General features: G+C 70.3%; 51 protein-coding genes, 1 tRNA gene and 1 other RNA gene (2 of these 53 only partly in view). 25 read left to right on the forward strand and 28 right to left on the reverse strand.

All coding sequences use genetic code 11. The features are described from left to right. Positions 1–1789 carry the 3' portion of a DNA gyrase/topoisomerase IV subunit A gene (locus ABIC29_RS08830; protein ID WP_116081783.1) on the forward strand. Its footprint begins 686 nt before the window's first position, so only the last 1789 of its 2475 coding nucleotides appear in the window; the start codon falls outside the window, past its left edge; it ends in the stop codon at positions 1787–1789. Between the two features lie 90 nt (positions 1790–1879). Here the strand turns inward: ABIC29_RS08830 and ABIC29_RS08835 are convergent, their stop codons facing one another. Beyond that, positions 1880–3958 (reverse strand): DNA gyrase/topoisomerase IV subunit B, encoded by a 2079-nt coding sequence (locus ABIC29_RS08835; RefSeq protein ID WP_354244404.1) that lies wholly within the window; start codon positions 3956–3958, stop codon positions 1880–1882. A 145-nt stretch (positions 3959–4103) separates the two neighbouring features. Here ABIC29_RS08835 and ABIC29_RS08840 point away from each other — a divergent pair, with 145 nt between their 5' ends. Then, a complete protein-coding gene (locus tag ABIC29_RS08840; protein WP_116081787.1) occupies positions 4104–4334 on the forward strand; it encodes a DUF7455 domain-containing protein in 231 nt (76 codons plus the stop codon). A gap of 202 nt (positions 4335–4536) precedes the next feature. On the opposite strand, the gene ABIC29_RS08845 is transcribed toward ABIC29_RS08840, so the two are convergent. The 4 genes from ABIC29_RS08845 to ABIC29_RS08860 all read right to left on the reverse strand — a co-directional run bounded on the left by ABIC29_RS08845 (position 4537) and on the right by ABIC29_RS08860 (position 9157). After that, positions 4537–5304 carry a type 1 glutamine amidotransferase gene (locus tag ABIC29_RS08845; RefSeq protein WP_116081790.1) on the reverse strand — a complete coding sequence of 256 codons (768 nt, stop codon included), beginning with the start codon at positions 5302–5304 and terminating at the stop codon, positions 4537–4539. Continuing rightward, positions 5301–6572, reverse strand: a complete 1272-nt coding sequence (locus ABIC29_RS08850; protein ID WP_354244408.1) for a Mur ligase family protein — start codon at positions 6570–6572, stop codon at positions 5301–5303. The genes ABIC29_RS08845 and ABIC29_RS08850 overlap by 4 nt, the downstream gene beginning before the upstream one ends. A gap of 7 nt (positions 6573–6579) precedes the next feature. Continuing rightward, positions 6580–7878 carry an RNA polymerase sigma factor gene (locus ABIC29_RS08855; protein WP_116081795.1) on the reverse strand — a complete coding sequence of 433 codons (1299 nt, stop codon included), beginning with the start codon at positions 7876–7878 and terminating at the stop codon, positions 6580–6582. Between the two features lie 352 nt (positions 7879–8230). Further along, a complete protein-coding gene (locus ABIC29_RS08860; protein WP_116081797.1) occupies positions 8231–9157 on the reverse strand; it encodes a proteasome assembly chaperone family protein in 927 nt (308 codons plus the stop codon). 87 nt (positions 9158–9244) lie between these two features. Between ABIC29_RS08860 and ABIC29_RS08865 the strand changes: the two genes are divergently transcribed. The 3 genes from ABIC29_RS08865 (at position 9245) to sucB (ending at position 13735) form a co-directional block, all read left to right on the forward strand. Further along, positions 9245–10735, forward strand: coding sequence for a leucyl aminopeptidase (locus ABIC29_RS08865; RefSeq protein WP_354244412.1), 1491 nt, complete (start codon positions 9245–9247; stop codon positions 10733–10735). 98 nt (positions 10736–10833) lie between these two features. Then, a complete protein-coding gene (gene lpdA / locus ABIC29_RS08870; protein ID WP_116081802.1) occupies positions 10834–12207 on the forward strand; it encodes a dihydrolipoyl dehydrogenase in 1374 nt (457 codons plus the stop codon). A gap of 67 nt (positions 12208–12274) precedes the next feature. Continuing rightward, a complete protein-coding gene (gene sucB, locus ABIC29_RS08875; protein ID WP_116081804.1) occupies positions 12275–13735 on the forward strand; it encodes a 2-oxoglutarate dehydrogenase, E2 component, dihydrolipoamide succinyltransferase in 1461 nt (486 codons plus the stop codon). On the opposite strand, the gene ABIC29_RS08880 is transcribed toward sucB, so the two are convergent. Next, positions 13732–15375 carry a protein kinase family protein gene (locus ABIC29_RS08880; protein WP_147309164.1) on the reverse strand — a complete coding sequence of 548 codons (1644 nt, stop codon included), beginning with the start codon at positions 15373–15375 and terminating at the stop codon, positions 13732–13734. The genes sucB and ABIC29_RS08880 overlap by 4 nt on opposite strands. A gap of 121 nt (positions 15376–15496) precedes the next feature. Between ABIC29_RS08880 and lipB the strand changes: the two genes are divergently transcribed. The 3 genes from lipB to ABIC29_RS08895 all read left to right on the forward strand — a co-directional run bounded on the left by lipB (position 15497) and on the right by ABIC29_RS08895 (position 17908). After that, positions 15497–16138: a lipoyl(octanoyl) transferase LipB gene (gene lipB / locus ABIC29_RS08885; RefSeq protein ID WP_116081809.1), complete on the forward strand. Its 642-nt coding sequence runs from the start codon at positions 15497–15499 to the stop codon at positions 16136–16138. Then, positions 16135–17124 carry a lipoyl synthase gene (lipA, locus tag ABIC29_RS08890; protein ID WP_354244416.1) on the forward strand — a complete coding sequence of 330 codons (990 nt, stop codon included), beginning with the start codon at positions 16135–16137 and terminating at the stop codon, positions 17122–17124. The genes lipB and lipA overlap by 4 nt, the downstream gene beginning before the upstream one ends. A gap of 73 nt (positions 17125–17197) precedes the next feature. After that, positions 17198–17908 (forward strand): DUF4191 domain-containing protein, encoded by a 711-nt coding sequence (locus ABIC29_RS08895; protein ID WP_116081814.1) that lies wholly within the window; start codon positions 17198–17200, stop codon positions 17906–17908. Between the two features lie 122 nt (positions 17909–18030). On the opposite strand, the gene ABIC29_RS08900 is transcribed toward ABIC29_RS08895, so the two are convergent. Next, on the reverse strand, positions 18031–18465 hold the full coding sequence (locus ABIC29_RS08900) for an RDD family protein (protein ID WP_116081816.1): 435 nt from the start codon (positions 18463–18465) through the stop codon (positions 18031–18033). A 147-nt stretch (positions 18466–18612) separates the two neighbouring features. On the opposite strand from ABIC29_RS08900, the gene glnA reads away from it, so the two are divergent. Next, positions 18613–20037, forward strand: a complete 1425-nt coding sequence (gene glnA / locus ABIC29_RS08905; protein WP_116081818.1) for a type I glutamate--ammonia ligase — start codon at positions 18613–18615, stop codon at positions 20035–20037. Positions 20038–20215: 178 nt separating this feature from the next. On the opposite strand, the gene ABIC29_RS08910 is transcribed toward glnA, so the two are convergent. The 3 genes from ABIC29_RS08910 to ABIC29_RS08920 all read right to left on the reverse strand — a co-directional run bounded on the left by ABIC29_RS08910 (position 20216) and on the right by ABIC29_RS08920 (position 25085). Beyond that, on the reverse strand, positions 20216–20632 hold the full coding sequence (locus ABIC29_RS08910; protein WP_147309165.1) for a hypothetical protein: 417 nt from the start codon (positions 20630–20632) through the stop codon (positions 20216–20218). Positions 20633–20716: 84 nt separating this feature from the next. After that, complete coding sequence (locus tag ABIC29_RS08915) at positions 20717–23737, reverse strand: bifunctional [glutamine synthetase] adenylyltransferase/[glutamine synthetase]-adenylyl-L-tyrosine phosphorylase (protein WP_116081823.1); 3021 nt, start codon at positions 23735–23737, stop codon at positions 20717–20719. A gap of 10 nt (positions 23738–23747) precedes the next feature. Then, complete coding sequence (locus ABIC29_RS08920) at positions 23748–25085, reverse strand: glutamine synthetase family protein (RefSeq protein WP_116081825.1); 1338 nt, start codon at positions 25083–25085, stop codon at positions 23748–23750. Between the two features lie 99 nt (positions 25086–25184). On the opposite strand from ABIC29_RS08920, the gene panB reads away from it, so the two are divergent. Then, positions 25185–26108: a 3-methyl-2-oxobutanoate hydroxymethyltransferase gene (gene panB, locus ABIC29_RS08925; protein ID WP_354244422.1), complete on the forward strand. Its 924-nt coding sequence runs from the start codon at positions 25185–25187 to the stop codon at positions 26106–26108. Positions 26109–26156: 48 nt separating this feature from the next. On the opposite strand, the gene ABIC29_RS08930 is transcribed toward panB, so the two are convergent. Next, positions 26157–26342 carry an SPOR domain-containing protein gene (locus tag ABIC29_RS08930; protein ID WP_116081828.1) on the reverse strand — a complete coding sequence of 62 codons (186 nt, stop codon included), beginning with the start codon at positions 26340–26342 and terminating at the stop codon, positions 26157–26159. A gap of 11 nt (positions 26343–26353) precedes the next feature. Here ABIC29_RS08930 and map point away from each other — a divergent pair, with 11 nt between their 5' ends. Together map and ppgK are read left to right on the forward strand one after the other, a co-directional pair. Further along, positions 26354–27217 carry a type I methionyl aminopeptidase gene (map, locus tag ABIC29_RS08935; RefSeq protein WP_354244426.1) on the forward strand — a complete coding sequence of 288 codons (864 nt, stop codon included), beginning with the start codon at positions 26354–26356 and terminating at the stop codon, positions 27215–27217. Positions 27218–27252: 35 nt separating this feature from the next. Next, positions 27253–28008: a polyphosphate--glucose phosphotransferase gene (ppgK, locus tag ABIC29_RS08940; RefSeq protein WP_116081833.1), complete on the forward strand. Its 756-nt coding sequence runs from the start codon at positions 27253–27255 to the stop codon at positions 28006–28008. Between the two features lie 37 nt (positions 28009–28045). Here ppgK and rnpB read toward each other — a convergent pair. The 5 genes from rnpB to ABIC29_RS08965 form a co-directional block, all read right to left on the reverse strand. Beyond that, positions 28046–28421: RNase P RNA component class A (gene rnpB, locus ABIC29_RS08945), an RNA gene on the reverse strand. A gap of 99 nt (positions 28422–28520) precedes the next feature. After that, entirely contained in the window at positions 28521–29258 is a 738-nt protein-coding gene (locus ABIC29_RS08950; RefSeq protein ID WP_354244429.1) for a zinc ribbon domain-containing protein, read from the reverse strand. 37 nt (positions 29259–29295) lie between these two features. After that, positions 29296–30132 carry a Nif3-like dinuclear metal center hexameric protein gene (locus tag ABIC29_RS08955; RefSeq protein WP_354244432.1) on the reverse strand — a complete coding sequence of 279 codons (837 nt, stop codon included), beginning with the start codon at positions 30130–30132 and terminating at the stop codon, positions 29296–29298. 43 nt (positions 30133–30175) lie between these two features. Next, positions 30176–30248: transfer RNA gene (locus tag ABIC29_RS08960), tRNA-Val, on the reverse strand. Positions 30249–30323: 75 nt separating this feature from the next. Beyond that, complete coding sequence (locus tag ABIC29_RS08965) at positions 30324–30791, reverse strand: peroxiredoxin (protein ID WP_354244435.1); 468 nt, start codon at positions 30789–30791, stop codon at positions 30324–30326. A gap of 169 nt (positions 30792–30960) precedes the next feature. Here ABIC29_RS08965 and aceE point away from each other — a divergent pair, with 169 nt between their 5' ends. The 6 genes from aceE (at position 30961) to ABIC29_RS08995 (ending at position 38619) form a co-directional block, all read left to right on the forward strand. Further along, the gene (aceE, locus tag ABIC29_RS08970) at positions 30961–33687 is read left to right on the forward strand and encodes a pyruvate dehydrogenase (acetyl-transferring), homodimeric type (RefSeq protein ID WP_354244438.1); all 2727 of its coding nucleotides are present in this window, start codon (positions 30961–30963) and stop codon (positions 33685–33687) included. Positions 33688–33753: 66 nt separating this feature from the next. Beyond that, a complete protein-coding gene (locus tag ABIC29_RS08975) occupies positions 33754–34899 on the forward strand; it encodes a PucR family transcriptional regulator (protein ID WP_354244440.1) in 1146 nt (381 codons plus the stop codon). Between the two features lie 126 nt (positions 34900–35025). Further along, positions 35026–35946 (forward strand): ACP S-malonyltransferase, encoded by a 921-nt coding sequence (locus ABIC29_RS08980; RefSeq protein WP_354244443.1) that lies wholly within the window; start codon positions 35026–35028, stop codon positions 35944–35946. Between the two features lie 38 nt (positions 35947–35984). Beyond that, the gene (locus tag ABIC29_RS08985; RefSeq protein WP_354244446.1) at positions 35985–36989 is read left to right on the forward strand and encodes a beta-ketoacyl-ACP synthase III; all 1005 of its coding nucleotides are present in this window, start codon (positions 35985–35987) and stop codon (positions 36987–36989) included. Positions 36990–37054: 65 nt separating this feature from the next. Further along, the gene (locus ABIC29_RS08990; RefSeq protein ID WP_055857961.1) at positions 37055–37303 is read left to right on the forward strand and encodes an acyl carrier protein; all 249 of its coding nucleotides are present in this window, start codon (positions 37055–37057) and stop codon (positions 37301–37303) included. Positions 37304–37383: 80 nt separating this feature from the next. Then, on the forward strand, positions 37384–38619 hold the full coding sequence (locus ABIC29_RS08995; protein ID WP_354244449.1) for a beta-ketoacyl-[acyl-carrier-protein] synthase family protein: 1236 nt from the start codon (positions 37384–37386) through the stop codon (positions 38617–38619). 158 nt (positions 38620–38777) lie between these two features. Here ABIC29_RS08995 and ABIC29_RS09000 read toward each other — a convergent pair whose 3' ends face one another. Beyond that, on the reverse strand, positions 38778–39299 hold the full coding sequence (locus tag ABIC29_RS09000) for a DUF3145 domain-containing protein (RefSeq protein WP_116081852.1): 522 nt from the start codon (positions 39297–39299) through the stop codon (positions 38778–38780). A gap of 216 nt (positions 39300–39515) precedes the next feature. On the opposite strand from ABIC29_RS09000, the gene ABIC29_RS09005 reads away from it, so the two are divergent. Continuing rightward, a complete protein-coding gene (locus ABIC29_RS09005) occupies positions 39516–40238 on the forward strand; it encodes a PadR family transcriptional regulator (RefSeq protein WP_354244452.1) in 723 nt (240 codons plus the stop codon). Here ABIC29_RS09005 and ABIC29_RS09010 read toward each other — a convergent pair. Continuing rightward, a complete protein-coding gene (locus tag ABIC29_RS09010; protein WP_354244455.1) occupies positions 40217–42124 on the reverse strand; it encodes a bifunctional 3'-5' exonuclease/DNA polymerase in 1908 nt (635 codons plus the stop codon). The two genes, ABIC29_RS09005 and ABIC29_RS09010, sit on opposite strands and share 22 nt — an antisense overlap. 113 nt (positions 42125–42237) lie before the next feature. Here ABIC29_RS09010 and ABIC29_RS09015 point away from each other — a divergent pair, with 113 nt between their 5' ends. From ABIC29_RS09015 to ABIC29_RS09025, 3 genes are all read left to right on the forward strand, one after another. After that, positions 42238–42990: a putative endonuclease domain-containing protein gene (locus ABIC29_RS09015; protein ID WP_354244457.1), complete on the forward strand. Its 753-nt coding sequence runs from the start codon at positions 42238–42240 to the stop codon at positions 42988–42990. A 165-nt stretch (positions 42991–43155) separates the two neighbouring features. Beyond that, the gene (locus ABIC29_RS09020; RefSeq protein ID WP_116082598.1) at positions 43156–43626 is read left to right on the forward strand and encodes an NfeD family protein; all 471 of its coding nucleotides are present in this window, start codon (positions 43156–43158) and stop codon (positions 43624–43626) included. A gap of 104 nt (positions 43627–43730) precedes the next feature. Beyond that, positions 43731–45185, forward strand: a complete 1455-nt coding sequence (locus tag ABIC29_RS09025; RefSeq protein ID WP_354244638.1) for a flotillin family protein — start codon at positions 43731–43733, stop codon at positions 45183–45185. Between the two features lie 154 nt (positions 45186–45339). Here the strand turns inward: ABIC29_RS09025 and ABIC29_RS09030 are convergent, their stop codons facing one another. From ABIC29_RS09030 to ABIC29_RS09060, 7 genes are all read right to left on the reverse strand, one after another. Further along, positions 45340–45531 (reverse strand): hypothetical protein, encoded by a 192-nt coding sequence (locus tag ABIC29_RS09030; RefSeq protein WP_116081860.1) that lies wholly within the window; start codon positions 45529–45531, stop codon positions 45340–45342. Between the two features lie 339 nt (positions 45532–45870). Next, complete coding sequence (locus ABIC29_RS09035; protein ID WP_354244461.1) at positions 45871–47034, reverse strand: 3-hydroxyisobutyryl-CoA hydrolase; 1164 nt, start codon at positions 47032–47034, stop codon at positions 45871–45873. Positions 47035–47400: 366 nt separating this feature from the next. Continuing rightward, positions 47401–48258, reverse strand: a complete 858-nt coding sequence (locus ABIC29_RS09040; protein ID WP_354244463.1) for an SDR family oxidoreductase — start codon at positions 48256–48258, stop codon at positions 47401–47403. Between the two features lie 6 nt (positions 48259–48264). After that, a complete protein-coding gene (locus tag ABIC29_RS09045; RefSeq protein ID WP_354244466.1) occupies positions 48265–49053 on the reverse strand; it encodes an SDR family oxidoreductase in 789 nt (262 codons plus the stop codon). 99 nt (positions 49054–49152) lie between these two features. Next, entirely contained in the window at positions 49153–49518 is a 366-nt protein-coding gene (locus ABIC29_RS09050; RefSeq protein WP_116081870.1) for a sigma-70 family RNA polymerase sigma factor family protein, read from the reverse strand. Beyond that, complete coding sequence (locus ABIC29_RS09055; protein WP_116081873.1) at positions 49505–50386, reverse strand: RNA polymerase sigma-70 factor; 882 nt, start codon at positions 50384–50386, stop codon at positions 49505–49507. The genes ABIC29_RS09050 and ABIC29_RS09055 overlap by 14 nt, the downstream gene beginning before the upstream one ends. A gap of 186 nt (positions 50387–50572) precedes the next feature. Beyond that, positions 50573–51310 (reverse strand): alpha/beta fold hydrolase, encoded by a 738-nt coding sequence (locus ABIC29_RS09060; RefSeq protein ID WP_354244469.1) that lies wholly within the window; start codon positions 51308–51310, stop codon positions 50573–50575. A 75-nt stretch (positions 51311–51385) separates the two neighbouring features. Between ABIC29_RS09060 and ABIC29_RS09065 the strand changes: the two genes are divergently transcribed. Then, positions 51386–52078 (forward strand): GNAT family N-acetyltransferase, encoded by a 693-nt coding sequence (locus ABIC29_RS09065; RefSeq protein WP_354244472.1) that lies wholly within the window; start codon positions 51386–51388, stop codon positions 52076–52078. Positions 52079–52183: 105 nt separating this feature from the next. Here the strand turns inward: ABIC29_RS09065 and ABIC29_RS09070 are convergent, their stop codons facing one another. Beyond that, entirely contained in the window at positions 52184–53134 is a 951-nt protein-coding gene (locus ABIC29_RS09070; RefSeq protein WP_354244474.1) for an alpha/beta hydrolase, read from the reverse strand. 222 nt (positions 53135–53356) lie between these two features. Here ABIC29_RS09070 and ABIC29_RS09075 point away from each other — a divergent pair, with 222 nt between their 5' ends. Together ABIC29_RS09075 and ABIC29_RS09080 are read left to right on the forward strand one after the other, a co-directional pair. Beyond that, complete coding sequence (locus ABIC29_RS09075) at positions 53357–54289, forward strand: alpha/beta fold hydrolase (protein ID WP_354244476.1); 933 nt, start codon at positions 53357–53359, stop codon at positions 54287–54289. 111 nt (positions 54290–54400) lie between these two features. Then, a complete protein-coding gene (locus tag ABIC29_RS09080; protein WP_116081882.1) occupies positions 54401–54592 on the forward strand; it encodes a hypothetical protein in 192 nt (63 codons plus the stop codon). A 48-nt stretch (positions 54593–54640) separates the two neighbouring features. Here the strand turns inward: ABIC29_RS09080 and ABIC29_RS09085 are convergent, their stop codons facing one another. Beyond that, positions 54641–56212: a transporter gene (locus ABIC29_RS09085; protein WP_354244479.1), complete on the reverse strand. Its 1572-nt coding sequence runs from the start codon at positions 56210–56212 to the stop codon at positions 54641–54643. Then, positions 56194–56815: the 3' portion of an ABC transporter ATP-binding protein gene (locus ABIC29_RS09090; RefSeq protein ID WP_354244482.1), read on the reverse strand. Its footprint extends 167 nt past the window's final position; the window shows 622 of its 789 coding nt (coding positions 168–789); its start codon lies off the right edge, out of view; it ends in the stop codon at positions 56194–56196. The genes ABIC29_RS09085 and ABIC29_RS09090 overlap by 19 nt, the downstream gene beginning before the upstream one ends.

The following is a 56815-nucleotide window of genomic DNA, read 5'->3' on the forward strand; positions in this document are numbered from 1 at the left end:
CACGATCGTCGGCCTCGCCGGCATCCGCGACGCCTACGCGACCGGGCGCGGCAGCTTCAAGACCCGCGCGAAGGTGCGCATCGAGTCGATCACGGCCCGCAAGACCGGGCTCGTCGTCACCGAGCTCCCCTACCTCGTCGGCCCAGAGAAGGTCATCGAGAAGATCAAGGACGGCGTCAACGCCAAGAAGATCAGCGGCATCTCCGATGTCACCGACCTCACCGACCGCACGAACGGCCTGCGCCTCGTCATCGGCATCAAGACCGGGTTCAGCCCCGATGCGGTGCTCGAGCAGCTCTACCGGCTCACGCCCCTCGAAGACTCCTTCAACATCAACAACGTCGCGCTCGTGAACGGCGGGCCGCAGACGCTCGGCCTCCGCGAGCTGCTGCAGGTCTATGTCGACCACCGCATCTCGGTCGTCACGCGCCGATCGCAGTACCGTCTGGCGCGCCGGCAGGAGCGCCTGCACCTCGTCGACGGCCTGCTGATCGCGATCCTCGACATCGACGAGGTCATCCAGGTCATCCGCTCGAGCGACGACACGGCGGCCGCGCGCACCCGGCTCATGGAGGTCTTCGACCTCAGCCAGGTGCAGACCGACTACATCCTCGAGCTGCAGCTGCGCCGCCTCACGAAGTTCTCGCGCATCGAGCTCGAGGCGGAGCGCGACAAGCTGCGTGCCGAGATCGCGGAGCTCGAGACGCTGTTGGCAAGCCGCCACCGCATCGAGGCCCTCGTGTCCGACGAGCTCGCCGAGATCGCCGAGAAATACGGCACGCCACGCCGCACGCTCCTCACGGACGCCCGCCCGATCGCCACCGGTGCCGCGGCCAAGCGCGCCGCCGCGATCCTCGAGCTTGCCGACGTGCCCTGCCGCGTGTTCCTCTCGGTCACCGGTCGCATCGCTCGCGTCGACCTGGCCGCGACCGAGAACGGGGCTCCGACGATCACCGTGCCCACCCGTCGCAGCAAGCACGACGCGATCCTCTCGACGCTCGAGACCTCGACCCGTTCCGAGATCGGGGCCGTCACGAACCTCGGCCGGCTCATCCGATTCACGCCCGTCGACGTGCCGATGCTGCCGCCGACCTCGGTGCAGCTCGGCGCCGGCGTGAAGGTCGGCGATTACCTCTCGCTGCCCAATCGCGACGAGAAGGTGCTCGCGATCGTCTCGCTCACGTCAGACCGCTCGATCGCGCTCGGCACGAAGCAGGGCATCGTCAAGCGCGTCGCGACGGGCGTGTACCCGAACAAGCCCGAGTTCGAGGTCATCGGGCTCAAGGCCGGCGACGAGGTCGTCGGCGCCGTGCAGGGCGACGAGGGCGACGAACTCGTGTTCGTCGCATCCGACGCGCAACTGCTGCACTTCCCGGCGGCGACGGTGCGCCCCCAGGGATGCCCCGCGGGCGGCATGGCCGGGGTGAAGCTCAGCGCGGGCGCTCACGCGATCCATTTCACGAGCCTGCCCGCCGAGCGCCTCGACTCGACCGTCGTCGTCACGATCGCGGCGAGCAACGAGACCCTGCTCGGCATCGACACGGGCAGCGCCAAGGTGAGCGACTTCGCCGAGTTCCCCGGCAAGGGCCGTGCCACGGGCGGCGTGCGTGCGCAGCGCTTCCTCAAGGGCGAGGACGCCCTGCACCTCGCCTGGGTCGGCCCGGCACCCGCCCTCGCGGTCGCCGCAGACGGATCCGCGCGCCAGCTGCCCGATTCCGGTGCCAAGCGCGATGCCTCCGGCCAGCCGCTCGAGGCGCATGTCGCCGCGGTCGGCACGCGCATCGAGTAGCGCCCGCACGTCTCACGAAAGAACGCGGCGGCCCGAATCGGGCCGCCGCGTTCTCGCGTTCGATCCTCGGAGCCAACCGAGGTGGGAGCGTCAGGCGTCGATGCGATCGCGCTCGAGCGCGTCGGCGCTCTCGACGATGAACTCCTTGCGCGGTGCGACCTCGTTGCCCATGAGCAGCTCGAAGACGCGCCCCGCAGCCTCGGCATCGCCCAGGCCGACACGTCGCAGCGTTCGCTGACGGCGGTCCATCGTGGTGGTCGCGAGCTGGTCGGCGTCCATCTCGCCGAGGCCCTTGTACCGCTGGATCGGATCCTGGTAACGCCGGCCCTGCTTCTTCAGCCCGGCGAGGACGCCCGTGAGCTCGGCCTCGGAGTAGGTGTAGATGGTCTCGTTCGGCTTCGATCCCGGGTTCATCACGACCACCCGGTGCAGCGGCGGGACCGCCGCGAAGACCCGGCCCTCTTCGATCATCGGCCGCATGTAGCGGAAGAAGAGCGTGAGCAGCAGGGTACGGATGTGGGCGCCGTCGACGTCGGCGTCGCTCATGATGATGACCTTGCCGTACCGTGCCGTCGCGATGTCGAAGCTGCGGCCGGAGCCCGCGCCGATGACCTGGATGATCGATGCGCACTCGGCGTTGCCGAGCATGTCCGCCACACTCGCCTTCTGCACGTTGAGGATCTTGCCGCGGATCGGCAGCAGCGCCTGGTGCTCGCTGTCGCGCGCGAGCTTGGCCGTGCCGAGCGCCGAGTCGCCCTCGACGATGAAGAGCTCGCTGTGCGCGACATCCGTCGACCGGCAGTCGACGAGCTTCGCCGGCAGCGACGACGACTCGAGCGCGTTCTTACGTCGCTGCGTCTCCTTGTGGGTTCGCGCGGAGATGCGGGACTTCATCTCGGCGACCACCTTGTCGAGCAGCAGCGAGGACTGCGCCTTGTCGTCGCGCTTGGTCGACGAGAAGCGGAGGCCGAGCTCCTTCGTGAGCACGTTCGTGACGATCGCGCGGACGGCCGGCGTGCCGAGCACCTCCTTGGTCTGGCCCTCGAACTGCGGCTCTGGCAGGCGCACGGTGATGACGGCCGTGAGGCCGGCGAGGACGTCGTCCTTCTCGAGCTTGTCGTTGCCGGCCTTGAGTCGGCGCGCGTTCTGCTCGACCTGCAGGCGCAGGAACTTCAGCAGCCCCTGGTCGAACCCGGTCTGGTGCGTTCCGCCCTTGGGCGTGGCGATGATGTTGACGAACGACTTGACGACCGTGTCGTACCCGGTGCCCCACCGCAGGGCGATGTCGACGGCGCACTCCCGCTTGAGCTCGGTCGGGACCATCGCGCCGCCCTCGGTGAGCACCGGCACCGTCTCGGTGAACGAGCCGACGCCGGTCAGACGCCAGACGTCGGTCAGCGCCGCATCGACCGCGAGATGCTCGACGAACTCGGAGATGCCGCCCTCGAACTGGAACGTGATGGTGTGCGGCGTCTCGCCGCGCTCGTCGGTCACGTCGATCGCGAGGCCGGGCACGAGGAACGCCGTTTGCCTCGCGCGCCCGAGCAGCTCCTCGGACTGGAACTCGGCGCCCTTGGTGAAGATCTGGCGGTCGGCCCAGTAGCGGATGCGCGTGCCGGTGACGCCCTTGGCGACCTTGCCGACCACGCGCAACTCGCTGCGATCCTCGAACGGCGTGAACGGCGCATCGGGCGACGGAGCACCCGAATCGGCGAAGATGCCCGGCTCGCCGCGGTGGAACGACATGGCCCAGGTCTTGCCGTCGCGGTCGACCTCGACGTCGAGGCGCTCCGACAGCGCGTTCACGACCGAGGCGCCGACACCGTGCAGGCCACCGGAGGCCGCGTACGAACCGGACCCGAACTTTCCGCCGGCGTGCAGCTTGGTGAACACCACCTCGACGCCGGAGAGCCCGGTCTTCGGTTCGATGTCGACGGGGATGCCGCGCGCGCGGTCGCGCACCTCGACGCTGCCGTCGGGGTGCAGCCGCACGCCGATGTCGCTGCCGTGCCCCGCGAGCGCCTCGTCGACGGAGTTGTCGATGATCTCCCAGAGGCAGTGCATGAGCCCTCGGGAGTCGGTCGAACCGATGTACATGCCGGGTCGCTTGCGAACGGCTTCGAGACCTTCGAGTACGGAGAGATGGCGGGCGGAATAGTCGGAGCTCACGTCGCACAAGCCTACTGAGCACCGCCGACCCTGAGGCGCAGGCGCTACGCGGTGAGCGAAATGCCCGGCAGAACGGAAGGAACCACGGCCGAGACGTGTTTTCATTGAGGAACGGATTTCGCGCAGTGAGCCAGGAGGAGGAGCCATGACGCAGCACACCGAAACCAACGGTGCGGTCGATGAACTCGAGACCCCGTATGAGCTCACGGCTCTCGACCGCTGCGACGCCTGCGGAGCGCAGGCCTACATCCGCGTCGTCGTGGGCACCGGCGAACTGCTGTTCTGCGCGCACCACGGGCGCAAGCACCAGGAGAAGCTCTCGCAGATCGCACACAGCTGGCACGACGAGTCGTCGCGCCTCAACGACCGCGCATAACGCGCAGCAGACGAATGACGAACGCCCCGGGAGGAATCCCGGGGCGTTCGTCATTCGGTGCGCGGACCTGGTCAGGCCGGTGCATGTCGGCCGAGGGCGCGAACTGCCTCAGCGGAGCTCGTGCCGAACGCCGGCGACGGCCGGCGTCGGGCGTCAGGCCCCAGCCGTCAGCCGTCAGCCGTCAGCCGTCAGCCGTCAGCCGTCAGCCGTCGACAGTTTGGGCAGCCGGCGCGGCAGTCGCGTCGACCCCGGCGGCCGCGAGATGCGCGCGGCGTGCGGAGTCCGCGTAGGCGTCGACGGTGCGGGTCCGCTCCCCCGGCTCGTACTCGAGTCCGGCCCGTGCCGCCATGGTCGTGAGCATGCGATCGGCGAGGACCGGGTTCTTCGCGAGGACAGGACCGTGCAGGTGCGTGCCGATGACCTCGCCCATGACCACCCCCTCCTGGCCGGAGCCCTTGGCGTTGCCCTCACCAGTGCGGACGCGTCCGAGCGGGGATCCCTCGGCGCCGACGTAGGCGCGGGCGTGGTTCTCGAATCCGACGAGCAGCTCTCGCGAGCCGCGTTCGGCGACGACCAGGTCGCCGGTGATACGACCGCCGACGCTGGGCACGGCGCGGCCGGGCAGAATGCCCAGGCCCTCGATGCCGGTGCCGTCGGGCAGCTCGATGCCCCAGGAGAGCAGCTCCCATCCGGTGCCGACGGCGAGGATCGGCACGCCTTCGGTGCCCCAGCGCCGCAGTTCGTCGTGCAGCTCGAGCAGCCTGGTGCGAGCGACCTCGAGCGAGGCATCCGTTCCGGAGCCGATCACGATCGCGTCGACGTGCGCTGGCAACTCGTCTCGCGACTCGACCGCGACCACGCGCGCGTCGAGACCGGCCCAGCCCGCACGCCGGGCGAGCACTGCGGCGTTCTCGGCGTCGCCGTTGGTGTTCTGCAGCGAGGGCAGCAGCGCCACGATCGTGAGGGTCATTCCGCTCCCGTGAGTCCGAGGTGCGCCCGAGTGCGGCGCATCGAGTCGGCTGAGAAGATGATCGTCTTCGTTCCGGATGCCGGCGCAGGCGCGGCCAGGAAGTCGTCGACGGCGCGCGCCAGGTCGGGCTCGACCCGGTCGATGTCGACACCGTCGTACGAGAGCATGAGTGCCGCCTCGGCCGCCTTCGAACCGCTCACGATCGACACCCGCCCGAGGGAGGCCGCGTCGGCCGGCCAGAAGTACGACGGGTCTCGCACGTCGGAGCCGATCGCGAACAGGATGTCTGAGGTGCCGGGTTCGATGCTGTCGACGTTCAGCTGGTAGCTCGCCGTGTTCTGCACGAGCACGAAGTCGACCTCCTGGCCGCGCACGCTCACGCGCTCGCCCCGGCCGAACACCGCCGGGATCGCACTCAGCGCGTCGGCGGCCACGGTCGGGTCGAACCGATCGCCGAGCACCGACTTCGCGGTCGTGTAGGCGGCGGTCGCGTCGACGCCGTAGTGGGTGCCGCGTGCCGGGAGCATGACCCGCACGGCGACCCCGTGGTCGTCGATGACCGCGCTTCGGCCGTCGACGGACTCGAGACGCACCCCGTCACCCGTCGGGAGACGGGACTCGACCGTCTTCGCGTAGCCGAGTCCGCGCGGGGATGCCGCGACGACCGACTCGGAGACCCCGAAGCGGTGCACAGTGACATCCGGACCGACGCGGGTCGCAAGCTGCTCGAGGTAGGCGTCGTCGGCGTTCACGACGACGGACTCCCGCGCTCGCGCCGCGATGCGGCCGAGCATGCCGGCGACCATCTCCGAGTCGTGGAACCGGTCGACCTGGTCGACCATGACGTTCATGAGCGTGACGGTGCGGGCGTCGACGCCCTGCATGACGAGGGCGCCGTGCCCTTCATCCATCTCGAGCACGGCCATCTCACCGGGAACGCGGCCCTGCCAGTCGGCGCGTTCGAGCAGGGCCGACGTGAGGCCCTGGCTGATGTTCGCGGTCGACGGATTCGTGAACACGTCGACGCCGTGGGCGCGCAGGATCGCGACGAGCATCTTCGTCGTCGTCGACTTGCCGCTGGAACCCGAGACCACCAGGAGCCCCTGCGGGAAGCCCGACAGGGTGCGCTTCAGGTAGGCGGGCGCGATGCGGTTGACGACGAGCCCCGGAACGGCCGATCCGCCGCCGGGCTTGCGCAGCCGGGCGGCGAATCGGGTGAGCCTGCCGACGAGGATCGCCGGCGCGTAGCGCAGGGTTCCAGCTGGCACCGCCGGCCTACTCGAGGTAGTCGCGCAGCGACTGGGACCGCGACGGGTGGCGGAGCTTCGCCATCGTCTTCGACTCGATCTGGCGGATGCGCTCGCGCGTGACGCCGAACGTGTCGCCGATCTGGTCGAGCGTCTTCGGCATGCCGTCGCCGAGGCCGAAGCGCATGCGGATCACGCCGGCCTCGCGCTCGCTCAGCGAGTCGAGGAGCGACTCGAGCTGCTTCTGCAGCATCGTGAAGCCCACGGCGTCGGCCGGCACGACCGCCTCGGTGTCCTCGATCAGGTCGCCGAACTCGCTGTCGCCGTCTTCACCGAGCGGCGTGTGCAGCGAGATGGGCTCGCGGCCGTACTTCTGCACCTCGATGACCTTCTCGGGGGTCATGTCGAGTTCGCGGCTCAGCTCTTCGGGCGTGGGTTCGCGACCGAGGTCCTGGAGCATCTGGCGCTGCACGCGCGCGAGCTTGTTGATGACCTCGACCATGTGCACCGGGATGCGGATGGTGCGGGCCTGGTCGGCCATGGCGCGGGTGATGGCCTGGCGGATCCACCAGGTCGCGTAGGTCGAGAACTTGAAGCCCTTGGTGTAGTCGAACTTCTCAACCGCACGGATGAGGCCGAGGTTGCCCTCCTGGATCAGGTCGAGGAACTGCATGCCGCGGCCGGTGTAGCGCTTGGCGAGCGAGACCACGAGGCGGAGGTTGGCGCCGAGGAGGTGGCTCTTCGCGCGCTGGCCGTCCTTCGCGACCCACTGCAGCTCGCGACCGAGCTGCGAACGCTTCTCGGCGTCGGTCATGTGCGACAGCTTCTCCTCGGCGAAGAGACCCGCCTCGATGCGCATCGCGAGCTCGACCTCTTCGGCCGCGTTCAGGAGCGCGACCTTTCCGATCTGCTTCAGGTAGTCCTTGACGGGGTCGGCCGTCGCGCCGGTGATGGCGCTCGAGTAGACCGGGACCTCGTCTTCGTCGTCGACGGCACGCAGCACGAGCGCACCGGTGGGGTGCGGCTCCACGACCACGGGCTTCTCGTCGTCGTCCTCGTCGGATGCCGCGGTGTCGGCGCCATCGACGACGTCGACGACCTCGACCTCGACGTCGACCTCGTCGTTCTCTTCGCCGTCGTCATCGGCGCCGGCCTTGGCGGCGCCGCGGGCCTTCGTGCCCGCCTTGGCGGTGGTCTTTCGCGGCGTCTTGCTCGCGGTCGCGGTCTTCGCGCCGGCCTTCGCCGTGGTCGACTTCGCAGCCGTCGTGCGAGCGGCGGGCTTCTCGGCCTCGTCCTTCGCCGACGTCGCAGCCTTCGTCGTTGCCATTTGGTTGAACCTCTCCTACATCGCACGGCGCATGCCCAGTGAGGGTCGCGGGTCGTGGCGGGTCCGATCGATTTCGGACACTATGAGGACCCATGTCAAGTCCGCGACTCCGGCACGCGATCGTGCCCGCGGACCAGAACGGGTCCTTCAACCATTATACAGCCGCGGACCGCCCATCACGTCCACGCGGGCAGCGCGTCTCGCCCACGCCTCCCGGACGCACGTCCGTTCCCCAATGACAACGCCGGCCGCGGCATCCGCATTCCCGAGGATCACTCACGCGCGGCCCTCGGCCGGCCCTCGCCCGCGCATCGCGCGACCGCCTGCCGCCCTCGGACGCCGTCGGCCGGACTCACCCGCCGAGCGGCGATTCGTCGTCGTGCCTGCGGCGCACCGCCAGGAACTTCTCGAGCTCGGCCGCGATCTCGTCGGCCGAGGGCAGCTCGCCCTCCACGTCGGTGAGCGGCGATCGGAACGACGTCTCCTGCATGTACGTGTCGTGCCGTTCCTCGAGCGCGCCGACGAGCTTGGCGAGTTCGCCGTTGCCCGCCACCTGCTCGTCGATGCGGGCGACGAAGTCGCGGTTCGCCTCGCGCAGGCTGTCGGTCGGGAGGATCCGACCGGTCGCGGCCGAGACCGCCTCGATCGCGGCGACCGCGGCTGCGGGGTACTCGGTGTCGCCGAGGTAGTGCGGAATCAGCAGCACGAAGGCGGCGACCGGGTGCCCGAGCGCCTGCAGGCGGTACTCGACGAGGTGCAGCGCGTTCGCGGGTGCCTCGGTCGTGGGCCGCCACACCGACATCGCCTCGACGAACTCCGGGCGATTGCCGCTGACGGTCATGCTGATCGGCCGCGTGTGCGGCACCGGCATCGGGATCGCGTTGATCCACGTCAGCGAGGAGACCTGGAGGCGCTCGATCAACTGGAGCACCGCGGCTCCGAAGCGCTCCCACTGGAAGTCGGGCTCGTAGCCGGTCAGGAGCAGGAACTGCTGTCCGATCTCGTCGCGCGCGAGCGAGAGCAGCAGGCGCGGCGGGCGGTAGTCGGTGAGGTGGTCCTCTTCGAAGAGGATGATCGGGCGACGGGCCCGGTAGTCGAGCAACTCGTCGGCGTCGAACTGCGCCACCTCGACGTTGTCGAGCGTCGAGAGCAGGAACTCCATCGTCTGCGCGACGGCCGCGCCGGCATCGGCGAATCCGGTGAGTCCGGCGACGAGCGGCAGCCCGGGGGGCACCTCGACGCCGGGGCTCAGCTCGTAGAGGGAACGTGGATCGCGCATGCGTCAAGCCTACTGAGCGCATCCCGGGCCCCGCCCCGATCGGCGATCCGGCGTCGATGCTCAGAGCGAACACGTAGCATTCGCACCATGAGCGTCCCAGAACTGCGCACCAGCGACCTCCCGCCCACCGCCTCCGACGCGGACGTCGTGCTGCTCACGGCCGTCAGCACGCCCGACGGCCCGCACCTGCTCGACGTCGACGGATACGCCTGGGTCGCTCCGCTCCTCGCGGGCCTCGGCTCGACCGGCGCGGCCGACGAACTCCTTCGCCTCCCCTCGCAGTCCGATGGCCCGTCCGTCGTCGCGGTCGCTGGCGTCGGCGAGCGAGCGGATGCCGCGTCCCTCCGGCTCGCGGTCGGCAGCGCGCTTCGCCAGCTCACCGGCGTCGCCCACGTCGCGATCGCCGTTCCGGAGGCGTTCGCCGACACCGCGCAGGCGGACGCCGCCGCCGAGGCGATGCTCGAGGGAGCCGCGCTCGGCGCATACCTCTTCACGACGTACCGTTCGGAACCGAAGACGCCGGTGGAGGTCGTCACCCTGCACGCACCGGCATCCGCCGACCGCGTGCGCGTCGAGCGTGTGCGCATCGTCGCCGACGCCGTGCACCGCACGAAGGACCTCGTGAACACCGCACCCGCCGACCTCTCCCCCGCCCGGCTCGCCGAGATCGCCGTGAACACGGGCGACGCGCTCGGCGTGACGTCGACCGTGTGGGACGAGGAGGCCCTCGAATCCGACGGCTTCGGCGGAATCCTCGGGGTCGGGCAGGGGTCGTCGCGCGGCCCCCGACTCGTGCGCCTCGAGTACGCGCCCACGACCGCGAGTCGCCACCTGGCGCTCGTCGGCAAGGGCATCACGTTCGACTCCGGCGGACTCTCGCTGAAGCCCGGCGCTTCGATGGTCGGCATGAAGTCCGACATGGCCGGCGCCGCGACGGTGCTTTCGGCCGTCCTCGCACTCGCCGCGCTCGAGGTCCCGATCCGGGTCACGGCGTGGCTGTGCCTCGCCGAGAACATGCCGTCGGGCACCGCGATCCGCCCGAACGACGTGCTGCGCATCCGCGGCGGCAAGACCGTCGAGGTGCTGAACACGGACGCCGAGGGCCGCCTCGTGCTCGCCGACGGTCTGGTCGCCGCGAGCGAGGAGCAGCCGGACGCGATCGTCGACGTCGCGACGCTCACCGGGGCGCAGGTCGTCGCGCTCGGCCACCGCATGGGCGGTCTCATGGGCGACGACGCGCTCGTGTCCCGCGTGCGCGCGTCGGCCGACTCGGTCGACGAGGCGTTCTGGCCCATGCCTCTGCCCGGCTACCTCAAGGCCAACCTGAAGTCGGATGTCGCCGACCTCGCCAACACCCGGCTCGGCACGACCATCCCCGGCATGCTCGTGGCCGGCGTGTTCCTGCGCGAGTTCGTCGGCCGTCGCGAGGACTCGAGCGAGCGCATCCCGTGGGCGCACCTGGACATCGCGGGCCCGTCGTTCAACCAGGCGGGCGCCTGGGGCCACACCGGATCGGGCGGCACCGCGATCGGCGTCCGCACGCTCATCGCGCTGGGCGAGGACCTCTCCGCCGGGTAGTAAGGTCGTATGGGCGAGATCTTCGCCCTTCACTCTGCCGCCGGTCACGCATCCGGGGCAGTCCGTGTCGCAGTACAGGTGCGCAAGGGAGATTCCGGTTGTCCGAGCAGAACTTTGACATTGTCATCCTCGGTGGCGGCAGCGGAGGGTACGCAGCAGCGCTGCGCGCCGTCCAGCTCGGCTTCACCGTCGGCCTCATCGAGAAGGACAAGCTCGGCGGCACGTGTCTTCACCGCGGCTGCATCCCCACCAAGGCGCTGCTGCACGCGGCCGAGATCGCCGAGCACGCTCGCGACTCCGCCAGGTTCGGTGTTCGCGCGACCTTCGACGGCATCGACGTCGCCGGGGTCACCGCGTACCGCGAGGGCATCGTCTCCAGCAAGTTCAAGGGCCTGCAGGGCCTCGTCAAGGCTCGCGGCATCACCGTGATCGAGGGCGAGGGCCGCCTGGTCGCGCCGAACGCGGTGCAGGTCGGCGACCAGCGGATCGTCGGCAAGAACGTGATCCTCGCGACAGGTTCCTACTCGCGCTCGCTGCCCGGCCTCGAGATCGGCGGCCGCGTGATCACGAGCGAGCAGGCGCTCGAGCTCGACTTCGTGCCCGGCAAGGTCGCGATCCTCGGCGGCGGCGTCATCGGCGTCGAGTTCGCCAGCGTCTGGAAGTCGTTCGGCGCAGAGGTCACGATCATCGAGGCCCTCCCCCACCTCGTCCCGAACGAGGAGGAGTCGATCTCCAAGCAGCTCGAGCGGGCGTTCCGCAAGCGCGGCATCGACTACAAGATCGGCGTGCGCTTCCAGTCGGTCACCCAGCACGAGAACGGCGTCGTCGTGACGCTCGAGAACGGCGAGACCGTCGAGGCCGAGCTGCTGCTCGTCGCCGTCGGCCGCGGCCCCGTCACGGCCGGCCTCGGCTACGAGGAGGTCGGCGTCGCCATGGACCGCGGCTTCGTGCTCACCGACGAGCGCCTCGCGACCAACGTGCCAGGCGTCTACGCCGTCGGCGACATCGTTCCCGGCCTCCAGCTCGCCCACCGCGGCTTCCAGCAGGGCATCTTCGTCGCCGAGGAGATCGCGGGCCTGAATCCGATCATCATCGAGGACGTCAACATCCCGAAGGTGACGTACTGCGAGCCCGAGATCGCCTCGATCGGCTACACCGAGGCGAAGGCCGGCGAGAAGTTCGGCGCCGACCAGGTCTCCTCGTACGAGTACAACCTGGCGGGCAACGGCAAGAGCCACATCCTCGAGACGAGCGGCTCGATCAAGGTCGTCCGCGTCAACGACGGCCCGATCGTCGGGGTGCATATGATCGGCGGCCGTGTCGGCGAGCTCATCGGCGAGGCCCAGCTCGCGGTGAACTGGGAGGCATACCCTGAGGACATCGCCCCGTTCATCCACGCGCACCCCACGCAGAACGAGGCGCTCGGCGAGGCGTTCCTGAAGCTCGCGGGCAAGCCCCTGCACGCGCTCTGACCCTGTATCACCCCAATACGACTGCAATAAGCTAGAAGCGTCCCAACGCTGTGAAGGAGACAAGCGCATGAGCGAATCCGTCAGCCTCCCGGCACTCGGTGAGAGTGTCACAGAGGGCACGGTCACCCGATGGCTGAAGAACGTCGGCGACCGTGTCGAGGTCGACGAGCCGCTGCTCGAGGTCTCGACCGACAAGGTCGACACCGAGATCCCGTCGCCGGTCGCCGGTGTCATCGAGGCGATCCTCGTCCAGGAGGACGAGACCGTCGAGGTCGGCACCGCACTCGTGACGATCGGCGACGGCAGCGCGGCTCCCGCGCCCGCCGAGGCGGCGCCCGAGCCCGAGCCCGCTGCGGCTCCCGCACCCGCCGCCCCGGTCGCCGAGGCGCCCGCTGCGGCCCCGGCACCTGCGGCTCCGGCTGCGCCGGCAGCGCCCGCGCCCGTGGAGGCTCCGGCCGCCCCGGCAGCGGAAGCCCCGGCAGCACCTGCGGCTCCGGCTCCGGCTCCGGCTCCGGCGGCGGAGGCTCCTGCCGCGCCGGCTGCAGCTCCGGCACCCGCCGCCGCTCCGGCACCCGCCGCAGAGGCCCCGGCAGCGCCTGCTGCAGAGGCACCCGCAGCGACCGGCTCGCACGCCGGTGCACCCGGGTACGTCACGCCGATCGTCCGCAAGCTCGCCAACGAGCAGGGCGTCGACCTGGCCAGCGTCACCGGCACGGGCGTCGGCGGCCGCATCCGCAAGCAGGACGTCATCTCGGCGCAGTCCGCGCCCCAGGAAGCCGCGGCCCCGGCTCGCACGCCGCTCGAGGCGTCGCCGCTGCGCGGCACCACGGTGCCGATGACCCGCCTCCGCAAGGTCGTCGCCGAGCGCGCCGTCGTGTCGATGCAGTCGACCGCCCAGCTCACCTCGGTCGTCGAGGTCGACGTGACGAAGGTCGCGCGCCTGCGCGACAAGGTCAAGGGCGACTTCCTCGCCAAGACCGGCAACAAGCTCAGCTTCCTGCCGTTCTTCGCGCTCGCGACCGCCGAAGCGCTGCGCGCGTTCCCGATCATCAACTCGACGGTCGACGGCGATTCCATCGTCTACCCGGCGCAGGAGAACGTGAGCATCGCGGTCGACACCGAACGCGGCCTGCTCACGCCGGTCATCCGCAACGCGGGCGAGCTCGACATCGCCGGCCTCGCCGCGCAGATCGCCGACCTCGCAGACCGCACGCGCAACAACCAGCTGAAGCCCGACGAGCTCTCGGGGGGCACGTTCACGCTGACCAACACCGGTTCGCGCGGCGCGCTGTTCGACACGCCCGTCGTCTTCCTGCCGCAGTCGGCGATCCTCGGCACCGGCATCGTCGTCAAGCGTCCGGTGGTCGTCACCACCGACGGCTCCGAGGCGATCGCGGTTCGCTCGATGGTCTACCTGGCCCTCTCGTACGACCACCGCATCATCGACGGCGCCGACGCCGCGCGCTTCCTGACGGCCGTGAAGGACCGTCTCGAGTCGGGCGACTTCGAGGCCGACCTCGGCATCTAGTCGAAGATCTCTCGAAGACGCCAACCGGCCTCGCTCCTCACCACGAGGAGCGAGGCCGGTTTCGCGTCATCGACCGCGGCGACCTGCACGAGGACCGCGGCACCCATCTCGGTCACGACCTCCATCCGGTCGAGGTCGTAGGAACGGATCTCGCCTGCACCGTCGCGTGCGGCGAGCATCAGGTTCCAGTCCGAGTCCTCCAACGGCGAGCCCGACTGGACATACGTGGCGATGCAGGTCGGATTCAGCTCGGCGAAGCACGACGCGCGCAGGCCCAGCAGCGAACGGGCACCCGCAATGGGGTCCTCCGATGCGATGCCCGCGGCCGTCGGCGGCTCCGACCCGCCCGGCGGCGGCTGAGCGCTCGGATCGTCGATCGATGCCGAGGGCTGGGTCGCCGACGGCTCGGCGGCATCCGCCGCCGCAGCCGCCACCGCATGCTCGTCGGGGCCGGCCCCCGCCGAGGGCACGGCGGTCAGGAGGAGCACGAGGGCGCCCCCGCCGATGAGTGCCCCCACCACGAGTGGCTTCCGTCGAGCCGCGAGCCACGCCGCAGCGCGGCCGCGCGCGGACGCGACGCGATCGGTGTCGGCGGAGGCAGCCAGACGTTCGATCGTCGGTGCCGGGATCTCGGCGAGGTCGAGCAGTCCGGCAGCCAGACCGCCTCGGGCCCGCAGACGACGGCGGCGACCCGGACCGACCGCATTCGAGGCGTTCGGCGCCGTCGGTTCGATCTGGGGGATCGGCCGGGGCGCCGGCACGCGAGCGGGAAGGCGGAGTTCCCGCACCGGTGGAAGCCCCGCGACCGGTGCGGGTGCCGCAGCGCCGAACAGTGCTCGCTCGAGATCGCGCTCGAACGGCGCGAAGGGCCGGGTCGTGAGCGCAACCCTGGCGAGATCGACCGCGACGTCGAAGACCCCGGCCGGGCGAACCGCGCCGACGACCTGCTCGACGTACTCCGTGAGGGCCTCGAGGCCGCGCCTGCGCAGCATCGTGGCGGCGGCGCCGTCGGGCGGCAGCCGTTCGAGGGCGCCGAGTCCGAGCGGACGCGGCCGACCGGCGGCGTCGAGCTGCACGTCGCTCGGTGCGAGCCTGGCGTGCACGAACCCGGCTGCCGCCAGCCGGGCGATTCCGGCGACGACCGGTGCGATCAGGGTCACGGCCTCGCCCGGCTCGAGGCTGCGCTCGTGGATGAGTTGCGCCACGGTCGCTCCCCCGATGCGCTCGACCACGGCGACCCTCGCGCCGGTGGCCGTCGTCGCGACATCCAGCAGGGCCGGCAAGCCCGCCTCGGGCACCGCGTGCATCGCCTCGAGCTCGCACGCGATCGACCGATCATCGACGTCGTCGCGGTAGATGCGCACGACCACGAGGGGCGCCGTCTCGGACGCAGGGCCGTCTGGCCGATCGGCGAGACCTGCGACAGCCTCGGCGCGCTGCGCCACCGCGAGGAACACGTCGGCTCGCGACCCGGATCCGATGCGCCTGAGGATCCGGTACCCCGCGACGCCCGCGCCCGCCGCGGCCAACGGCTCGGTCTCGACACGGGCGGATGCCGCGGCATCCGCCCGATCGGATCGCCGCGCTGTGCTGCCGCGCCTGCTGCGCCTGCCTCCGCCGATCATCCGCCCGCTGCTCATCCCACCACGGTGCCGCCCCTGCAGCCGTCCGCCGCCGACGCACGGAGGCACCGGGAGAAGGCGTGCCCCTGCACAGGGTGGGGAGGACGAGTGCCGCGGCATCCGTGTCTAGACTCGGAGCATGCTCGACTTCGTCGTCGCGGGGCTAAGCGCCAACTCCGTGCCGTACATCGAAGGTCTCGACCTTCAGCGCGCCGTCCATCGCGCGGTCGTCAGGGGCGAACGCCCCGACACCGTCCTCCTCCTGGAGCACCCCTCCGTCTACACCGCCGGCCGACGCACGTCGCCCGACGAGCGGCCGACCGACGGAACCCCGGTCATCGACGTCGATCGCGGCGGCAAGATCACGTGGCACGGCCCCGGGCAGCTCGTCGGCTACCCGATCCTGCGTCTCGCGGAGCCCGTCGACGTCGTCGACTACGTTCGCCGACTCGAGGGTGTGCTCATCGCCGTGCTCGAGCGCCTCGGCATCGAGGGCCGACGGGTCGACGGGCGCTCGGGCGTCTGGGTCGGCGATCCGGGTCACGAGAACAAGATCGCCGCGATCGGCATCCGCGTCGCCGAGGGCGTGACCACGCACGGCTTCGCGCTCAACTGCTCGAACGCACTCGAGCCGTACACGAGGATCGTGGCCTGCGGCATCCGCGATGCCGGGGTCACGACCATCTCGCGTGAGCTGGGCCGCGAGGTCACGCCGACCGACCTCGTCGACGAGGTCACGGCGGCATTCCGCGCCGGGTTCGAAGCGGCGATCGCCGCATGAGCGCCGCTCCAGACGGGCGCCGGATGCTGCGCCTCGAGGTCCGCAACGCCGAGACACCGATCGAGCGCAAGCCCGAGTGGATCAAGACCAGGGCGAAGATGGGGCCCGAATACCGGCAACTGCAGAACCTCGTGAAGAGCGAGGACCTCCACACGGTCTGCCAGGAGGCGGGCTGCCCGAACATCTACGAGTGCTGGGAGGATCGCGAGGCGACCTTCCTCATCGGCGGCTCGCAGTGCACACGTCGCTGCGACTTCTGCCAGATCGACACCGGCAAGCCCGCCGACTACGACGTCGACGAGCCGCGTCGCGTCGCCGAATCCGTGCAGCGGATGCAGCTGCGCTACTCGACCGTCACGGGCGTCGCGCGCGACGACCTGCCCGACGAGGGCGCGTGGCTGTACGCCGAGACCATCCGCGAGATCCACCGGCAGTCGCCTGGAACCGGCGTGGAGATCCTCGTGCCCGACTTCTCGGGGGATCCCGAGCTGCTCGGCGAGGTGTTCTCGTCACGACCCGAGGTCTTCGCGCACAACGTCGAGACCGTGCCGCGCATCTTCAAGCGGATCCGCCCGGCGTTCCGCTACGAGCGATCGCTCGACGTCATCACGCAGGGCCGCGATGCCGGCCTGATCACCAAGTCGAACCTCATCCTCGGCATGGGCGAGGAGCGCGCCGAGGTCACGCAGGCGCTGCACGACCTGCACGAGGCCGGCACCGACATCATCACGATCACGCAGTACCTGCGCCCGAGCCCTCGCCACCTGCCGGTCGCGAGGTGGGTCAGGCCCGAGGAGTTCATCGAGCTCAAGGCGGAGGCGGAGCAGATCGGGTTCCTCGGCGTGCTCTCCGGCCCGCTCGTGCGCTCGTCGTACCGCGCCGGACGCCTGTGGGCGCAATCGATGCACGCCAAGGGGCGCGAGCTGCCCGCCGACCTCGCGCACCTGGCCGATCCGGCACTGGGCTTCGCACAGGCGGTCGGCTGAGTCGTCCGGATGCCGCCTCCGACCGTCACGATCGCGGTCGGCGGCGGCCCTCCGCGCCGGTATCCTTGTGCACATGGCACGCACCAAGGATTCGTCCGCTCCGAAGGAGCCAGGGCGTCTGAAGCAGATGTGGCAGGTCTTCCAGATGACCCGCCGCTACGACTCGAGCGCGCAGTGGCTCATGCTGCTCGTGTTCCTGGCTCCCGTCATCGTCGGGCTCGGGCTCGCGCTCTGGCTGAGCGAGGGCAACGGCTTCACGATCGCGTTGTGGATCGTCGCGGGCGTGCTCGCCGGCCTGCTCCTCGCGCTCATCGTCCTCGGTCGACGTGCCGAACGCGCCGCCTACGCTCAGATCGACGGGCAGCCCGGTGCCGTCGGCGCCGTACTGCGAAGCGGTCTCCGCGGCGGCTGGATCGGCAACGAGATGCCCGTCGCCGTGAACGGCAAGACGCAGGACGCGGTCTACCGCTCCGTCGGCCGCGGCGGCGTCGCGCTCATCAGCGAGGGCCCGCAGACCCGCACCAAGCGCATGCTCGACGACGAGAAGCGCAAGGTCGCCCGCGTGCTGCCCAACGTGCCGATCACGCTCATCGCGGTCGGCCACGACGAGGGCGCGATCGAGCTGCACCGCCTCCCGGCCGCCCTGCGCAAGATCAAGCGATCGCTGACGAAGCCCGAGGTGCTCGCGGTGTCGAACCGCCTGAACTCGCTGCAGTCGTCGCTGCCGATCCCGAAGGGCATCGATCCCATGAAGGCGCGGCCGCAGCGCGGCAAGATGCGCTGATCCCCCACTGACGCCAGAGCGCGGCATCCGACATCGTCGGGTGCCGCGTTCGTCGTTCATCCGCTCGGTGCTGCTCGGTTCCGGATGCCGCGGGCGGGCCGCATTCCGCCGCGCTCCGGGGTTCAGGAGCGGACGAGCACGGTGCCGGCGACCTTGTCGTGGAACCCACGCTGGTCGGAGTCCCACACGAGCGCGGGCACCACGATGGCGAGCAGGGCGGTGCGTACGATCGGACGCCAGAGGCCGACCCACCCGCCCGCGATCGGCAGGATGCGCAGTCCCATGAGTCGGTGGCCGACGCTGCCGCCGATGGTCGGGATGAACACGATCTGCATGATCGCGAAGATGGCCAGCGTGAGCCAGGAGTGCAGCAACGAGCTGTACGGGGCGAAGAGCAGCGCGATCACGAGCGCGGCCGCCCAGTCGATGAGGATCGCGGCGATGCGCCGGCCGATGCGGGCGACCGAGCTCGGTCCCTCGTCGGGGAGTCCGAGTCGCTCCCCCGGCCACCGGCTGGGCTCGAGCTGGCCGAAGGTGGTGGGGGTCGCGTCAGGCATCCACCGATTCTACCGATCGACGCCGACGTAACACGTCTGAAACAATTGCGTCATGGTCGGGTAACCACCACTCGGTACGGTCGACTACGGCTGTGCACGTCCGTCCGGCCTCGCCGGTTCAACTCGCCCCCTTGGAGATTCCACCCCATGTTCAGTGATTCGTCTGAAGTGCTTAAGTTCATCAAGGAGACGGATGTCAAGTTCCTCGACATCCGCTTCACCGACCTTCCGGGTGTGCAGCAGCACTTCAACATCCCGGCGTCGACCGTCGACGAGGAGTTCTTCACGGTCGGCCAGCTCTTCGACGGTTCCTCGATCCGCGGGTTCGCCAACATCCACGAGTCCGACATGCAGCTCATCCCCGACGTGACCACGGCGTACGTCGACCAGTTCCGCACCGCGCGCACGCTGGTGATGATCTTCGACATCTACAACCCGCGCAACGGTGAGATCTACTCGAAGGACCCGCGTCAGGTCGCCAAGAAGGCCGAGAAGTACCTCGCCTCGACGGGCATCGCCGACACCGCGTTCTTCGCTCCCGAGGCCGAGTTCTACATCTTCGACGACGTGCGCTACGAGGTGAAGCAGAACGCGAGCTTCTACTCCATCGACTCCGACGAGGGTGCCTGGAACTCGGGCCGCGAAGAAGAGGGCGGCAACCTCGCCAACAAGACCCCCTACAAGGGCGGCTACTTCCCGGTCAGCCCCGTCGACAAGACCGCCGACCTGCGCGACGACATCACGCTCAACCTCATCGAGGCCGGCTTCGTGCTCGAGCGTTCGCACCACGAGGTGGGCACGGGCGGCCAGCAGGAGATCAACTACCGCTTCGACACCATGGTGCACGCGGCCGACGACATCCTGAAGTTCAAGTACATCGTCAAGAACACGGCCGAGCAGTGGGGCAAGTCCGCCACGTTCATGCCGAAGCCGCTCTTCGGCGACAACGGGTCTGGCATGCACACGCACCAGTCCCTCTGGAGCGACGGCAAGCCGCTCTTCTACGACGAGGCCGGCTACGGCGGTCTCTCCGACCTGGCACGCTGGTACATCGGCGGTCTGCTCAAGCACGCTCCGGCCGTGCTCGCCTTCACGAACCCGACGGTGAACTCGTACCACCGCCTGGTTCCGGGCTTCGAGGCTCCTGTCAACCTGGTCTACTCGGCGGGCAACCGCTCGGCTGCGATCCGCATCCCGATCACGGGCACCAACCCCAAGGCCAAGCGCATCGAGTTCCGCGCTCCGGATGCCTCGGGCAACCCGTACCTCGCGTTCGCCGCGCAGCTCATGGCGGGCCTCGACGGCATCAAGAACCGCATCGAGCCGCACGAGCCGGTCGACAAGGACCTCTACGAGCTCCCGCCCGAGGAGGCCAAGACGATCCCGCAGGTTCCGGGTTCGCTCGACGCCGTGCTCGACGCGCTCGAGGCCGACCACGACTTCCTCCTCGAGGGCGGCGTGTTCACCAAGGAGCTCATCGAGACCTGGATCGACTACAAGCGCGAGAAGGAGCTGAAGCCGCTGGCCCAGCGTCCCCACCCGTTCGAGTTCGAGCTGTACTACGGCGTCTGACCTCGAAGAACGCTTGATCAGGGCTTTCTGCTCCCCTATCCCCCCGTAGTCCGCAGGGAGTCCGCCCAGAGTCCTCCCGGGCCGCCAGCACAGAGTGCAACGGCGGCCCGGGAGGATTCGTCCTTTCCGGGCCGCGCGCCGCGGAACGGCGAGATCCCCGGGACGTCGAGATCCCGGTTCAGTCGGTCGCACCCACCAGCGTCGTGTACTCCCCCAACGGCGAGCCGTCGGCGTCACAGGCCCGAGCCACCGCCTCGACATCCGAGGCATATGCGTCGCGATGGTCCATCCAGGCGATCATGTGCGGTGGCTCCGGGAGGTCGTCGACGAGCGTCTGGATGCGCACCTTCACCTCTCCCTCCGCGATCTGGTACGCCTTGGCGAACTCGGCCGGAATGTCGGTCGCGAGTGCGCGGTCGCCGGTCACGGCATCGCCGACCGTTCTCGTGACCTGCGCGAAGGTGGCGCATGCTTCCGCATTCCCGGCAACGGGCGCGGGCGAGACGGAGGCTCCCGGCGATGGATCCGGTTCTGTCGCTGCGTCGCAGCCGGTCAAGAGCAATGCAAGCGCGAGGACGACTCCCAAGCGGTACATGTTCGGAGCCTACCGCCAGGCCGGAACCGCGGAACCTCCGATGTCGGAGGTCCTCGAGCCGGCAGAACGTCCGGACGGTCGGCGTCAGCCGGAGGTCGGCTCGCGACGCTGCTGCTCCTCGCCGTAGAACCCGCGCTCGAAGACGGCGCGCGCGCGGCGGGTGACGGCGAGGTAGTCGTCTTCGAGCTGGGTCGCCGATCCGGGCGGGTAGCCCATGATGCGTGCGACGCCCTCGAGCTGCGTGCGCTCCACGGGCAGCACATCGGTCGTCCGTTCGAGCCAGAGCGTCAGTGCCGACCGCGCCCGGGAGGCGAGGACCCACGCTGAGCGCAGCGTCTCGGCGTCGGATGCGGCGACGAGACCGTGCTCGACCGTGGCCTCGAGCGCCTCGAGCGTCGACGTCGTGCGGAGCGCCGGCACCTCGGCCGCATGCTCGAGCTGCGCGAGCTGCACGAACCATTCCACGTCGCTGAGCGACCCGCGTCCGAGCTTCAGGTGCCGCTTGGGGTCGGCGCCCTGCGGCAGCCGCTCGTTCTCGACGCGGGCCTTGATGCGCTTGACCTCCCGGACGTCGCGCTCGGACAGCCGCTCGGGATAGCGGATGGTGTCGGCGAGCTCGGCGAAGTCGGCGAGCAGCGCCGCATCTCCGGCGACGCCCCGAGCGCGAAGCAGCGCCTGCGCCTCCCAGGTGAGCGACCAGCGCGCGTAGTACGCCCGGTACGCGTCGAGCGACCGCGCCACGACGCCGTTGCGCCCCTCGGGGCGGAGGTCCGCGTCGAGCTCGAACGGCAGCCGGGCGTCTTCGCTGAGCCGAACGAGTTCGGCGACGATGCGCAGCGCACGCGAATGCGCGGCGTCGGGCTCGGCATCCGTCGCCCGATAGACGTAGATGATGTCGGCGTCGCTGCTGATGCCGAGCTCCCGGCCGCCGAAGCGGCCCATGCCGATCACGGCGAACTCGATGCCGTCGGGCGTCTCGCCGCGGATCGCGTCGACGAGCGCCGAGATGTGGTTCTCGGTGACGTCGCTCAACGCCCAGCCGAGCTCCTGCACGGTGCACACGTCGAGGATCGCGGCCAGCGCGAGCCGCAGCACCTCGCGACGACGGATGGCGCGCAGGATCTTCGCGGCCGCGTCGGGATCCGAGTGGCGCTGCAGCACGGCCCGGGACTCCTCGCGGAGCGCCTCGAGGGACCGCGGCCGCAGCTCCTCGAGGTCTTCGAGCCACGCCACCGCCTCAGGGCTGCGCTCGAGCATCTTGGCCGCGTACCGAGAGCCCGAGAGCACCTTCGTGAGGTTCAGCGCGGCATCAGACGAGTCGCGGAGCAGCCCGAGGTACCAGTGGGTCGTGCCGAGCGTGTCGCTCAGCCGCCGGAACGAGAGCAGCCCGAAGTCGGGATCCGTGCCCTCGGCGAACCACGAGATGAGCACGGGCATGAGGTTGCGCTGGATCTGGGCGCGCCGGGAGACGCCGGAGGTGAGCGCGCCGATGTGCGAGAGCGCGCCGCGGGGGTCGCGGAAGCCGATCGCCGCGAGTCGAGCCTCGGCCTGGGCGCTCGTGAGCTCCAGACCGGATGCCGGCAGTGCCGCAACGGCCGAGAGCAGCGGCCGGTAGAACAACCGCTCGTGCAGCCCACGCACGCGCTGTCGGGTCGACTGCCAGATCTCGCCGAGGCGAGCGGCGTCGGGTGCGAGACCCGAGGCCCGTGCGAGCCGACGCAGGCCGGCCGGGTCGCGCGGCATCAGGTGGGTGCGGCGCAGGCGTTCGAGCTGCAGGCGGTGCTCGAGCACGCGGAGCAGCCGGTAGTCGCGCGAGAACTCGGCGGCCTCCTCGCGTCCGACGTAGCCGTTGTCGGCGAGGGCCGAGAGCGCCGGCAGCGTGCCCGGCTGGTGGATCGCGTCATCCGAGGCCCCGTGCACGAGCTGCAGCAGCTGCACGGTGAACTCGATGTCGCGGAGACCGCCGGGTCCGAGCTTCAGCTGCACGCCGACCTCGTCGGCCGGGATGTGCTCGGTCACGCGCTCGCGCATGCGCTGCACCGACTCGACGAACCCGTCGCGGCCGGAGCTCGTCCAGACCTTGGGGCCGACGCCGGCGGCGTATCGCACGCCGAGGTCGAGATCGCCCGCGAGCGGTCGCGCCTTCAGCAGCGCCTGGAACTCCCAGCTCTTGGCCCAGCGGTCGTAGTACTGCAGGTGCGATTCGAGCGTGCGCACGAGTGCGCCGTCCTTGCCCTCGGGACGGAGGTTCGGGTCGACCTCCCACAGCGGCGGCTCGATGCCGGGCTCGGCGATGACGCGCATGGTCAGCATCGCGAGCCGGGTCGAGATCTCGAGCGCCCGCGCCGTCGAGACGACGTCCTCGTCGGCCGATTCGCCGACGAAGATGACGTCGACGTCGCTCACGTAATTGAGTTCGCGTGCGCCGGCCTTGCCCATGCCGATGATCGCGAGGCGGGATGCCGCGACCTCCGCTTCGGGGTACAGCCCGGGTGCCGCGGGCGCGCCCTCGGCCCGCGCGCTGAACCGCCGGGCGACGTCGAGCGCCGCGTCGAGCGTCGCACCTGCGAGATCGGCCAGGCCCGCCGCCACCGTCTCGACCGCGTCGACCGCGTCGACCCGGGTGAGGTCGAACACCGCGATCCGGGCCAGCAGGCTGCGGTAACGCACGCGCAATGCCGACGCGACGAGCTCGGACGAGGCCGACGGATGCGCGGAGGCGCCTTCGACGGCCGCAAGCAGGAGTCCGCGTGCATCGTCGGTCGAGAACGGCGGCCCGGGCACCTCCTGGAAGAGCGCGATCTCGGACGGATGCCGCAGCAGGAAGTCCGCGAATCCTCGCGACGCGCCGATCAACCGCACGAATCGCTCGGCGGAGGACGCGGGCGCGAGCACCGCCGCGACCTCCTGGGGAGCGCGGGCCTGCAGCCGCTCGGTGGCGATGAGCGCTTCGTCGGGGTCGGCGGCGTGCGCGAACGCGACGAGCAGGTGCTCCTCGTCGAGCCCGGTCAGTTCCGCGAGCGTCTCGAGCCTGCCCGCCGCCGCCGAGAGGTCGTCGAAACCGGCGCGCGCCAGTCGACCGAGTGTTGGTGCCTGGCGTGACATCCGGGGCGCGTCAGAGGATCTCGAGGTTGCGCTGCAGCTCGAAGGGCGTGACCTGCGAGCGGTAGGAGCGCCACTCGGCACGCTTGTTCGCGAGCACGTAGTTGAAGACCTGCTCACCGAGCGTCTCGGCGACGAGTTCGGACTCCTCCATGTATTCGATCGCGTGGTCGAGGCTCGCGGGCAGCGGGTTGTAGCCGAGCGCGCGGCGTTCGCTGTCGGTGAGGGCCCAGACGTCGTCCTCGGCCTCTGCCGGCAGCTCGTACCCCTCCTCGATGCCCTTCATGCCGGCTGCGAGCAGCAGCGAGAAGGCGAGGTAGGGATTGGCGGCCGAGTCGATCGCCCGGTACTCGACGCGCGCACTCTGGCCCTTGTTCGGCTTGTAGAGCGGGACCCGCACGAGCGCGGAGCGGTTGTTGTGGCCCCAGCAGATGAAGCTGGGGGCCTCGTCGCCACCCCACAGCCGCTTGTAGGAGTTCACGAACTGGTTCGTGACCGCCGAGATCTCGTTTGCGTGACGGAGGAGGCCGGCGATGAACTGACGCCCGATCTTCGAGAGCTGGTACTGCGAGCCCGCCTCGTAGAACGCGTTCGCGTCGCCCTCGAAGAGCGAGAGGTGCGTGTGCATGCCGCTGCCGGGGAACTGCGAGAACGGCTTCGGCATGAACGTCGCGTAGACGCCCTGCTCGATCGCGACCTCCTTGATGACGGTGCGGAAGGTCATGATGTTGTCGGCCGTGGTGAGCGCGTCGGCGTAGCGCAGGTCGATCTCGTTCTGGCCGGGGCCGGCCTCGTGGTGGCTGAACTCCACGGAGATGCCCAGGTCTTCGAGCATGCGCACAGACCGGCGACGGAAGTCGTGCGCGGTACCGCCCGGCACGTTGTCGAAGTAGCCGGCGGAGTCGACGGGCACGGGCCCCTCGTCGCCGAACTTCGACGAGCGGAGCAGGTAGAACTCGATCTCGGGATGCGTGTAGAACGTGAAGCCGCGGTCGGCCGCGCGCGCGAGGGTGCGCTTGAGCACGTTGCGCGGATCGGCGACGGCCGGCTCGCCGTCGGGCGTCGTGATGTCGCAGAACATGCGCCCCGTCGGGTCGATGTCGCCGCGCCACGGGAGCGTCTGGAACGTCGTGGGATCGGGGAAGGCCAGCAGGTCGGACTCGTAGGTGCGACTCAGGCCCTCGATGGCCGAACCGTCGAATCCGATGCCCTCGGTGAACGCGCCCTCGACTTCGGCCGGGGCGATGGCCACCGACTTCAGGGTGCCGACGACGTCGGTGAACCAGAGCCTGACGAACTTGACCCCCCGCTCTTCGATCGTCCGAAGAACGAAGTCACGCTGCTTGTCCATCCACACCCTCTCTCGCTCATCTCAGGGTAGCGGTAAGGAGGCGCTCGGAGCGCCCTCCGGCGCGGGCGGGTGTGCGAGCGCGTGTGCGAGACTGCCATCATGTCCGACCAGCCTGCAGCTCCCGCCACCCCTGACGCGCCGAACCCCGACGCGACGAACCCGGCCGGGCAGGCCGAACCGGTCGCCGAGACCACGCCCTACGGCGGAGCCGCCGCATCCGGCGGTCCGCGGCGGGTGCGCACGAGGCACTTCCAGAACGCCAAGCGCGACGGCATCAAGATCACAGGCCTGACGAGCTACGACCAGCTCACCGCTCGCATCTTCGACGAGGCCGGCATCGACTTCCTGCTCGTCGGCGACTCCTCGGGCAACAACGTGTTCGGCTACGAGACGACCCTGCCCGTCACGGTCGACGAGCTGATCCCCCTCACGCGCGCCGTGGCCGGCGCGGTGAAGCGGGCGTTCGTGATCGCCGACATGCCGTTCGGCTCCTACGAGGTCGGCGCGGAGGAGGCGCTGCACACCGCGATCCGCTTCATGAAGGAGACCGGGGCCCACGCGGTCAAGCTCGAGGGCGGCGTGCGCAGCGCCGAGCAGATCCGCCGCGTCGTGCAGGCGGGCATCCCGGTCATGGCGCACATCGGCTACACGCCGCAGAGCGAGCACGGACTCGGCGGGCACATCATCCAGGGTCGCGGCGATGGCGTGCAGCAGTTGCTCGCCGATGCCGAGGCCGTCCAGGATGCCGGTGCGTTCGCCGTCGTGCTCGAGATGGTGCCGTCCGATGCGGCACGCCAGGTGACCGAACGCCTCGACATCCCGACGATCAGCGTCGGCGCAGGACCGCACACCGACGGGCAGCTGCTCGTCTGGACCGACTGGGCCGGCCTCACCGTCGGCCGCGTGCCGAAGTTCGTGCGGCAGTACGCCGACCTCGCCGGCATCCTGAGCACGGCGGCCGCCGAGTGGCAGGCCGACGTCGCGAGCGGCGAGTACCCGAGCGCCGAGCACAGCTACGAGTGACCGGCGCCAGACCGTGTGGCGGGCCCGCCGGGGCGCGATCGGTCGCGCTCAGTCGTCGGCCGCGTCTTCAGCGGCCCACTTCTCGCTGTTCGCGCGGAGCTTCTCGAGCGCGTGCTCGGCCTCTTCGCGGGTGTCGAACGGGCCCGCGCGGTCGACCGACGGCGACACGAAGCCCTGCTCGACGGCGCCCGTCTTGAGGTTGTACCAGAAGCGGTGTTCGATGTCCTCGGCCATAGGCTGATCATATGCCGAAGGATGCCGCTGGCCACCTGATTCCCGGACGACTCTCGCCCACGCGCCAGGTTCCGTCGTCGATCCCCCGCCCCGAGTACGTCGGGCGTGCGGCGCCCGCCCAGAACACCGACGGCGACCGGTACTCCCCCGACGAGGTCGAGAAGATCCGCGCCGCCGGGCGCATCGCGGCGCGCGCGATCGAGGCGGCGGCCGCCGCCGTCCGCCCGGGGGTCACGACCGACGAACTCGACCGCATCGCGCACGAGGTGGTCGTCGGCTCCGACGCGTATCCCTCGACGCTCGGCTACCGCGGATACCCGAAGTCCTCGTGCACATCGGTCAACGAGGTCATCTGCCACGGCATCCCCGACGACACGGTGCTCGCAGACGGCGACCTCGTGAACATCGACGTCACGGCCTACCTCGACGGCCACCACGGCGACCTCAACCACACCTTCCTCGTCGGCGATGCGAGCGACGAGGCGACGCAGCTCGTCGAGCGCACCCGCGAGGCGCTCGCCCGCGGCATCCGCGCGGTCGCCCCCGGCCGCCAGGTCAACGTGATCGGCCGCGCCATCGAGGCGTACGCGAAGCGGTTCGGGTACGGCGTCGTGCGCGACTACACGGGCCACGGCGTCGGCCGAGCGTTCCACACCGGGCTCGTGATCCCGCACTACGACGCACCCCAGTTCGACACCGTGATCGAGCCGGGCATGGTGTTCACGATCGAGCCCATGCTCACACTCGGGTCGATCGAGTGGGATGTCTGGAGCGACGACTGGACCGTCGTGACCCGCGACCGCTCGCTCACCGCCCAGTTCGAGCACACGCTCGTCGTCACCGAGCGCGGCGCGGAGATCCTGACCCTTCCCTGACACCTGTGCCGAGGGTGCCACGATAGTGTGGCGGCATGGCGACCAAGCACGCGATCGGGATCGACATCGGCGGAACGGGCATCAAGGGGGCGATCGTCGATCTCGAGACCGGCGCACTCGTCACCGAACGCCGTAAAGTCCTGACCCCCGATGGCGGCAAGCCCGACGACATCGTCAAGGCGACGGCCGAGCTCCTCGACACCATCGGCGCCGACGGCGACATCGACGGGCTCGCGCTCGGCGTGTGCTTCCCGGCCATCGTGAAGCGCGGGCACACGCTGTCGGCCGCCAACGTCTCGAAGAAGTGGATCGGCCTGCACGCCGAGGAGCTCTTCGAGAAGGCGCTCGGCCGCGACATCCACTTCATCAACGACGCGGATGCCGCCGGCATCGCCGAACTGCGGTTCGGCGCGGCGGCGGGGGTCGACGGGCTCGTGATCCTCACGACCCTGGGCACGGGCATCGGCTCGGCGTTCCTGTATGACGGGGTCCTCATCCCGAACACCGAGCTCGGGCACCTCGAGCTCGACGACGACGACGCCGAGCACCGCGCCGCGTACTCCGCGATGGAGCGCGAGGAGCTCAGCTGGAAGCAGTGGGCGGAGCGCCTGCAGCGCTACTACGCGCACGTCGAGTTCATCTTCTCGCCCGACCTGCTCGTGGTGGGCGGCGGTGTGTCGAAGCACCAGGAGCACTTCCTGCCGCTGCTCGACCTGAAGACGCCGATCGTGCCCGCCGTGCACCGCAACAACGCGGGCATCATCGGCGCGGCGGCGCTCGCCCTCGGCTAGCGGTCGTCCCGAACGCGGCGACTCGCGCGAAGAGGTGTGAGCGGGCCGGCTGATACGCCGGGTTCTGTTCACCGGGCGCTTGCGCGACACCGGCTGGACGACCATCTCTCTCGGAGACACGTTGCCGTGCCCCTCCAGCGGCCTACCCGGGAACGGGACGGGCAGCCCCATCGTTCCCTGTCTGGCCTTGCTCCGGACGAGGTTTACCGAGCCGACCGCGTCACCGCGGCCGCTGGTGGGCTCTTACCCCACCGTTTCACCCTTACCCGGCGCTCGCGCGCCGGGCGGTCTGCTTTCTGTGGCACTGTCTCGCGGGTTGCCCCGGGTGGGTGTTACCCACCGTCCTGCCCTGCGGAGCCCGGACGTTCCTCGGCATCCGATCGCTCGGACGACGCGGCCGTCTTGCCGACCCGCTCACACGCCAAGCGTACAGGCCGTGGCTGGGCGGAAGCGCCGCGGCGCCTGCGGAGCCGAGCGACGGATCCGCCGCACCGACGCGGCGAGGCGTCGGGTCAGATGCCCGACTCGTCGGTGCGCACGAGGATGCGGTCGCACTCGGGGCACAGCAGCACCTCGTCGGGCGCGGCGCGGCGCACGACGTCCAGGTCGGAGCCGGTGAGGGTCATCGTGCACCCGCCGCAGGTTCGCTGGCGCAGCAGGGCCGCCCCGACGCCGCCGCCGCGGGCGCGCCGCTGCTCGAAGTAGGCCAGGAGCTCGGCCGGCACCTCGCCGGCGACGACGATCCGGTCGCGCTCCGCGCCGTCGCGCTCGACGACGAGACCCGCGGATGCCTCGTTGCGCTCCTCCTCGAGCGTCGCCGTCTGCGCGGCGATCTCGGCTCGCTCGGCGTCGATGCCCGCCACGACGCCCTCGGCCTGCTCGACGCGCTCCATGACGATGAGCTCCTGGTCTTCGAGGTCGCTCAGGCGCTTCGACAGCGAGGCGAGCTCGGACTCGAGTGCCGCGACGTCCTTCGTCGACGAGGTGTGCTGCAGCCGGTCGCCGTCGCGTGCGATGCGGGCCTCGACGACCGCGACATCCGACTCGATGCGCTTCAGCTCGGCACGCGCGTCCTCGAGCGCGCCCTGGGCCTCGGCGCGGCGCGAACGCACGGCCGTGTCGCGGGCAGCGAGCTCGGCGATGGGGCCCGACTGGGGCAGGCTTCCGAGCCGGTGCGCGATCTGCTGCAGTCGGGTGTCGACGGCCTGGAGGCGCAGAAGTTGCTGCTGGTCGGCGGGGCTTGCCTTCACGTGGTGCTCCTTGTGGGATTCGCGGTGGGAATGGTCATCATTGCACGACCTGGAAGTCCCAGGGGTCGGTGCGGAGCTCGCTCACGCGGAGCTCGAGTTCGGGGTGGGCCTCGCCCAGCTGGGCGGCCGCGGCATCCAGCCAGAGCCACTCGCTGGCCCAGTGCGACACGTCGATGAGCGCGGGCCCTCGGGCGAGCCTGGACTGCTCGCGCGACTCGGAGGCCGGGTGATGCCGCAGGTCGGCGGTGATGTAGGCGTCTGCGGCGCGCACGGCCGGATCGCCGAGCAGCGAGTCGCCGGCTCCGCCGCACACGGCGACGGTCTCGACCGGGTCGTCGAAGCCGCCGGCGACCCGCACGCCCGTCGCCGTGGGCGGGAGGATCTCGGCGAGCTGCCGTGCGAGCCGGCCGACCGTCGTGGGGTGCGCGAGGCGCCCGACACGGCCGAGGCCTCGGCCAGATGGTTCGGCGCCGACCGGGCCGGTGCCCGGCACGATCGGGCGGGCGTCGATGAGCCCGATGCGCTCGGCGAGCACCGCCGAGGTGCCCCGCTCGACGACGTCGGCGTTCGTGTGCGCTGCGACCAGCGCGCAGCCGCCGCGGATCAGGCGCGCGATGAGGGATCCCTTGTATCGGTCCTCCGCCACGGTGGTCACGCCCTTGAGCAGCAGCGGGTGGTGCGCGATCACGAGGTCGGCGCCCCACTCGAGGGCCTCGTCGACGGTCTCGCCGACGGCGTCGACGGTGAAGAGCACGCGCCGCACCGCGGCATCCGGATCTCCGGTGACGAGCCCGACCGAATCCCACGCCTCCGCGCCCGCGACAGGCCAGAGCCGTTCGATCGTGGTGAGGACGTCGGCGAGGTCAGCGGGCACGCGCCCAGCCTACCGCCGCGCATGAACACCGAAGGAGAGGAGGTGGGCCCTGCCGGGCTCGAACCGACGACATCCACGGTGTAAACGTGGCGCTCTACCAACTGAGCTAAAGGCCCGTCGCGTGAGCGACGCACGGCAATGCTATCGCGAGCATCGGATGCCGCGGCGCGGCCGCCTGCGCTCGACGCCGCTCAGGCGGACCGCAGCGCCCCGAGCGCCTCGCGGTACTGGTCGAGGCTCCGCGCCTCGCCGGGGGCGGTCGCGAAGCTCGCCCGGACCACGCCGTCGCCGTCGATCGCGAACGTGGCCCGAGCCGCGTGCCCTCGCTCCTCGAGGAAGGCCCCGTAGGCGCGTGCGACCTCGCCGTGCGGCCAGAAGTCGGACAGGAGCGGGAATCCGAATCGCTGCTCCTCAGCCCACGCACGGAGCGCGAACTTCGAGTCGACCGAGACGCCGAGCACCTGTGCACCGGCATCGGCGAAGATCGCCCGGTGGTCGCGCAGCGCGCGCAACTCCCCCTCGCAGGTGCGCGAGAACGCGAGCGGGAAGAACACAAGGACGACCGGTGCGATCCCCCTGGCCTCGGCCAGCCGCACCGTCTGGCCGGTCTCGTCGGCCAGTTCGAAGTCGGGGGCGAGAGCACCGGCCGTGAGCGGCATCCGTTCTCTCCTCTGCTTTGTCGAACGGTGAGCGAAGGCACAGCGTACCGAGCCGAAACGTTGTGCGAATGTCACTAGTATGGCCAAGTGTGATCGGTCGAAACCCGGCCGTTCGTCGTGCGCGCGGATCGCCGCGCCCGGCATGATCTGCCGTAGAGAAAGGTCGAGTGTGACTGTCAACGACCAGGACCCCTACTCCGTCGAGTCCCTGGATTCCGACCCCGACGAGACATCCGAGTGGGCCGAGTCCCTCGATGCGCTCGTCACGGCGAAGGGGCACCAGCGTGGTCGTGAGATCATGCTCAGCCTGCTCAAGCGTTCGAAGGAGCTCCACCTCGGCGTGCCGATGGTGCCGACCACGGACTACCTGAACACGATCGCCCCCGAGAACGAGCCCGAGTTCCCCGGCGACGAGGACATCGAACGCCGCTACCGCGCGTGGCTGCGCTGGAACGCCGCGATCCTCGTGCACCGCGCGCAGCGACCGGACATCGCCGTGGGCGGCCACATCTCGACCTATGCCGGCGCGGCCTCGCTCTACGAGGTCGGCCTGAACCACTTCTTCCGCGGCCAGGACCACCCCGGCGGCGGCGACCAGGTCTTCTTCCAGGGGCACGCCTCCCCCGGCATGTACGCCCGCGCCTTCCTCGAGGGCCGGCTCAGTGACGCCGACCTCGACGGGTTCCGCCAGGAGAAGTCGCGTGCGCCGCACGGGCTCTCGTCGTACCCGCATCCGCGCCTCATGCCCGAGTTCTGGCAGTTCCCGACCGTGTCGATGGGCCTCGGCCCGATCAACGCGATCTACCAGGCCCAGTTGAACAGGTACCTCACCAACCGCGGCATCAAGGACGCCTCCGACCAGCAGGTCTGGGCGTTCCTCGGCGACGGCGAGATGGACGAGGTCGAGAGCCGCGGCCAGCTCCAGGTCGCCGCGAACGAGGGCCTCGACAACCTCAACTTCGTCATCAACTGCAACCTGCAGCGTCTCGACGGACCGGTGCGCGGCAACGGCAAGATCATCCAGGAGCTCGAGAGCTTCTTCCGCGGCGCCGGCTGGAACGTCATCAAGGTCGTCTGGGGCCGCGAGTGGGACTCGCTGCTCGCAGCCGACCACGACGGCGCGCTCCGCAACCTCATGAACGTCACGCCCGACGGCGACTACCAGACGTACAAGACGGAGTCCGGCGCGTACGTGCGCGAGAACTTCTTCGGCCGCGACCCCCGCGCCCTCGAGCTCGTGTCGCACCTCAGCGACGACGAGGTCTGGGGCCTCAAGCGCGGCGGCCACGACTACCGCAAGATCTACGCGGCGTTCAAGGCGGCCACCGAGCACAAGGGCCAGCCGACGGTCATCCTCGCGAAGACCATCAAGGGCTACGGCCTGGGCAAGTCCTTCGAGGGGCGCAACGCGACGCACCAGATGAAGAAGATGACCCTCGACAACCTCAAGGGCTTCCGCGACGAGATGCGCATCCCCATCTCCGACGCGCAGCTCGAGGAGAACCCGTACCTGCCGCCGTACTACCACCCAGGCCAGCGCGACGAGGCGATCCAGTACCTGCAGGAGCGCCGTCGTGCGCTCGGCGGCTACGTTCCCGAGCGCCGCTCGAAGCACGTGGAGATCTCGCTGCCCGACGACTCGGCGTACGCGATCTCGAAGAAGGGCTCCGGCACGCAGGAGATCGCCACGACGATGGCCTTCGTGCGACTGCTGAAGGACCTCATCCGCTCGAAGGACTTCGGCCACCGCATCGTGCCGATCATCCCCGACGAGGCGCGCACGTTCGGCATCGACGCGTTCTTCCCGACCGCGAAGATCTACAACCCGAACGGCCAGCACTACACCTCGGTCGACCGCGAACTGCTGCTCGCCTACAAGGAGAGCCCGCAGGGCCAGATCGTGCACGTCGGCATCAACGAGGCCGGCGCGTTCGCGGCCTTCACGAACATCGGCACCTCGTACGCCACGCAGGGCGAGCCGCTGATCCCGGTGTACGTGTTCTACTCGATGTTCGGCTTCCAGCGCACGGGCGATGCCATGTGGGCCGCAGGCGACCAGATGGCACGCGGCTTCATCATCGGCGCGACCGCGGGCCGCACCACCCTCACGGGTGAGGGCCTGCAGCACGCAGACGGCCACTCGCCGCTGCTCGCGTCGACGAACCCGGCCGTGGTCAGCTACGACCCCGCGTACGGCTACGAGATCGGGCACATCATGCGCGCCGGCCTCGAGCGCATGTACGGCGGGTCGCACGCCGACCCGAACGTCATGTACTACCTCACGGTGTACAACGAGCCGATCGTGCAGCCCGCGGAGCCCGAGGGCGTCGACGTCGACGGCATCCTCCGCGGCATCCACAAGGTCGCGGCCGGCACCGGCAACGGCCCGTCGGCGCAGCTCCTCGCCTCCGGCGTGGCGGTGCCCTGGGCCCTCGAGGCGCAGCACCTGCTCGCCGAGGACTGGGGCGTCTCGGCCGACGTCTGGTCGGTCACCAGCTGGGCCGAGCTCCGCCGCGACGGCCTCGCCGCAGACGAGCACAACTTCCTGAACCCCGATGCCGAGAAGCGCGTGCCGTACGTCACGACGAAGCTCGCGGGTTCGAACGGCCCGTTCGTCGCCGTGTCCGACTACATGCACGCGGTGCCCGACCAGATCCGCGCGTACGTGCCCGGTGACTTCGCCACGCTCGGCGCCGACGACTTCGGCTTCTCCGACACGCGTGCCGCAGCCCGTCGCTACTTCAAGATCGACGGACCGTCGCTCGTGGTGCGCGCGCTCGAGCAGCTCGTGGCCCGCGGTGAGATCGACGCCTCGGTGCCGGCTCAGGCGATCGAGAAGTACCGCCTGCACGACGTCAACGCCGGAACCACCGGTTCCGCCGGCGGCGAGAGCTAACCCGAGGTGGCGAAACCCCGTACCAAGGCGGAGACGCTCGGATGGTTGCGAACCATCGCGGGTGAGTTGTCGACCCAGACGCTGAAGCGCCTGGAGGACACGTTGCCCTGGTACGGGGACATGCCGCCGAGCCGACGCTCGGCCGTGGGCCTCGTCGCCCAGGCCGGCATCTCCTCGTTCATCGCGTGGTTCGAGGATCCTCGTTCGACGCCCTGGATCGCGGCCGACGTGTTCGGCGCGGCGCCGCGCGAGCTCCTCCGCTCGGTGAGCCTCCAGCAGACCCTGCAGCTGATCCGGGTCACCGTCGAGGTCGTCGAGGATCGCATTCGCGACGGCGGCGAGCCGCTGCGCGAGGCGATCCTGCTGTACTCCCGCGAGATCGCGTTCGCCGCGGCCGACGTCTACGCCCGTGCGGCCGAGGCACGCGGACTCTGGGATGCACGCCTCGAGGCGCTCGTGGTCGACTCGATCCTCTCGGGCGAGTACGACGACGAGCTCCCGAGCCGCATCGCCGCACTCGGTTGGCACGGTCACGGCGAGGTCGCGGTGCTCGTCGGCACGGCGCCGAAGCAGCTCGACGTCGACCACGTGCGCCGCGTCGCCCGGCACATGCAGGCCGACGTGCTGATCGGCGTGCAGGGCAATCGCCTCGTGCTCGTGATCGGCCGGTCCGAGCAGCTCGGCCGTCAGCCCGACGAGGTCGGCACGTCGCCCGCCATGACCTTCATGGAGTTCGCGACGCAGCTCGAAGGGCATTTCGGCCCCGGCCACCTCGTGCTCGGCCACGAGGTGCCGAACCTCGTCGATGCGTCGAAGAGCGCCAAGGCCGCGCTGGCCGGGTTCGCCGTTGCACGCTCCTGGCGGCACGCGCCGCGCCCGGTGCACGCCGACGACCTCCTGCCCGAGCGGGCGCTCGCGGGCGATCCGTTGGCACGGGCGACGCTCGTGCACCGCATCTACCGCCCGTTGCAGGCGCACTCGACCGAGCTGCTCACGACGCTCTGGAGCTACCTCGACAACGGCCGGTCGCTCGAGGCGACCGCCCGCGAGCTCTTCGTGCACCCGAACACCGTGCGCTACCGCCTGAAGCGCGTCTCCGACGTGATCGGGTGGGATGCCACGGGCGCACGGGAGGCGCTCATCCTGCAGTCCGCGCTCATCATCGGTTCGATGAGCGATCACGAGCACCCGCCGAGGCGCCGCACCGTCTGAGGTGCCGCGGTCCCCGGAGCGACCGCGGCCGCACCGGCATTCACTGTGGGACGCGCACAAGGCTTTCCGTGAGAGCTTGTCGCATCGACACACACGCGCACCCGACGACATTGACAGACTAGGGACGTGATCGTCGTCGTCTGCCCTGGTCAGGGCTCCCAGACCCCCGGATTCCTCGCTCCTTGGCTCGCGGACTCCGCCCGCGCCGAGCGCCTCGACACCCTCTCGCAGGCCGCGGGCGTCGACCTCGCCCTGCACGGCACCGAGAGCGACGCCGACGCCATCCGGGACACGGCCGTGGCCCAGCCGCTCATCGTCGCAGCGGGCCTGCTCACCCTCGACGCCCTGTTGGCCGACGGCCGTGCCGAGAGGATCGGCGGCATCGCCGGGCACTCGGTCGGCGAGATCACCGCTGCGGCGGGCGCCGGGGTGCTCTCGGCGACCGACGCCATGCGGTTCGTGGGCGAGCGCGGTCGCGCGATGTCGGATGCCGCGGCGCAGACCCCGACCGGCATGAGCGCCGTCCTCGGCGGCGAGGAGTCCGTCCTGCTGGCGAGGCTCGCCGAGCTCGGACTCGAGCCCGCGAACTTCAACGGCGGCGGCCAGATCGTCGTCGCCGGAGCCCTCGACGCCCTCGAGACGCTGAAGGCCGAGCCGCCCGCCGGCACCCGGGTGATCCCGCTGCAGGTGGCCGGCGCGTTCCACACGCGCTACATGGCTCCCGCCGTCGCGCACCTCACCGAGGTCGCGGCGACGCTGAACCCCGCCGACCCCGCGCAGACGCTCTGGACGAACCGAGACGGCCGTGTCGTGACATCCGGAACGGAGTTCGTCGACCTGCTCGTGGGCCAGGTCTCCTCGCCCGTGCGCTGGGACCTCTGCATGGCGGCCTTCGCCGAAGCCGGCGTCACGGGGGTCATCGAGGTCGCGCCCGCCGGCGCGCTCGTCGGGCTGGCCAAGCGCGCGCTCAAGGGCGTGCCGACCGTCGCCGTGAAGACGCCAGACGACCTGGCCGCCGCGATCGAGCTCATCGAACAGGCCGCCTGATTCGCGGCACGGCCGACCGCACCGAGAGAATGTCGAACATGACCAAGCCCACCCTGCAGCAGTCGCACGGCCCCGCCTACACGCGCATCTACGCCGTCGGCGCGGCGCGCGGCGCGAACTTCGTGCCGAACGACGACCTGATCGGCCCGATCGACTCCTCCGACGAGTGGATCCAGCAGCGCACCGGCATCATCACGCGCACGCGCGCCGGCTCCGACGTCTCGGCGCTCGACCTGGCGACGGATGCCGCGCGCGAGGCGATCGAGAAGTCGGGCGTCGCGCCCGAGTTGATCGACCTCGTGATCGTCGCGACGATCTCGAACGTGCGGCAGACGCCGTCGATGTCGGCGGTCGTGGCCGATCGCGTGGGCGCGAATCCCGCAGCCGCCTACGATACGAACGCGGCCTGCGCGGGGTACGCCTACGCCGTGGCCCAGGCCGACGCGCTCATCCGAACGGGCGTCGCGCACTACGCGCTCGTCATCGGCGCCGAGAAGCTCTCCGACGTCGTCGACCCGACCGACCGCACCATCTCGTTCCTCCTCGGCGACGGCGCCGGCGCCGTCGTGATCGGCCCGAGCGACTTCCCGGGCATCGCGCAGACGGTGTGGGGCTCCGACGGGTCGAAGGCCGGTGCGGTGGGCATGAACAGCACGCTCGTCGAGTTCCGCGACGGCGCGGCCGAATGGCCGACCCTCCGCCAGGAGGGCCAGACCGTGTTCCGCTGGGCCGTCTGGGACATGGCCAAGGTCGCCAAGCAGGCGCTCGACGCCGCCGGCATCACCGCCGCCGACCTCGCCGCGTTCATCCCCCATCAGGCGAACATGCGCATCATCGACGAGTTCGCGAAGCAACTGAAGCTGCCCGAGACGGTCGCGATCGCTCGCGACATCGCCACGACGGGCAACACCTCCGCGGCGTCCATCCCCCTCGCGACCCACCGTCTGCTCGAGGAGCACCCTGAACTTTCCGGAGGCCTCGCCCTCCAGATCGGCTTCGGCGCCGGCCTCGTGTTCGGCGCCCAAGTGGTGGTTCTGCCGTGAACCGCCGACCACTGTCCATCTAGACTGGCTCTCGGTCAAACGAGACACCCTCAAGGAGAAGAACCATGGCATTGTCCACCGAAGAAGTGCTTGCCGGCCTGGCCGAGCTCATCAACGACGAGACCGGCATCGCAACCGACACGGTTGAGCTGGACAAGTCGTTCACCGACGACCTCGACATCGACTCGATCTCGATGATGACCATCGTCGTCAACGCTGAAGAGAAGTTCGACGTCAAGATCCCCGACGAAGAGGTCAAGAACCTCAAGACGGTCGGCGACGCCGTCGACTTCATCGTCAAGGCCTCGGCCTAAGCGACGCATCGAGCGGGCCGGCGCGAACGCCCGGCCCGCTCGCTCAGCCTGATCGTTTCCTCCATCGGAGTGTTTCTCGTATGACCAAGAAGATCGTGATCACGGGCATCGGCGCGTCCTCGCCCCTCGGCGGCACCGCCCGTGACAGTTGGAATGCCCTGCTCGCCGGCGAATCCGGTGCTCGCACGCTCGAGCACGACTGGGTCGCCGAGTACGACCTGCCGGTGCACTTCGCGGCATCCGCGAAGGTCCGCCCCGAAGAGGTGCTCGAGCGTCAGGTCGCCAAGCGACTCGACCCGTCGAGCCAGTTCGCGCTGATCTCGGCGATGGAGGCCTGGGCCGACGCCGGCGCACCCGACGTGGCCCCCGAACGCCTCGGCGTCGACTACGCGACCGGCATCGGCGGCATCTGGACCCTGCTCGACGCGTGGGACACCCTGCGCGAGCGCGGCCCGCGCCGCGTGCTGCCCATGACCGTGCCGATGCTGATGCCGAACGCGGCCTCCGCGGCCATCTCGATGCACTTCGAGGCCCGGGCCTTCGCCCGCACGGTCGCGTCAGCGTGCGCCTCGAGCACCGAGTCGCTCGCGAACGCCTACGAGCACCTGCAGCTCGGACTCGCCGACGTCGTCATCGCCGGCGGTTCCGAGTCGGCGATCCACCCGATCACGCTCGCATCGTTCTCGTCGATGCAGGCGCTCTCCAAGCGCAACGACGACCCGGCCGGCGCATCGCGCCCCTATAGCGTCGACCGCGACGGCTTCGTCATGGGCGAAGGTGCGGCGAGCCTCGTCATCGAGACCGAGGAGCACGCCCTCGCTCGCGGCGCCCGCATCTACGCCGAGCTGGCGGGCGGCGCGGTGAGCGCAGACTCGTACCACATCACCGCCAACGACCCCGAGGGTCGCGGCGCGAGCCGTGCCGTGCTCGACGCGCTCGCGCAGGCCGACGCCACCCCCGACGAGGTCACGCACATCAACGCGCACGCCACGAGCACCCCCGTCGGCGACATCGCCGAGTACACGGCGCTCCGCAACGTGTTCGGCGACCGCGTGCACGAGATCCCCGTTTCGGCGACGAAGGCCTCCACCGGGCACCTGCTCGGCGGCACCGGCGCACTCGAGGCGGTCTTCACGGTGCTCGCGCTCGAGAGCCGCCTCGCTCCCCCGACGATCAACCTCACCACGCAGGACCCCGCGATCCCCCTGCTCGTCTCGGGCGAGCCGCAGCCGCTCGGCGACGGCCCGCAGGTGGCCATCTCGAACTCGTTCGGGTTCGGCGGCCACAACGCGGTCGCGGTCTTCCGCTCGGTGTAGCCGTTCACGGATGCCGCGGCATCCGCCAATGAGAACGCCCCCGGTGTCACCTGACACCGGGGGCGTTCTCGTCGACGGTCCGCGGGTTTCGTCCGTGCGTTCACCGGGAGCGACTCTCCGACGATCGCGGGACGCCAGCACGCGGGCCGAGGCCCTGCTCACCCCACCTGGTGCAACCAGACGACTGGGGCGAAGTCGCTCGCGTGGCGGAAGGGCTCGAGCTCGTCGTCCCATGCCTGCCCGAGGGCGAGTCGGAGTTCGCGGTGCAGCTCGACCGGGTCGGAACCGGCGATCTCCATCGCGTAGCGGATGCGGTCCTCGCCGATGACGGTGTTGCCCGCGATGTCGGTCTGCGCGAAATACACGCCCAGGTCGGGCGTGTGCATCCAGCGGGCACCGTCGGAGCCGGGGGTCGGGTCCTCGCTCACCTCGTAGCGGAGCTGCTCCCACCCGCGGAGCGCCGAGGCGATCTTCGCGCCTGAGCCGGCGTCGCCCTCCCAGTGGAACTCGGCGCGCATGAGCCCTCGGTAGACGGGTTGGTCGCTCCAGTCGAAGTTCACGGCGGTGCCGAGGGCACGACCGGCGGCCCACTCGACATGCGGGCACAGCGCGCGCGGTGCGGAGTGCACGAACAGCACTCCCTGCGCGGGGCGCACGACCCGCGACAACGTCTCTGCCATCTCCGACTCCGTTCTCGAGGTGCGTCTTCCCCTACGACCTCGGGAGCCACGGATGGCTGGATATTCGATTTTCGACGTGACCGTCACCGGCGATTATGCCCCGGATCCGCCGCCCTGACAAGGTTCGCGCCGCGCGTGGTGGGGTTCCGGCCGCGGAGGGCCGGAAACTGTATGCTCGGTGAAACGTTCCGATTCCCGTTCGCCGAAGGAGGCGCCATGGCCGTGCGCGACGCACTGCTCGCCCTGCTCACCACGGGACCGGCCTACGGGTTCGCCCTGCACGGCGGACTCACCGAGCGAACCGGCGGGCGCCGGACCGTGAACGTCGGCCAGACCTACGCGACGATCGAGCGATTGACGAAGCAGCGGCTGCTCGAGCCCGCGGGCACGACCGACGACGGGCTCCCACTGCACCGCCTGACCGATGCGGGGCGCCTCGCGGCGCAGGCCTGGCTTTCGGGAACGGATGCCGCGGGCGCCGACCCGTGGGACGAGACGGTCGACCGCGTGCTCATCGCGGCCTCGCTGCCCGGGGTGGACGCGGCATCCGTCGTCGAGGGCGAGGAGCGCCGGTGGCGCGAGCGTCGCGATCTCGTGCGCGGGCAGGCGCAGGACGCCGGTGCCTTCGCGGCGGGCGGCACTGGGGCGACGGGCGGTTCCGGCGCAGCGGACGGCAGCGCGCGGGGCGGCGACGCCGGCACGGCCCCCGGGTCGGCGGCGATGGCCGGACTCGCGCGCCTCGCGGCATCCGCCGACCTGGCTCGTGCCGACGCGGCGCTCTCATGGCTGGCGCTGGCGGGACCGCTCACGATCGGGGCCGCACTCGCCTTCGAGCCGAGCGCGACGCGACCACGGCGTGGTCGACGACCGGGCAGCGTCGCAAGCCCACCCGCCGAGCCGGCCCTCGAGGCGGTCGATCAGGCGCCGGCCGACGCGTAGCTGTCGACGATCTCGAGATCGAGCGGGAACTCGATCGGGAAGTCGCCGAAGAGCAGGCGCCCGGCCGTGACGGCCGAACCGAGCACCGCGTCGGCGACCGCGTCGGCCAGGTCGGTCGGCGTGTGCACGATGATCTCGTCGTGCAGGAAGTAGACGAGATGCGGCGCGCGATCGAAGACGGGTCCGGATGCCGCGGCCGGTCTCCGTGCTGACGGATCGGCACCTGCGGAGCCCGTCGGCGCAGGGTCCGTCGTGCCAGCGCCCGCCGTGCCAGCACCCGTCGACCCAGCGCCCGTCGACCCAGGGGTCGCCGCGCCGAGCGCATGCAGCTTCGCCCTGAGGTCGGCCATCCAGCAGAGCGCCCACTCGGCCGCGCTGCCCTGTACGACGAAGTTTCGGGTGAACCGGCCCCAGTCGCGGGCCGACGACCGAGCTCGACGCTCGTCCGACGAGGTCGCGTCGGGCTGGCTCGCCCTCGCCTGCGTGGCGCGCCACTCGGCGGGCGGCAATGGCGACGAACGACCGAGGAGCGTGGTCACCTGGAGTCCGCGCTCGCCGTCGCGGGCGGCCGCGTCGACGAGCCGCATGGCCCGGGGGTACGCCCGCGCGAGGCGCGGCACGAGCCGGCCGCTGTCGCCGGTGGTCGCGCCGTACATGGCTCCGAGGATCGCGATCTTCGCCTCGTCGCGTGTCGCGACGACGCCGGAGTCGACGAGGCCGCGATACAGGTCGCGGCCGTGCCCGGCGCGCTGCATCGCCTCATCGCGGGACATGCCCGTGAGCACGCGCGGTTCGAGCTGGGCGGCGTCGGCGACGACGAGGGTCCAGCCGGGGTCGGCGACCACCGCGCTGCGCACGAGCTTCGGCAGCTGGAGCGCGCCGCCGCCGGACGTGGCCCAGCGGCCCGTCGCGGTGCCGCCGGGCACGTACTCGGGGCGGAAGCGGTCGTCAGCCACCCATTCGTCGAGCCAGCCCCACCCGTTGGCGCTCAGCAGGCGCGCGAGCTTCTTGTAGGCGATGAGGGGCTCGATGGCGGGATGCTCGTGCTCGCGCAACTCCCAGCGCGAGGTGGACGAGGTCGGCACGCCCGCCGCACGCAGTGCGCGCAGCACGTCGACCTGCGAGTCGAGGTTGAGCTTCGGCGTCCCCAGTTCGTCGCGGACGACGGCGGCGACCTCCTCCATGCGCGCGGGCTTGCGACCCGGCGACGGGCGCGTGCCCAGCTCGGCCTCGAGCACGGCCTCGTGGACCCTCCGGCTCCACGGCAGCCCCGCCGCGCGCATCTCGGCGCCGATCAGGGCGCCGGCCGACTCGGCCGCGATCAGCAGCCGAAGAGCGGCCGGTGAGCTGCTCGCGTCGATGAGCGCGACCTGTCGGCGGTGCTCGTCGACGACGGAGGCCGCCGACGGGCGGTCGCGCGCGGCATCCGCTCGCTCGACGGCGATGCCGGGGCCCGTGGCCGGGCCGGTGCGCTCGTGCCGAGGGGGATCGTCGAAGCCGTCGAGGTCGAACAACGTCTCGTGCCGCTGCGCGGCCGGCGGCGCGGGCGGGCCGACCGCCTCGGCCATCGTCGGTCCGGGCGGCAGCCAGGCGGGTGTCGGGTGCCCTCCGCGGGCACGGAGGTCGGCGGTGAACGTGGAGTGGTCGAGGATCGCCCCGCAAAGCCGCAGATCGTGGCACCGCGCGAGCCGCACGCCGCTCGCGAGCAGCACCGGGTACCACTCGCGCACGTCGCCCCAGACCCACCGCGGAGCATGGGCGAGTTCGAGTCGCCGGAAGACCTCGACGGCGTCACTGGGCTCGACCTCGGCGAGCGGCTCCGCAGCCCGATCGGGATCGACGAACTGCACGCGACCGCCGTCGCCGACGCCCACGGCGATCTGCATGGTCCCATTGTCTCGCCCCGGACCGACACCGCAGGTGCCGCGCACCCGCCCAGGTCGACGGATGTCGGTGGGGATCGGCAGGATCGGCACATGCCCAAGCCGAAGGACCCACCGTGGTCGCCGTGAGGTTCCACTGCGGACACGGTGCCGACCCCGCCGCGCTCACGCTGCGCCGTCTGTGCCCGCTCTGCATGCTCATCACCGAGACGCACCGTTCGCGCGGCGAGCTGCTGCGCAAGGTCGCTCCCCCGCAGCGGGCCGCGCTCGCCGCGGAGACCCGCCTCGGCGCCGAGTACCTCTGGCTGTGCCCGCGCGGCCACGACCGCTACCCCGCCACCGTCAGCGAGATGCTCACCGGCACCGGGTGCGCGAAGTGCCGCGCGAACGCCGCCGCGCCGGCCGCCCTCCGCGAGGCTGGGCTCGCCTTCATGAAACCGGGGCTCCGAACCCGCACCTCGATGACCGAACAGCGGCTCCGCGCCCTGCTCGGCGAACGCATCCGCCTGCACCACCGCGTGAATGCCGTGCACATCGCGCGCACGTTCTTCGGGCGCAGCGAGGTGTGGCCCGACATCCTCGTTCCGCAGCTGCGCATCGCGATCGAGTACGACGACCCCGGCCGTTCGCGGCGTGCGCATCTCGGCCTCAAGGAGGCCTCCGACCTCGAGAAGGACGAAGCGCTGGCCGAGGTCGGCTGGGATGTCATCCGCATCCGCGCCGGCGGGCTCGAGTCGCTCGGCGCGAACAGCATCGTCTGCCGAGCGCTGACTCCGGCGGTCGTCGACGCGGTGGTCACGCGCATGCGCCGGTTGCGCGGTGATGCGGCCGTCGACGCGATCGCCGTCGTGGGTGCCGCGGCGTCGTGACCTCGGCGCCCGCCGCGGCGGAGGACGCCCCCAGGCCGCCGGAGACGTGCGTTGACCAGACCGGCCGGCACCTGTGGAGAGCCCGAACGCCAGGGGCGCCCAGCCGATAGGGTTGCGAGACCCGTGCATTCCCGTGCGGTCTCGCGCGCGCAGAAGGGCCACTGGATGCTCCTCCCGTTTCTCATCGTCGGCGGAGTGGGCCTGGTGCTGCTCCTCATCTCGTTGGTGCTCGGGGACATCCTCGATCACTTCGACGTCGGCGACGGGGCCATCTCGGGCACGGCGCTCTCGGTCGGGCTCGTCGTCTTCGGCGCGTCGGGCACGCTCATCGCGACGACCGGACTCGACCTCGTCTGGGCCTACGTGCTGGCGATCGTGCTCGGCCTGGTCGCCTACGCGCTCTCGGCGCTCGTCGTGCGCAACCTCACGAACTCCTCCGACGGCGTGCCGGCCTCGGCGGTCGGCCTGTCGGGCGTGGCGCGGTCGGATGTCTCCACCTCCGGCGGCGAGGTGAGCCTCGACGGCCCCGGCGAGATCGAACGGCGCCTCGCCTACTCCGACGATCCCATCGCCGAGGGGTCGCGCGTCGTCGTCGTCGAGCACATCGGCACCCGCGTCAAGGTCGCCGCGAACTGACTGCTGCCGTCCGACGTGCGTCACGTCGGCACCTCCTCGTCTGAACCGCATCTCGCGGCCTGCATCACCCCGCCCAACCCGAGAACCCGAAAGGCACCACCTTGCTGCTGGACACGACCGCGATCCAGGTGATCTCGATCATCGCGATCGTCATCGCCCTGCTCTCCCTCCTGGTCTTCATCGCGCGGCGCATCCGCCGCGTGCCGCCGAACGAGGCCCTCGTCATCGTCGGTCGCGGCGCCGGCCGCACCGACGCCCAGACGAACACGGGGCAGCGCGTCGTGATCGGCGGGCGAACCTTCGTCTGGCCGATCCTCCAGCAGGGCTTCTCGATCTCGCTCGAACAACGCCAGATCGGCATCACCGTCGAGGGCGTCGACAAGAACCGCATCAAGATCGCGATCAAGGCCTCGATCAACTTCAAGGTCAGCGGCACCGAAGACGGCGTGCGTCGCGCCGCGCAGCGCTTCCTCTCGCAGCAGGAGCTCCTCACCGAGATCATCAAGGAGTCGCTCGAGGGCTCGCTGCGCTCCATCGTCGGCGACATGACCATCGAGCAGATCATCTCCGACCGCAAGAGCCTCTCCGACCGCGTCGTCGCCGAGACGAAGACCGACCTCGTCGAGCAGGGGCTGCAGGTCGACCTCCTCAACATCTCCGACATCTCCACGCCCGGCAGCGACTACCTCGCCAACCTCGGCCGTGCCGAGGCCGCCCGCGCCCGCCAGGTCGCCGAGGTCAGCGAGGCCGAAGCCGCACGTGCCAGCGAGTTCGCCCGCATCGAGGCCGCCGAGCAGATCGCCGAGCGGCAGAAGGCGCTGAGCCTCAAGCAGGCCGGCATCAAGGCCGAGACCGATCGCGCCAACGCCGAGGCCCAGGCGGCCGGCCAGCTCGCGACCGCCGAACAGGACAAGCTGGTCGCCGTGCAGGAGCGCGACGCGCTGCAGGAGCAGGCCCTCGTGACGCAGGAGCGCCTCGACATCGAGATCCGCAAGCCCGCAGAGGCAGAGGCCTACGCCGAGGTGCAGCGCGCCACCGCCAAGCGCGACGCGGCCAACGCGAGCACCGAGGCCGAGGCGTTCAAGCGCACCAAGATCGCCGAGGCGAACAAGGTCGCCGCCGTGCAGGACGCCGAGGCCGCCGCCACGTCGGTGCGCTTCGCGGGTGAGGCCGAGCGCGACCGCAAGGTGGCCCTCGCGGCCGGTGTGCGCGCAGAGGGCGAGGCCCGCGCCTCCGCCATCGAGGCCGAGGGCCTCGCCGAGGCATCCGCCACCGACGCGAAGGCGCTCGCCCTGCAGAAGTACGGCGAGGCGGCACTCGCGCAGGAGATCATCTCCCGTCTGCCCGAGATCGTTCGCGCAGCCGCAGAGCCCATCTCGAACATCGACAAGCTCACGGTCGTCTCGACCGACGGCGCGAGCGCCGTGACGAAGACCGTCGGCCAGGTGCTCGGCGAGGGCACCGAGGTCGTGAAGTCGCTCACGGGCCTCGACGTCAGCGCGATCCTGTCCGGCCTCGCCGGCGGTCAGCTCGTGAAGAACATCGACGCGGTCAAGTAACGCCCCGCACGATCTCGAAGCGCCGGATGCCTCGCATCCGGCGCTTCGTCGTGGTCGCACGTCGTGGATCCGCGGCCGGGTCCCGATCGCGCCCCGACCCGCTTCGAAGGTGGGGATGGCAGCCTTCAGGCCTTTCGCGTGAGCGCGAGCGCGATCAGCGCTCGATCGAGTCGCGGCTGCCCGACCGTCCGAGGATGGAACGCAGCACGAAGAAGACGACGACCGCCACGACGGCCACGATCGCGGCCTTCGCGATGAACCACAGCACGCTGAACACGACGTCGACGAGGATCCAGGCGATGACGATGGCGGCGATCACGGTGAGGACGGTCCAGAAGGTGCGCATCCTCCGAGGCTAGCCGAGCGACGGGTGCGCGCGCTCGCAGCCGTCGGCGTCTCGGGTGCCGGCCTCGCCTAGGCCTGCGACTCGGCGAGCGACAGTTCGAGCAGTTCCCTCAGCGCGGTGCGATCCACGCCCATCAGGCGATGGGAGCCGAGCCGGACGACGATCTCGGACCGAGGTTCTGCGGCGGGTCGGAAGGGGACATCCGGGTTGCTTCTCCGGCATCAGGATCCCTCTCGAGCGCATCCGTCGTCTCAGCCTACGGGGACCCCCGGCGCCGTTCCCGTGATCGGGTGGGCGTCATCGATCCGAAGCACCGCGTCCTGAGGAGCGACGCGCGGGTCAGGCCTTCTGGTCGGCCTGCTCGGTCTCGTCGGGGATGCCGAGTCCGCGCGAGAACACGCTGTGGCGGAGCTGGGTCTCCATGGCCGCGGCGATGTCGGTGACGTCGACGTCGGCGAGGTCCGACGGGGTCCAGTCGGGCACCGAGTCCTGGTGGAGCGTCTCGGTGTTCTGCGCCACCAGGGCCTGCACGCCCGTGAACAGGTCGGGCTGCGTCGTGAACCAGCGGGCCAGACGGAGCTCCCGTTCGAGGGCGTCGCGCAGGTCCTCTCCGTCGCGCGCGGCGCGCACCGATCGCAACGTCGCCACGAGCGCGGTCGGCGAGAGCCTGAGCAGGGAGTCTGCAGCCTCGGCCGCGTTCGCAGCGGCATCCGGATCGCTCGAATCGGCGGCGCTCAGCCCCTCGACCGACTCGCCGTTGGAGAACGCCCAGAGCCGCTCGAGGATCGCCTGCACCGTGTCGGCCGAATAGCACGCGTCGATCCAGTCGCGACGTTCGAGCACCGTCGAGGCGCCGGCGTCGGCGGCGAACCGCCGAACCAGTGCCTCGAGATCGGTCGACTCGTCGACGTCGGCGAGCGCGGTCGTCAACTCGGCGACCTGATCGGTCGGCACCATCACGTCGGCGAATCCGAGCGCGATGGCGTCGGCGGCGGTGAGGTCGATGGAGTTCAGTGCCAGGTAGGTGCCGATCTCGCCCGGGGTGCGCGCGAGACGCCACGTGGCTCCCCCGTCGGGAACGAAGCCGTAGCCGGTCTCGGGCTGCCCGAGCTTGACCTGATCGGTCACCACGCGCGTGGAGACGTGCCCGGCGAGCGAGATGCCGCCGCCCATCGTCATGCCGTGCATGATCGACACGATCGGCTTGGGATACTCGGCGAGCTTCGCGATGAGACGGTACTCGTCACGGAAGAACACGGACCCGATCGTCATGCCCTCGGCCGCGCGCTCGAGGATCTCGCGGAAGTCGCCGCCGGCGCAGAAACCGTAGTCGCCGACCCCGTCGAGGAGGATCGCCGACACGGCGTCATCGTCGACCCACGCGTCGAGGGCGTCGGTCATGGCATGCATCATCTCGAGGTCGATCGCGTTGATCGCCTCGGGACGATTGAGACTCAGGTGGCCGAGGTGGCCGTCGACGACGGCATTGACAGGCGATTGCACGTGATCAACGCTAACGGTCTCTCGCCGCTCTCGATGACACGGCCGTCGCGACCGGCGGCATGCCGAGGCCGCGGATCGAATCGGACGAGGGGAACGGCTCGTCTCCCCGGGCCGGCCGAACCTGTGCCCGGGCGGCGCGACATCGTTCGCACAGGCAGGTTCGCGTACAGTGACCTCACCCCGATCCCGCCGGGTGGACCCGGGGAGACCACCTGACCGGGCTGACGCGTGCCGCCCTGGCGCTGCGCGATCCTGACGAAACCGAACGGGCGCTCGCCGACTGCTTCCCGTCGCTGCAGCTGCGACGCGACGCTCCGCCGACCTCTCCCGCGAGCAGGTGGCGAGGGTCGACCGAGTCTGTTCAGTTCACGAAGATTCCTGCTGTGGCGATGGGTTGGGACTGCTGTGGCGATGGGTTGGGACTGCTGTGGCGATGGGTTGGGCCGACCGGCCCTCGAGCTCGACGTTCGGCCTGCCTCCGGCGGCGAGCCAGTCGTCGTACCTCGTCGAGGCGATCGTCGCGTCGGGGCCGGGCAGGAGCTCGCGCTCATCGAGCTCCGTTCCGAAGTACCGGGCGAGGGGGTCGACGCGCACGTCTCGAAGATCGCTGCGCTCTCGCAGGTGGCGGCGCACGAGTTCCTCGAGCCGGAACTGCTCGGGGCCGGCGAACTCGATCACCCGGTTCACCGGCGAGCCGACGGCCGTCGTGGTCACCGCGGCGGCCACGTCGTCGGCCGCCATCGGCTGGAACAGGGCACGTGAGAGCCGGACGACGTTCCGGTTCGTCCCGGCATCCGCGATGTTCGCGATGAACTCGAAGAACTGGGTGGCGTGCACGATCGAGTACGGACGGCCCGACTGGCGGATGAGTCGTTCCTGCGCCGCCTTCGCAGCGAAGTACCCGCCCTCCGTGCGGGCGAGGCGACCGGTGCCGACCACCGAGAGCGCGACGTGGTGCGCCACCCCTGCCGCGGCACCGTACGTGAGGAGGTTCAGCGTCGAGGCGTAGAAGAACTCGCTCGCGGCCACCTCGTCGAGGGAGTCCGAGTTCGAGACGTCGATGAGCGCCTCCGCACCGGCGAGCGCCTCCGCGAGGCCCTCGCCGGTGTAGGAGTTCACGCCGGTCGCGCGCGAAGCGGCGACGACGTCGTCGCCGTCGGCCTCGAGCCGGGCCACGAGTCGCGAGCCGATGAGGCCGGTGCCGCCGATGACCGCGATGCGCATTGCGGACTACTTCACCTGGGCGGCCGTGGCCGACTGGGCGGCCGTGGCCGACTGGACGGCGAGCCAGTCCGCGAACGTCGTGGTCGACAGCTGCGCATCGGCACTCGTCGGCACGAGTTCGGTGCCGGTGAGTTTCGTGCCGAAGTACTGGGCCTCGGGGTCGCCGATCACGGTGCGCGAATCGCCCCTCGCCGACAGGCCGAGTCGCACGAGCTCGTCCTGGCCGAGGCGCTCGGGCCCGCCGATCTCGAGGGTCCCGTTCAGCGGCTCACCGGCGGCGACGCGGGCGACGGCGGCCGAGACATCCGCTGCCGCGATGGGCTGCATGAGTCCCGTGCTGAGCCGTGCGGTGCCGTCGACCGTCGCCTCGTCGGCGATGCGCCCGACGAACTCGAAGAACTGCGTCGCCCGCACGATCGAGTAGGGCAGGCCGGACTCCTCGATCAGCTTCTCCTGGGCGACCTTCGCCCGCAGGTAGCCGCTGCTCGGCAGGAGTTCGGCGCCGACGATCGAGAGGGCCACATGCTGGCCGACTCCGGCGGCCCGCTCGCCGTCGAGGAGGTTCGTGGTCGAGGTCGTGAAGAATGCGAGCACGTCGTCGTCGGCGAACGACGGCGAGTTCGACACGTCGACGACCACGTTCGCGCCCTCGAGCACTTCAGCGAGGCCCTCGCCGGTGATGGTGTTCACGCCCGAGTTCGGCGATGCGGCAACGGCCTCGTGGCCATGCTCGACGAGGTGCTCGACGACCTTGGATCCGATGAGGCCGGTGCCTCCGATGACGACGATCTTCATGACTTCAGTGCCTTCCGTCAGGGCCGCGGTGCTTCCGCTGCCGTCATGAAGCTCAGACCGGGCACGCCCGTGATCTGTGACGGAACCTCCGGATCTCGGTCAGCCGCTCTCGGGGCGGCGACGATTCCAGCTCGCGAGCTTCGGCAGCGACGTGCAGAGCCACAGCTTCGCGATCACGGTCGTGCCGTCGACGCTGAGCACGGCGACGACCTCGCCGTTCGGCCGCCGTAGCGCGAGTCCCGCCCGTCCGTTGACGTGCACCGTGGAGAACGAGGCATCCCGATGCCGCATCCGAAGCTCGTGGAACGCCGTGATGACGCCGACGCGACCGTGCGACTCCCCGCCGGCTTCATCGCCGGAGTCGATGACCATGGACGCTTCGCGATGCAGGACACCCGCCAGTGCGAGCTCGTCGCCGTGGTTCAGTGCTGAGCGGAGGCGGGCGGCGAGGTCATGCTGCGGCACGGAAGTTCACTGCACCGAGCTTGCGGGGATTCATCATCCAGAGGACCTGGTCGATACCCCCGGTGCCGGCGATCACCGTCAGGACCGCGAAGGTCGTGCCGTCCTTCGAGAGCAGCACCGAAGCCTCTCCGTTCGTGTCGGATTCGGTGACGTCGACGCCCTCCCAGAAGTGGGAGCGGAAGGCGCGCACGAACTTCGCGACCCGCTCGCGGCCGACCACGGGGAACTTCGAGGCTCGCACGACCCCGCCGCCATCGGAGTACGACACGACGTCCTCGGAGAGCAGGTGTTCCAACTCGTCGAGATCGCCGGTCTTCGCGGCGGCCAGAAACGCGGTGAGCAGCCGGCGTTGCTCCGACCGGGGCACCTCGCGCCGGCGTTCACCGGTGAGGTGCTTGCGCGCTCGGGAGACGAGTTGCCGGGCCGCGGCCTCGGAGACCTGCACGATCTCGCAGATCTGCTCGTACGGGTAGGCGAAGGCCTCGCGCAGCACGTATGCAGCGCGCTCGGTCGGGGTGAGGCGCTCGAGCATCACGAGGACGGCGAACCCGAGGGCCTCAGCCCGCTCGGCCCCGAGCGTCGGGTCTTCGCTGGTATCGACCGGCTCGGGCAGCCATGGTCCGATGTAGGTCTCACGCTGGACCCGAGCCGACTGCAGTGCATTGATGGCGAGGCGAGTCGTCGCCGTCGCGAGAAAGGCGGGGGGATCTTGGACGACGGTGCGGTCGGTCCCCTGCCAGCGCAGCCACGCCTCCTGCACGAGGTCCTCCGCCTCGCTCGCGCTGCCGAGCATCCGGTACGCGATGCCGAAGAGCCTTCCGCGCACAGCTTGGAAGACCGTGAGCGCGTCGTCGAGGTTCGCATCCATGTTCAGATCCTGCCGGTCGGTGGGGTGTCGCGGACTGTCCTTTCCAACTCTGACCGGATGGAACGCGCAGTTGTGACGTCGTCCGAGAAGTTCTTCGAGAATCTCGGATGTCCGTCGTGACGGGATCCGTGCGCGGGGCCATGAGCCGGTCCCGCGCACAGACCTCGCATCGATGGCGGTCGAGGACTACGCGGCCTCTCGGTCCTGGGTCACACCACGAACCGCGTCGAGGATCGTCGCTGCCACCGCTTCGGGCTGCGAGACGCTGATGGCGTGCGAGGCGCCCGCCACTTCGGTCGTGCCGCGCGACCCCGCGCGCTCGGCACCGGCACGGTGCACCGCGGCCGGGATGTTGCGGTCCTCACTGCCGAACACGTGCCAGGACGGGCGGTCCTTCCAGCCCGGCGTCGTCGCCTGCACGGGGTCCTTCAGCGCGGCTTCGGTCACGGGGCGCTGGGTCGCGCCCATCAGGCCGGCCACCTGCACGGGTACGTCTGCGGCGAACTGATCCTTGAACAGCGGCCGGCGGATGACGAACTCGACCCCGCCGGTCGAGATCGGGTGTGCGTCGAGTGCGTCGCCGAGCGTCGAGCCGGGCTCGCTCGCGGAGAGCGAGAAGGCGCTGTCGCCGGACTCGGGCACGAATCCGGCGGCGTACACGAGGCCGACGACCTGGTCGTTCCCGGCGGAGGCCTCGCTGATCACGAGTCCGCCGTAGGAGTGGCCGACGAGCACGACGGGTCCGTCGACCGAGGCGATGACGTCTCGCACGTAGGCGGCGTCCCCGTCGAGGCTGCGGAGCGGGTTGGCGACGGCGACGGAGGTGACGCCCTCGGCGTAGAGTGCCGCGATGACGCCGTTCCAGCTGGCGGACTCGGCGAATGCGCCGTGCACGAGCACGACGGTCGGCTTCTGATCTGACATGACTGTTCCCCTTCTCGAATCACCCCCACCCGGTGCGGACGCGATATCAGCTCAGACCGCGCGGGGCGACGAGGTGTGACGACATCCGCGGAGCTCGTCGATGCGCGGGTCTCGGATCAGTTTCGGAATCGAGCCTTCCGTCACAACCCCGGCCGCCGCCCGGTCACTGCTCGTGACAGGCTCGGCCGAGTCGTGAGAGAAGAGCGGGAGCACCGGGTTTCAGGCGGCCTTCACCGAGGTTGCGCCAAGCAGAGCATGGCTGGTCCCACCCGCCGCCGAGATCCTGTCGACTCCGCGAGTGAAGGGAACAGGACGATGAGCGCAGGCGATGGTTTCAGGCCGATCGAGTATCCCGATGCATCCGGATACCCCGACGGCGCCGGGTTCCTCGATGAGGGCACCGTGGTGCTGATCGACGAGGTGACGGTCGGCGCCGTTCACGCTCTCGACCGGCCTTCGGCCGACACCGAATCCGAGGTCCGGGTGCGCCACGACGCCGAGGATCACGTCTACGCCGCGATCATGGCCGGCAGGCGGATCGCGAGCATGCGCTACGACGTCGTGGCGGGTCGGATCATCGTGCTCGCGACGACGGTCGACCCCGAGTTCCGCGGACGCGGCATCGCGGCAGATCTCATCGCCGATGCGCTGGACGACATCCGCGAACGCCACCTGCGGGTCTCGGTGCGGTGCCCGGTCGTCGCAGCCTTCATCGCCCGGAATCAACCGTTCGCCGATCTGCTGGCGCCGACTCCGGACGACGCGTAGTCGACCGCTCAGGCGGTCGCGGCGAGTCGCCGGCAACGCCGCGTCCACGGCGTCCCCTTCCGGGAGTGCGTGAACGCGGCGCGGATGGCGCACGCCCGAGCAACGTCAGGCGCGCCAGAGGGCCTTGCGGAGCACGTGCACCGCCTGCTCGACCGCTGCCGTCACCGCGGGGGACGGGCGGAGCGGGTTCAGCATCATGAAGTCGTGCAGCGTGTCGTTGTACCGCACACTCGTGGTCCGCACACCCGCCTCCACGAGGCGTCGCGCATACGCTTCACCCTCATCGCGGAGCACGTCGTTCTCGTCGGTGATCAGGAACGTCTCGGGGAGGCCGGTCAGCTGTTCGGTCGTCGCGCGCAGCGGTGAGGCCGCGACCTCGCCCCGCTTCGAGACATCCGGCAGGTAGCTGTCCCAGAACCACGCCATCGCGGCCGCTGTCAGGTACGGACCGTCGGCGAACTCGCGGTAGCTGTCGGTGTCCTGGGCGGCATCGGTCACGGGGTAGTAGAGCGACTGGTGCACGAACGACACGTCGCCGCGCTCCTTCGCGAGGATCGCGACCACCGCGGTCATGTTGCCGCCGACCGAGTCACCGGCCACGGCGAGCCGCGCCGCATCCAGCCCCTTCTCCGCGCCCGAGCGTGTGATCCACTGGGCGGTCGCGTAGGCCTGTTCGATGGCGACCGGATGCGTCGCCTCCGGCGAACGGTCGTACTCGACGAACACGACGGCGGCATCGACGCCGACCGCGATGTCGCGGACGAGACGGTCGTGGGTGGCGGCGTTGCCGATCACCCAGCCGCCACCGTGGATGTAGAGGACCGTGGGCAGCAGGCCGGTCGAGCCGGCCGGCTTGACGATGCGCACCCGAACCTCGCCGACGGCGGCGGGAACGGTGATCCACTCCTCGTCGACGTCGGGCTTGTCGATCGGGGCGGCCTGCAGGTCGTCGAGGACCTTCCGGGCGCCGTCCGCGCCGAGCTGGTAGAGGAACGGGGGTGTCGAGGTGGCGTCGGCGATGGCCTGCGCCTCGGGGTCGAGGATATGCGCGTTCATGATCGTGTGCCTTCCGTCGTGGATCGAGTGTCAGGGCATCCGACGGATGCCCCTGGCAACTACGACCGCGCGGCATGGCTCGGTGTGACGATCGCCCGAAGCAGGGCGTGACGCGAGCGCCACACGTCACACCCGCCCATGCTGGCCGGTCGAAGTTGATGACCGGTTCACCGAACCGGCGCCACCGCACCACTGACCCCGTTCCACGAGAAGGAGCAGACCTTGACCGCCATCGCTCGTCTCCACCCGTTGCACCATGTCGATACCCAGCACCTCGACGTCGCCTACTTCGAGGCGGGGCCGTCGGACGGCCCGCCGGTGCTCCTGCTGCACGGGTTCCCATACGACATCCACAGTTACGTCGACGTCGCACCGGAACTCGCCGACGCCGGCTTCCGCGTGATCGTGCCCAGCCTGCGCGGGCACGGCGACACTCGCTTCCTCGACAACACGGTCCCACGCACCGGGCAACAGGCGGCTCTGGGGCACGACGTCATCGAGCTCATGGACGCCCTGGGGATTCCGCAGGCGATCCTCGCGGGCTACGACTGGGGAGGCCGCGCCGCGTGCGTCGTCGCGGCGCTCCGGCCCGAGCGCGTCACCGCCCTCGTGTCCGTCAACGGGTACCTCATCCAGGACATCAGCACCTCGATGCATCCGCTCCGCCCCGACCTCGAGGCGGGATTCTGGTACTTCTTCTACTTCCTCACCGAGCGCGGCCGTGCGGGACTGACCGAGAACCGGCGGGGAATCGCGGAGGTGATCTGGCGCCGCAACTCGCCCGACTGGGATTTCGGCCAGGACGAGCTCGACCGTGCTGCGGAGGCATTCGAGAACCCCGATTTCGTCGACGTCGTGATCCACTCGTACCGGCATCGGCTCTTCCACGTCGCCGGGGCGCCCGAGTACTCACGCCTCGAGGCGCAGCTGGCAGAGCTTCCCTCGATCACCGTGCCTGCGGTGACCCTCGACGGGCTCGCCGACGGGAACTTCCCGGCGCGCGATGCCGCCACCGCCGGCGCGCGCTTCACGGGTCCGTACCAGCATCGACAGGTGCCTCACGCCGGCCACAACCTCCCGCAGGAGGCACCGCTCGCCTTCGCCGACGCGATCCGAAGCGCCGCGAAGCTCGCAGCCCTCCGGCCCACGGCGTAGCTCCTGGACGTCGGTCGATCTCGGAACGATCGGATGTCGCCCCTGCGACGCCGATCAGGATGCCGGACCCTGCACGTCCGGCGTATCGTGTGGCGGGGACGGGAGGTCGAGATGACCGACAGGAGTTCGAACGCCGGATGCTTCGCCGGCGGTGGTGCGATCTACGGGCTCGGCATCATCGGGGCCTGGGTGTTCTTCTTCCAGCAGGCCGACGCGTTCTGGGAGTTCATCGGAGCGTTCTTCCAGGGCATCTTCTGGCCGGCGTTCATGGTCTACGAACTGTTCGTGACCCTCGTCGACTAGGGCTGGTGTGCCCGTCGACCCAGCCGGCCGACACTGGCCGTACCTGCGCTAGTTCTGGCGCTGCAGTTGCGCGAGGAGCTCAGGACCTCGTCGATCGAGGGTCCGGCCGCCGACCCGGATGCCGATCACGAGCAGCACCGCCCCCAGCACGACGCCGATCGCGAGCGAGATCCAGCCGTAGACGACCTGGCCGGTCGTGAAGCCGATGATCGCGAGGACGAGCTCGGGCAGCACGAGGATCGCGAGGATGCTCCAGGTCACGAGCAACGACAGCGTGAGGCTGACGCCGCCGCCCGGCTTCGACTTGAACGGGCTCTCCCCCGGTGCGGGCACGGCGAAGACGAACATGCCCGAGACGAGCGAGGACAGCGCGAATCCGCTGAGCAGCACGCCGACCGTGATGCCGAGCAGGCCGGGCAACGCCGTCCACGCGCCGGTCAGCCACACCGTTCCGAGCACCACCAGCAGACACAACGGCACGGAGAAGACCGCGAGCGCGAGGACCCGGCCGATCCGGTCGTCGCGCCCGCGCACGCCCTTCTGCAGGTGCAGCGCGAACGCGGTGTTGTCGTACGAGACATCCGTGGAGATGGACATGGCGAGCAGCACGGCGATGATCGGCCCGACCGCGTTCAGCGGCGTCAGGTCGCCGTTCGTGCGGGAGTAGAACAGCACGAAGACGGGCACGAGCGGCAGCGTGATCAGCGACTGCGCATACCGAGGGTCGCGGATCCAGTACGTCAACGCCCTCGCCGCGACGGCGCCGGCCGGCGTCCCGGGGAACATGCCGAAGAACCCGAGCCCTCGGCTCGACGCCTTCACCGGCGTCGACCGCGCGGGCGTCTCCAACGCCTTGGCGAGGCTCCAGCGCCAGACGACCGCGAAGACCGCGAGGGTTGCGACTCCGATCAGGAACTCGAGACCGGCACGACCGAACGCTCCGGCCGCCACGTCGGCCGGGACGGCCCAGATCGCGCCGAGCGGCGTCCATCCGACGACCGTCGCGATCCTCGGGAGCGTCTCGAAGCTGTCGCTCAGCAGCTGCTGCAAGCCGATCAGGATCGGTCCGAGCAGGATCAGCGGGATGAAGACGACGAGCGCCTTGGCCTCCCGGAACCGCCGGCCCTCGCCGATGACGGACACGAGCGCGACGAGCATCCGCGATCCGACGACACAGGTGAGCACGCCGATCGCCGCACACACGATCGCGACGATCGCCGCGAGCGGGAACCGCCACCACGTGAGGGCCGTGCCGAGCGCGGCGATCGAGGTCACGATGCCGGGGACCCCGAGCACGCCGCTCACGGTGAGCCCCACGAGCAGCGTGGGAAGCGGGATGGGGAACGCCACGAGCCGGGAGGGCTCGACCGTCTGATCGATGCCCGACGTCAGCACGGGCAGGATCGTCCACCCGAGGACGAGCGCCGCCCCCGCGAGCACCACGACGGCGCGAGCCACCTCGATCGGCGCGAAGCTGAGCGCGACGAGCCCGGCGACGACCCCGACGAGGATGCCGAGACCGTAGAGCGCGCCGATCACCGTCGCGACCATCTGCCAGGGGCTCCTCCGGAGCGAGTTCCAGAGCAGCAGGAACCGGAGCCTTACGAGCGTCGCAACCACTCGGGTCCTCCACCCTCTCGCCGCCCGCCGACGAGGTCGACGAACCGGTCCTCGAGCGTCGAGCCCGCGCGCACCTCATCGGTCCTGCCCGACGCGAGCACGCGGCCCTCGGCGATGATCGCGACGTGGTCGCACATGCGCTGCACGAGATCCATCGCGTGGCTCGAGACGATGACCGTGCCGCCGGAACCCACGAATCCGTCGAGGATGTCGCGGATGTTCGCCGCCGAAACGGGATCGACCGACTCGAACGGCTCGTCGAGCACGAGCAGGCGCGGCGCGTGCACCAGCGCACACGCGAGGGCGATCTTCTTCGTCATGCCGGCCGAGTAGTCGACGACGAGGGTCCCCCCGGCGCTCTCGAGGTCGAGCAGCTGCAACAGGTCCGCCGCGCGCCCCTCGACCACGTCCCGGGGCAATCCGCCCAGCAGCCCCGCATAGGTCACGAGCTGGACGCCGGTGAGCCGGTCGAAGAGCCGCACGCCGTCGCTGAGGATCCCGACGAGCTTCTTCGTCTCGACCAGGTCGCGCCACACCTCGACGCCGTGGATGCGGATCTCACCGGCATCCGGACGCAGCAGGCCTGTGGCCATCGAGAGCGTC

Origin of the sequence: Agromyces sp. PvR057, assembly GCF_040547485.1 — a bacterium.
Lineage (GTDB): Bacteria > Actinomycetota > Actinomycetes > Actinomycetales > Microbacteriaceae > Agromyces.

Coding starts and splice junctions, on each gene's coding strand:
- ABIC29_RS08840 (WP_116081787.1), top strand. CDS start 4,104: ATGACGCAGCACACCGAAACCAACGGTGCGGTCGATGAACTCGAGACC.
- ABIC29_RS08845 (WP_116081790.1), bottom strand. CDS start 5,304: ATGACCCTCACGATCGTGGCGCTGCTGCCCTCGCTGCAGAACACCAAC.
- ABIC29_RS08855 (WP_116081795.1), bottom strand. CDS start 7,878: ATGGCAACGACGAAGGCTGCGACGTCGGCGAAGGACGAGGCCGAGAAG.
- ABIC29_RS08860 (WP_116081797.1), bottom strand. CDS start 9,157: ATGCGCGATCCACGTTCCCTCTACGAGCTGAGCCCCGGCGTCGAGGTG.
- ABIC29_RS08865 (WP_354244412.1), top strand. CDS start 9,245: ATGAGCGTCCCAGAACTGCGCACCAGCGACCTCCCGCCCACCGCCTCC.
- sucB (WP_116081804.1), top strand. CDS start 12,275: ATGAGCGAATCCGTCAGCCTCCCGGCACTCGGTGAGAGTGTCACAGAG.
- ABIC29_RS08880 (WP_147309164.1), bottom strand. CDS start 15,375: ATGAGCAGCGGGCGGATGATCGGCGGAGGCAGGCGCAGCAGGCGCGGC.
- lipB (WP_116081809.1), top strand. CDS start 15,497: ATGCTCGACTTCGTCGTCGCGGGGCTAAGCGCCAACTCCGTGCCGTAC.
- lipA (WP_354244416.1), top strand. CDS start 16,135: ATGAGCGCCGCTCCAGACGGGCGCCGGATGCTGCGCCTCGAGGTCCGC.
- ABIC29_RS08895 (WP_116081814.1), top strand. CDS start 17,198: ATGGCACGCACCAAGGATTCGTCCGCTCCGAAGGAGCCAGGGCGTCTG.
- ABIC29_RS08900 (WP_116081816.1), bottom strand. CDS start 18,465: ATGCCTGACGCGACCCCCACCACCTTCGGCCAGCTCGAGCCCAGCCGG.
- glnA (WP_116081818.1), top strand. CDS start 18,613: ATGTTCAGTGATTCGTCTGAAGTGCTTAAGTTCATCAAGGAGACGGAT.
- ABIC29_RS08910 (WP_147309165.1), bottom strand. CDS start 20,632: ATGTACCGCTTGGGAGTCGTCCTCGCGCTTGCATTGCTCTTGACCGGC.
- ABIC29_RS08915 (WP_116081823.1), bottom strand. CDS start 23,737: ATGTCACGCCAGGCACCAACACTCGGTCGACTGGCGCGCGCCGGTTTC.
- ABIC29_RS08920 (WP_116081825.1), bottom strand. CDS start 25,085: ATGGACAAGCAGCGTGACTTCGTTCTTCGGACGATCGAAGAGCGGGGG.
- panB (WP_354244422.1), top strand. CDS start 25,185: ATGTCCGACCAGCCTGCAGCTCCCGCCACCCCTGACGCGCCGAACCCC.
- ABIC29_RS08930 (WP_116081828.1), bottom strand. CDS start 26,342: ATGGCCGAGGACATCGAACACCGCTTCTGGTACAACCTCAAGACGGGC.
- map (WP_354244426.1), top strand. CDS start 26,354: ATGCCGAAGGATGCCGCTGGCCACCTGATTCCCGGACGACTCTCGCCC.
- ppgK (WP_116081833.1), top strand. CDS start 27,253: ATGGCGACCAAGCACGCGATCGGGATCGACATCGGCGGAACGGGCATC.
- ABIC29_RS08965 (WP_354244435.1), bottom strand. CDS start 30,791: ATGCCGCTCACGGCCGGTGCTCTCGCCCCCGACTTCGAACTGGCCGAC.
- ABIC29_RS08985 (WP_354244446.1), top strand. CDS start 35,985: ATGACCAAGCCCACCCTGCAGCAGTCGCACGGCCCCGCCTACACGCGC.
- ABIC29_RS08990 (WP_055857961.1), top strand. CDS start 37,055: ATGGCATTGTCCACCGAAGAAGTGCTTGCCGGCCTGGCCGAGCTCATC.
- ABIC29_RS08995 (WP_354244449.1), top strand. CDS start 37,384: ATGACCAAGAAGATCGTGATCACGGGCATCGGCGCGTCCTCGCCCCTC.
- ABIC29_RS09000 (WP_116081852.1), bottom strand. CDS start 39,299: ATGGCAGAGACGTTGTCGCGGGTCGTGCGCCCCGCGCAGGGAGTGCTG.
- ABIC29_RS09005 (WP_354244452.1), top strand. CDS start 39,516: ATGGCCGTGCGCGACGCACTGCTCGCCCTGCTCACCACGGGACCGGCC.
- ABIC29_RS09010 (WP_354244455.1), bottom strand. CDS start 42,124: ATGCAGATCGCCGTGGGCGTCGGCGACGGCGGTCGCGTGCAGTTCGTC.
- ABIC29_RS09020 (WP_116082598.1), top strand. CDS start 43,156: ATGCTCCTCCCGTTTCTCATCGTCGGCGGAGTGGGCCTGGTGCTGCTC.
- ABIC29_RS09030 (WP_116081860.1), bottom strand. CDS start 45,531: ATGCGCACCTTCTGGACCGTCCTCACCGTGATCGCCGCCATCGTCATC.
- ABIC29_RS09040 (WP_354244463.1), bottom strand. CDS start 48,258: ATGCGCATCGCGGTCATCGGCGGCACCGGCCTCATCGGCTCGCGACTC.
- ABIC29_RS09045 (WP_354244466.1), bottom strand. CDS start 49,053: ATGAAGATCGTCGTCATCGGAGGCACCGGCCTCATCGGATCCAAGGTC.
- ABIC29_RS09055 (WP_116081873.1), bottom strand. CDS start 50,386: ATGGATGCGAACCTCGACGACGCGCTCACGGTCTTCCAAGCTGTGCGC.
- ABIC29_RS09060 (WP_354244469.1), bottom strand. CDS start 51,310: ATGTCAGATCAGAAGCCGACCGTCGTGCTCGTGCACGGCGCATTCGCC.
- ABIC29_RS09070 (WP_354244474.1), bottom strand. CDS start 53,134: ATGAACGCGCATATCCTCGACCCCGAGGCGCAGGCCATCGCCGACGCC.
- ABIC29_RS09080 (WP_116081882.1), top strand. CDS start 54,401: ATGACCGACAGGAGTTCGAACGCCGGATGCTTCGCCGGCGGTGGTGCG.